Source organism: Tepidiforma sp., assembly GCF_026419595.1.
Classification (GTDB): domain Bacteria; phylum Chloroflexota; class Dehalococcoidia; order Tepidiformales; family Tepidiformaceae; genus Tepidiforma.
Map to the genome: position 1 here is coordinate 107527 of NZ_JANZZD010000002.1, position 54590 is coordinate 162116.

Consider the following 54590-nt stretch of genomic DNA (forward strand, 5'->3'; position numbering starts at 1 on the left):
AGCGGCCTTCCGGGCGGCGCTCGACCGGACGGTGCGAGAGCTGGGCGGCCTCCATGTGGTCTTCAACAACGCGGGCATCGGCGGGCGTGGGCATTCGTGGGAGGCGACCATCGCGGTCAACCTGACCGGGGTGTACTACGGCTGCTTCCTCGGCTGCGCGAAGCTGGCCGAGCTGGGCGGCGGGGCCGTGGTGAACACGGCATCGGTGGCGGGGCTGAACGGGCTGGTAGGGCCGCCGCTGCCGGGCGCCGAGCGGTCGCCGGTGCTGCCGGGGGCGGGCGCGTACACGGCAGCGAAGCACGGGGTCGTGGGCCTGACGCGGCAGTTCGCGATCATCTACGGGCCGCGCGGCGTGCGGGTGAACGCCGTCGCGCCGGGCTACATCGTGACGCCGATGACCGAGGAGATCCGGAGCATGGAGACGGCCGAGGAGTTCCTCACGGGGCTCCACCCCATCGGCCGGCTGGGGCGGCCGGAAGAGGTCGCGGCGGCGGTCGCATTCCTCGCGAGCGACGATGCCTCGTTCGTGACGGGCGCAGTGCTGCCGGTCGACGGCGGCTACGACGCGCGCTGAGCGGGGCGGGGCCGGCGGCGAGGCGGCAGGGTAGAATCGGCGGCATGGTGCCGCGGCCGGGAGATTTCGAACCGTGGCTGAACCGGCTGCCCGGCTTCGGCGACGCCCGGGTGGCGTCGATTACGCCGGTGGACGGCGGGGCGTCGAACATCACCTGCCGGGTCGAGCTGCTCGGGAGCGGCCCGCGGACGGTCTGCCTGCGGCTCCAGCGCGAGCGGGGCATCTTCGAACCGTACGACGTCATCCGGGAGGGGCGGGTCATCGCGGCGCTGGCGGGGACGGCCGTGCCGGTGCCGCGGGTGCTGGGGATGGAGCCGGACCCGGCGGTGCTCGGCGCGCCGTTCATCGTGCTCGAATGGGTGGATGCGCCGCACATGGGGCTGGCGCCGGATGCCGACTTCGACGCCTTCACGCGGATGGTGGCGCGCATCCACGCGGTGGACTGGGAAGCGGCGGGGCTGGCGTTCCTCGGCGTGCCGGCGAGCCCCCGGGAGGCGCTGGAGGGCGAACTCGCGGCCATCGCGCGGCGGATGGAGGCGTTCGGCTGCGCCGGCGAGCCGATGCTGCGGGAGGGGCTGACGCAGCTGCGGGCAGCCGTGCCCGGCGATGGGCGGCTGGCGCTCTGCCAGGGCGACATCAACGTCTTCAACTACCTGTTCCGCGGCGGCGAGGTCGCCGCGGTTGTCGACTGGGAGCAGGCGAAGATTTCGGACCCGCGGATGGACATCGGGCAGCTGCTGGCGCTCTCCCACCTGAAGGGGGCGCCCTTCGGCCCGCCGGAGCGGATGCCGTTCGCGGTGCGGTACGCGGCGGCGAGCGGGCGCGACCCGGGCGATTTGCGCTGGTTCCGGGCGGCGTGGCTGTGGCAGCTGGGCGTCATCCACTACGGCTGGCGGCGGTTCGGCAACGGGAGCGAACCGTGGTACACGCTGGAGCGGGCGGGCGAGCTGCTGGAGATGGCGCTCGCCGAGCTGGCCTGATGCACTGGACGGCGCGGCTGGCGGCCTACCTCGCGGCGCAGCTCCCGGCGGCGGAGGCGGTGGAGGTGGCGAACCCGCGCGCGATGCCGGCCGGCGCGAGCAACGAGACCGTCGGGTTCGACCTGCGCGTCCGGGCCGACGGGTGCGCGTGGACGCTGCCGATGGTGCTCCGGCCGCAGCGGGAAGAAGGCATCCTCGCGCCGTACGACGTCGGGCGGCAGTTCCGCGTGCTGCGCGCGCTGGCGGCGACCGACGTGCCGGTGCCGGCGACGGCGTGGTTCGAACCGACCGGCGAGGTGCTGGGGACGCCGTTCTACGTGATGGCGCGGGTGCGCGGCGAGACGCTGCCGCTCTTCTGGTACGGCCGGTCGCCCCGGCTGGCGGCGGCTGCGGAGGCGCTGGCGCGCATCCACGCGGTCGACTGGCAGCGCGCCGGGCTCGGCTTCCTCGCCGAGGGCGCCGCCGACGACCCGCTGGCGGCGGAGCTCGGGCCGTGGCGGATGCGGGCGGAGCGGCTGCGCATCGGGCGGGCGCCGCTGCTCATCGCGCTCGGCGAATGGCTGCGGGCGAATCAGCCCGCGGACGCCCGGGTGGCCCTGCTCCACGGCGACCCGAACCCGGGCAACTACCTGTTCGACGGCGAGCGGGTCGTCGCGGTGGTCGACTGGGAGCTCGCGGGGCTGGGCGACCCGCGCTCGGACCTCGGCTTCTATGCGGCGCTGCAGACGGTGTTCGGCGGGATGGGCGGGCCGCGGGGCGAGACGCTGCTCTCGGAGGCGTACGCCGGGGTGACGGGGCAGCGGGTCGAGGCGCTCGAGTACTACGAAGCGCTCGGTCTCTACCGGATGGCGGTGGTGATGGCGGGTTGGGCGGGCCGCTTCGGCGCGCTCTCGACGGGGCACACGCTGGAGGTCATCGCGCGGCGGCTCGCGGTGCTGCTCGGCCCGCGATGGGCAGGGTGAACACGAACGTCGTGCCCTTGCCGAGTTCGCTCGTGGCCCAGATTTCGCCGCCGTGGGCGCGGACGATTTCGCGCGCGATGGCGAGGCCGAGGCCGTGGCCCTTGCGGCCGTCGTTCGATTCGCGGGTGTGCTTGCTGCGGTAGAAGCGCTCGAAGAGGTGGGGCAGATCCTCGGGCGCGATGCCGGGGCCGGTGTCGCTGACGGCGACCTGCAGCGTGCCGGGCTGGAGGTCGCGGCAGGCGACGCGGACGGTGCCGCGGGGCGGGGTGTAGCGCAGCGCGTTGTCGATGAGGTTGTTGAGCACCTGTTCGAGCCGTTCGAAGTCGCCGCGCACGCGGGCGGTGCCGGAGGGCGCGAATTCGAGCGTGACCTGCCGCTCTTCGGCGCGGAGGGAGAAGACGTCGGCGAGGTGGGCGAAGAGCTCGGCGAGGTCGACGTCGTCCTGCTCCATCGAGACCTGTCCGGATTCGATGCGGGAGAGGTCGAGGAGTTCCTGCACGAGGCGGAGGACGCGGCCGGATTCGTCGCTGATGATGCGGGCCGAGCGCTGGATGCCCTGGGGGTCATCGATGGTGCCGTCGAGGATGGCCTCGCTGAAGCCGCGGATGGAGGTGAGCGGGGTCTTCAGCTCGTGGGAGATGTTGGCGAGGAAGTCCCGCAGGGTTTGCTGGGAGCGCTGGACCTCTTCGGTCATGCGGTTGAAGTTCGCGGCGAGGTCGCGGACTTCGCGGGGGCCGGTGGCGGGGACGCGCTGGCGGTAGTTGCCGCGGGCGACGGAGCGGGCCGCGCGGGCGATGTTGCGGAGCGGCGAGGCGACGCTCTGGCTGAAGGCGAAGCCGAGGACGAGCGCGGCGGCGACGCCGATGAGGCCGGAGAAGAGGAGGCGGGGCATGAGGTCGCCGACGATTTCGCCGAGGCTGGCGGCCGGGCGGGCGACGACGATGGCGGCGGCGCCGGTTTCGGCCAGCGCCTGGAGGACTTCGGGCTCGAGGGCCATGGAAACGCAGAGGAGCGGCTCGCGGCCCGGCACCTCGAGGCGGCAGCGGCGGGGTTCGAGAGAGGCGGGCGTGCCGGGCACCGGCGGCGGCTGGCTCACCAGGTCGCGGACGACGGCGTCATCGAGGGCGAGGTCGGCGGGGGCGGAGGTGAGCCCCGGGATGACGCGGCCGCGGGCATCGACGAGGGCGAGGGCCGTCTCGGCCGAGACGCGGTTCGGCCGGCCGAGGAAGGAGCGAAGCGTGAGGAGGAGGTCGTTGGTGGTGGGGACGGGGTCGCCGGGGGCGGTTTCGAGCCGCGCCTGGAGCTCGGCGTTCGCCTGGGCGTTGATGAGGCGGCCGAGGTCTTCGAGGTTGCCGTAGGAGATGTCGTCGCGGTAGCCGCCGATCTGCAGGAAGAGGGAGAGGGCAGCGAGGAACAGCGTGACGGCGATGATGAAGAGGTAGGTGAAGAGGAGGCGGACCTGGAGGCTACCCATGGCGGCGGTGCGGGGCGGGGTGAGGCGGCCGGGTCATGGCGCTCCGGTCCCCCGGGGAGAGGATGGGCGACCGGGTCACTCAGGTTCGATCAGTTTGTAGCCGACGCCCCGGAGGGTCTCGATCTGGACGGTCGCGTTGACCAGTTTAGAGCGGAGGTGCTGGACGTGGACATCGACGGTGCGGGTTTCGCCGGCGAAGTCGTAGCCCCAGACGGAGCCGAGGAGCTGGTCGCGGGTGAGAGCGATGCCGGGGTTCTCGGCGAAGGCGACGAGGAGGTCGAACTCCTTCGTGCGGAGGTCGAGCAGCTGGCCGTCGACGCGGGCTTCGCGGCGGGCCTTGTCGACGGTGAGGTTGCCGACGGCGATGGTGTTCTGCGGTTTCCGGCCGCCTTCGACGCGGTGGAGGATGCGCTTGACGCGGGCGACGAGCTCGCGGGGGTTGAACGGCTTCGCCATGTAGTCGTCGGCGCCGAGTTCGAGGCCGACGATCTTGTCGATGTCGTCGCTGCGGGCGGTGAGCATGATGACGGGGACGTCGCTCTCGCGGCGGAGCTCGCGGAGGACTTCGAAGCCGTCGAGGCCTGGCATCATGACGTCGAGGACGACGAGGGCGGGCGGCGACTGGGCGAAGCGGGCGAGCGCATCGCGGCCGTCGGCGGCGTGCTCGACGGTGTAGCCCTCTTTTTCGAGGTAGAGGGCGTTGAGGTCGCGGATGTTGGCTTCGTCGTCGACCAGCAGGATTTTCTGGGCCATGGGCGCCTTTGGCCGGGGGGTGTGATTCGAGTATGCGCCGGGGGCCCGGAGCCTGCCACCCGGCGTTGGGACCGGGACGGGGGACTGGCGGGCTGCGGGCCCTCGGCGCCTGAGGGGCGGCAGGCGGGCGGGGCCGTCAGCCGCCCGCCACCGGGAGGTATGGTGCGGGGGCGCCGCGGCGGAATCCGCAGCGGGCTGCAAACGGCGTGTAAAACGTCGGCGCGGCGCGTTTCGCCGGCGCGGAGAGCGTTAAACCGGGGTTAAAGGTGCGGGGTGAGCATGCCGGGCGAAGCACCAACCATACTGACTTCAGGGGAGATACGTGATGCTTCGAACCAAGAGGGGAGGGAAGTGGGCGCTCATCTTCGGCGCGCTCGTTTCTCTCATCGCGGTCGTCGCCGTGGCGTGCGGCGGCGACGATGACGATTCGGCGACGCCGACGACGGCGCCGGGCGGCGCAACCTCGGCGGCTTCGCCGGCCGCGACGCCGACGAAGTCGGCAGCCGACAAGCTGAAGGACTGGTACGCGAGCCTGAGCGGCGAAGTCCGCGTGGACGGCTCCTCGACGGTGTTCCCGATTTCGCAGGCCGTCGCCGAGGAGTTCAGCAAGGTCGCGAAGGGCGTGCGCTCGAACGTGGCGCTCTCCGGCACGGGCGGCGGCTTCGAGAAGTTCTGCCGCAAGGAGATCCAGGTCGCTGACGCCTCGCGGCCGATCAACCAGAAGGAGAAGGACGCCTGCGCGGCGAACGGCATCGCGGAATCGGACCTGGTGGAGATCCAGGTGGCGATCGACGCGCTGACCGTGGTGGTGAACCCGCAGAACACGTGGGCGACCTGCATGACGCCGGCGCAGCTGCAGAAGGCCTTCCAGGCCGACCAGGGCGGCACGCCGATCAAGTGGAGCGACCTCGACCCGAAGTGGCCGAACGAAACCATCCAGTTCTTCTTCCCGGGCGCGGACTCCGGCACGTTCGACTACTTCAAGGAGGCGATCAAGCTCCGCGGCGAGAAGAACAACGAGCCGGCGCATCGGGCGACCGGTCCGAACGCGACGGCTTCGGAAGATGACAACGTCCTCGTCCGCGGCGTCGAGGGCAACAAGAACGCGATCGGCTACTTCGGCTTCGCGTACTACCTGAACGAAGGGAAGAAGCTGAAGGCCGTGGCGATCGACGGCGGTAACGGCTGCGTCGAGCCGACGTTCGAGAATGCCCTGGCCGGGAAGTACAAGCCGCTGAGCCGGCCGCTCTTCATCTACACGACGAAGCAGCTGCTCACCGAGCGGAAGGACGTCCTCGGCTTCGTGAAGTTCTACGTGGACAACATGGAAGAGCTCGCTGCCGAAGTTGGTTACGTGAGCCTGCCGAAGGACCTGCTGGCGAAGCAGCAGGAGAAGGTGAACGCCTTCCTGCCGGCGGAAGTGAAGTAGTGCATCGTGGGCCCGGCGGCGAAACGGCCGGGTGTGCGGCAGGGGCCCGGGTGGGCCCCTGCCGCAGTGTCTTTCCGGGGAAGACGATGTGCGGTCCCTGGGCGAAGATGACGATGATGCCGGCGCGGGCCGGCGGTTCGTGAGGCGAGGCAAATGCAGGAAAGCATGCCGATTCCCGGGACGAGGACGCAGCTGCGGGGCGCCGACCTCGAGCGAGTGATGCGGAAGCGATGGAGCAAGGCGCCGTTCGAGCGGCTGATCGTGCTCTCACTCTGGCTGTGCGGCACGGTATCGATGGTCACGACCATCCTCATCGTGCTGACGCTGGCGGAGGAGACGCGGGCGTTCTTCATGGAAGTCCCGCTGAAGGACTTCATCTTCGATACGAAGTGGACGCCGCAGTTCGAGCCGACCCACTTCGGCATCTGGCCGCTGGTGTTCGGCACGCTCAACGTGCTCCTCTGGTCGATGCTGATGGCGCTGCCGCTGGGGTTGGCGGCAGCGATTTACCTGAGCGAGTACGCGCACCCGAACACGCGGCGCATCCTGAAGCCGATGCTGGAGGCGCTCGCCGGCGTGCCGACCGTCGTCTACGCGTTCTTCGCGCTGACCGTGGTGACGCAGGACATCCTGCGGCCGATTCTCGGGCAGGACCGGGTGCCGATTTTCAACGCGCTCAGCGCGAGCATCGTGATGGCGGTGATGATCCTGCCGACCATCGCTTCGGTCTCTGAGGATGCGATGTCGAACGTGCCGCGCGACCTGCGGGAGGGGGCGTACGGGCTGGGAGCGACCCGGCTGGAGGTCGCGTTCCGGGTGGTCTTCCCGGCGGCGCTCGGCGGCATCATCGCGGCGGTGCTGCTGGCGGTGGCCCGGGTCATCGGCGAGACGATGATCGTGGCCGTGGCGGCCGGCTCGACGCCGCAGATCACGCTGAACCCGCTGAACAGCGTGCAGACCATGACGGGCTACATGCTGGCGATCGGGTTGGGCGACTCCGCCCGTGGGACGGTGGACTACACGTCGATCTTCGCGGTGGGCTCGACGCTCTTCGTGTTCACCTTCTGCGCGAACGTCGCCGCGAGCATCATCGTGAAGAAGTTCAAGGAGCAGTACGAATGAGCGCTGCGAGCGAGGCGGGAACGCCGTTCACCCTGAAGGCGACGGGGCGCGTTGCGCGGCGGCAGCGGCTCTCGCGGATGTCGCGCTGGGTGCTCTTCTCGGCGACGATGCTGGCCGTCTTCGTGCTGGTGTATCTGCTCCAGGACGTGGTTCGGCTCGGCTGGGAGCGGCTGACGTGGGATTTCCTGACGTCGTACCCCTCGCGGCGGCCGCTGGAGGCGGGGCTGCGGTCGTCGCTGCTGGGCTGGTTCTGGCTGATGGGCGCAGTCATCGTGATGGCCGTGCCGCTGGCGATCGGGTCGGCGCTGTTCATCGAGGAGTTCGCGCCGCGGAACTGGTTCACCGAGCTGGTGCGGCTGAACATTTCGAACCTGGCCGGCGTGCCGAGCATCATCTACGGCATCCTCGGGCTGGCGGTGTTCGTGCGCGGGTTCGACCTCTGGGGGATCACGATCTTCCCGAAGCTGGGGCCGACGATCCTCGCCGGCGCCTTGACGCTGACGCTGATGATTCTGCCGATGACGATCATCGCCTCGGTGGAGGCGATCCGGCAGGTGCCGCCGAGCATCCGGGACGGTTCGCTGGCGCTGGGCGCCACGCAGTGGCAGACGGTGTGGCATCACATCCTGCCGGGGGCGATCCCGGGCATCATGACCGGCGTCATCCTCGCGATTGCCCGCGCGGCCGGCGAAACGGCGGCGCTCATCATGATCGGGGCGTTCGCGTTCATCGCGTTCGACAATACGAGCCTGATGCAGAGCTTCACGACGGTGCCCATCCAGATTTACAACTGGACGACGCTGCCGCAGGAAGCGTTCAGGGTTAACGCAGCAGCGGGCATCATCGTGCTCATGACGCTCGTCGTGGGCCTCAACCTGATCGCGGTGGTCATCCGCGAAAAGTTCCGGCGCTCGTGGTAGGGCCGGGGAAGGAGTTTTCGAGATGAGCAACAGCGTGGACCTCCGGCCGGCAGCAACGGGCCAGCGGGCAGCAGAAGGGACGCTCGAGCGACCGCAGGCGCAGGCGCAGCCCGGCGCCATCGTGGAGCCGGAGGGCGAGATTGCGATCGCCATCGAGAACCTGAGCCTCTGGTACGGGCCGAAGCAGGCGCTCACGAACGTGACGATGAAGATCCCGGCGCGGAAAGTGACGGCGCTCATCGGGCCTTCGGGCTGCGGGAAGAGCACGCTGCTCCGCTGCATCAACCGGATGAACGACCTCATCCCGACGGTCCGCATCCAGGGCAGCCTCTACTACCACGGGGTGAACCTGTACGGGGCGGACATCGACCCGGTCGAGGTGCGGCGGCGGATCGGGATGGTCTTCCAGAAGCCGAACCCGTTCCCGAAGTCGATCTACGACAACGTGGCGTTCGGCGCGCGGGTGAACGGGTTCAAGGGGAACCTGGACCAGCTGGTGGAGCAGTCGCTCCGGCGCGCGGCGCTCTGGGACGAGGTGAAGGACAACCTGAAGAAGAGCGGCCTGGCGCTCTCCGGCGGGCAGCAGCAGCGGCTCTGCATCGCGCGGGCGATTGCGAACCAGCCGGACGTCATCCTCATGGACGAGCCCTGCTCGGCGCTGGACCCGATCGCGACGCTGAAGATCGAGGACCTGATGCGGGAGCTCGTGAAGGACTACACGATCATCATCGTGACGCACAACATGCAGCAGGCGGCCCGCGTCTCCGACTACACGGCGTTCATGCTCACCGACGAGCAGGTGACGGGGCAGCTGGTAGAATACGGGCCCACTGAGGAACTCTTTACGACGCCGAAAGATCGGCGGACCGAGGACTACATCAGCGGCCGCTTCGGCTAAAGCGTCAGCAAGGGGGCGCGGGGATGACACGGGACCTGTTCAACGCGGAGCTGCGGCAGCTGCAGGACGACGTCCTGACGCTGGGCTCGATGGCAGAAAAGGCGATCCTCGACGCCCTCGAATCGATGCGCGACGGCGACGTCGAATGGTCCCGCCGGATCATCGAAGACGACCAGCGGATCAACAAGAAGCGGTTCGAAATCGAGGACCGGACGATCTTCGTCATCGCCTCGCAGCAGCCGATGGCGACGGACCTCCGCGCGCTCGCGAGCATCCTGTACATCATCACGGACCTCGAGCGGATCGCCGACCACGCGGAGGGCATCGCCCGGATCAACACGATGATGGAGCCGGAGCCGCTGCCCCGGCGGCTCGGGTATATCCCGGCGATGGCGGACCGCGCGGTCGCGATGCTGCGCGATTCGCTGAAGGCGTACATCGAGATGGACGTCGACGCGGCGGTGCAGATCTGTAACGCCGACGACGAGGTGGACCGGCTGCAGGACAGCGTCTACGACGACTGCATCCAGCAGATGGTGGCGAACCCGGCGACCATCCAGCGGAATACCTACCTGCTCTGGACGGCGCACAACATCGAACGGATCGCGGACCGGTGTACGAACATCTGCGAACGGGTGGTGTACACGGTCACCGGGCACATGGACGAGCTGAACGTCTCGCGGTACTGACGAGCCCGGGGCGTGAATGGCGCCAAGCGGCCCCGGGCTGATAGGATGAAGGCGCGCCATGGCGGGCGTAGCGTAGTGGTTAACGCGTCTGATTGTGGCTCAGAAGATCGTGGGTTCGAATCCCACCGCTCGCCCCATCACTTTCCCCAACGTCCCCGCTTCCATCATCGGCCCCCGGGCATGCTGCCGTGACCGGGGCTGAGCGCCTGCTGCGGCCGTCGCTCGAGGAGGCGCTGGCGGCCTACCGCGCGCAGGTGCTCGCGAATCGCGCGTACATCGATGCGCTCGAAGGCGAGCGTCCGCCGGGGCACGACTACTGGGCGACCCGCGCCCCGGGCTTCCGCCCGGGCCGGGCGCCGCTCCCGGAGCTTGGGCCGCTGCTCGAGCTGGCACAGCCGGGCGACACGTGGCTGGACATCGGCGCGGGCGGCGGACGGTTCGCCGTGCCGCTGGCGGAGCACGCCGCGAAGGTGGTGGCTATCGAACCATCGCCTTCCATGCGGGCGCAGCTGGCGGAGGCGGCCCGGGAGGCGGGGAGGGAGAACATCGAGATCGTCGACCTGACGTGGCCGCCGGCGGACGGCGCCGGTGCGCCGGAAGGCGACATTGCGCTGGCGGCGAACGTGCTCTACGCCATCGACGACGTCGGCGGGTTCCTCGCGGCGATGGAGCGGCAGACGCGGCGGACCTGCGCCGTGGTGGCCTTCGACCGGGCGCCGAACACGCCGCTGCCGGGACTCTGGCGCGACCTCTGGGGCAGCGAGTTCCGGGAGCTGCCGGCGCTGCGGGAGATCGTCGCGGTGCTGCTGGCGATGGGGCGCCGGGTGCGGGTCGCGCCGCTGCCGCCGACACCGCTTGAGCCGAAGCCCGTGGACGCCATCGCGAACGAGTACGCGTGGATGTACCACGTGCGCCCCGGCATCGCCGACTACGAGGCGAAGCTGGCGAGATTCCGCGAGCTGGTGGCGAAGCACTGCGGCGCGGGCGGCGGGCTCGCGGTGCCGCCGCTGGTGCGGCGGTACTCGTCGGTCATTTCGTGGCCGGTGGAGCGCTGACGGGCGGCCGCACCGCTTCGACCTGAGACGACGGGGCCGCAGCCTCTCCCACTGGCTGCGGCCCCTGCGCGTTCGGACGACCGGCGGGGTCAGTTGGTGCCGTCTCTGGCGAGCTGGGGAAGGAAGCGGACATAGCGGTCCTGGCCGCCGCCGGGGTAGAAGCCGGAGGCGACGGTGTAGTCACCGCCGGCGGAGCGGCCGGTGAGCGGCTGGCCGATGGCGGCGCGGACCTCGTAGTCGCCGGCGGCGGAGCGGCCGCCGCCGGAGGTGGTGCGCCACCAGAGTTCGTAGCTGCCGCCGGAGACCTGGCCGAGGACGGCGGCGATGGTGGCCCCGCCAGCAAAGGCGGCGGCAGCGAGGGCGACCGCGCGGCGGGTTCGGCGGCTCATTTCGTGATGACCAGGACGTTGAAGGTCGCGCCCGGCGGGAAGTCAGCCCCGTTCATGCTGCGAATCGTCCACCTCCCCGCAACGCCGGTGCATGGCGCTGTCGAATCCAGGCGGTAGTCGACTCGCACCGCAACCGGGTCGGTTGGCAGCGAGCCCATGAACTGAGGAGTCACGAAGACGAGCGCGTCGGGGTTGTCGTCGAGCAGTGGGTGGGTCAGCACGGTGATCGCATCGGACCCAGCACAGGTGTTCTTGCTCGTCCCGCTGGTCACGACGTTGTGGACGAAGGCGATGTCGTTCGAGACCTTGAGGGCGCCGTCGAGTTCGAGCGCGACCGGACCGACGAAGGCGCCGGCCGTGCCCTGAGTCGCGAAGCCGCGCACGCCGACGCCGTTCGCTGCGGTCGCCTCGCCCTGGACGCCGGCGCCGCCGCCGGCGTTGACGCCGAGGACCGCCGGGTACTCGGCGGGGTCGGTCGTGGTCCGGTTGGCGGCGATGGCGATGCCGGTGCCGGCCTGGTTCACGGTGATGAGGCCCGACGGGGTGGAGGGCGCGCCGGCGGTGTTGCCGCTAACGGCGAGCGGGACCTTCAGGCTTCCGGCGCTGGCGGCGAAGAGGGCGTAGGGCGCGGGGCTGACCGGCTGGCGCGGCGAGAGGACCGTGAAGGCGCCCGTCGAGCTGCCCGGCCGAACCGCAATCTCCATCCAGCGGGCATCGCCCTGGAAGACGGAGGCGCCGAAATCGAGGTCGACGGTGAAGAGGCCGTTGGTCACCTGGACATCGTCGCGGGTGACGGTGGAGCCGACCTGGGCGCCGCCGGATTCGGCGTCGTAGAGGATGAAGCGGAGGTCGTAGCTGCCGTTGGCAGGGCTGCCGCCGTCGGTGAGGCGGCCCTGGTAGGTGAAGCTCGTGGTGAGGGCGGTAGCGAATTCGACCCGGGAGCCGCCGGGGCCGTCATCGCCGAGGACGGTCGCGATCGGGACGAGGGCGGCGGCGCCGAGCAGGGCGGCTGCGGCGGCCAGGACGCGGTTCCGCTGCACGGGAACCTCCTCGGGGAGAAATCCCGGCGATTATAGATCATCAGATCAAGCGCGTGAGCAAACTGCGGGCAAACGCGGTGTTAACAGGCGCCGATTGACCGTTCCGGGGGCCGGGCGTACGTTCGCGTTCGTGCGCACACCCGCGTGCCTCGAACCTCCGCAACGCAGGACTCTTCCGTGGCCGATGATGTGGCTGTCCGGGAGCTTTTCGATGATGCACGCGCGCTTGCGGCGAGCGGCGAGTGGGCGAAACTCGTTGCGCTCGTAACCTCTCTCCACCCTGCTGACCTGGCGGAACTGGTCCTCGAGCTCCCCGAAGAGGAGCGCGTCGCGCTGCTCGACCACCTCCCGACCGACGTGGTCGCGGAGCTGTTCGAGTACGTCGAAGACGATGACCTGCGCGAGCTGATCAAGAGCGTTGGCGTCAAAGACCTCCCGGCGGTGCTCGAGGAAGCGGAGGACGACGTCGCCGCCGACGTCATCCAGCAGCTGGAGCCGGAGGAGCAGGCGGAGACGCTGGCGCAGATGGACCGCGGCGAAGAGGTCGCGGAGCTGCTCCAGTACGGCGACGAATCGGCGGGCGGCATCATGTCGCGCGGGTTCGTCGCGCTGAACGAGAACATCTCGGTGCAGCAGGCGATCGACTACCTGCGCGTGCTGCGGCCGCCTTCGGAGCGGGCCTACTACCTGTACGTGGTCGATAACGACCGGGTGCTGCAGGGCGTCGTCTCGATTCGCGACCTGCTGGTGTCGTCGCCGAAGACGCTGCTCAAGGAGATCACGCAGCGGGACGTCCACGCCGTGACGACGGACGCGGACCAGGAAGAGGCGGCGCGCATCCTGCAGAAGTACAACCTGCTGGCGGTGCCGGTGGTCGATGCCGAGGGGCGGCTCGAGGGCGTGATGACGGCGGACGACCTCATCGACGTCCTGCAGGAAGAGGCGACCGAGGATATGTACCGGATGGTCGGCCTCGACGAAGCGGAAACGGTGCTCTCACCGGTGTGGCGGTCGGTGCGGCGGCGGGTGCCATGGCTGCTGGTGAACCTCGCGACGGCGTTCCTCGCGGCGCTGGTGGTGCGGCCGTTCGAAGACACGATTTCGCGCGCGGCGGCGCTGGCGGTGTTCATGCCGGTCATCGCCGGGCACGCGGGCAATACCGGCACGCAGGCCGTGACGCTCGTCGTGCGCGGCATGGCCCTTGGCGATGTGAAAGTCTCGGATTGGCTCCTCGTGCTCCGGAAGGAGCTGGCGTTCGGCCTCATCCATGGGGTGCTGGCCGGCTCGCTGACGGCAGGTATGGCACTGCTGCTTTCGATGAACCCGTGGCTCGGAGCCGTCGTGTTCACCGCCCTGATGGCGAATGTGATGATCGGCGGGATCATGGGCGCGATCATCCCGCTGACCATCAAACGGCTCGGCGGCGACCCGGCGGTGGCCAGCTCGATCTGGCTGACCACGTTCACGGACGTCATGGGCTTCCTCATGCTGCTGGGCCTTGGGACGATCCTGATCAACCGGCTGTCGTAGCGGCTTTCCGGGCCTGTTCGAACAGATGCACGGCGCGGTCCCGGGCGGCCGCGTGGTCGACGATCGGCGCCGGGTAGTCGCGGCCGATGACGCAGCCGGCAGCCTGCTGGACTTGCAGGGGCATCGTCCACGGTTCGTGGAGGTAGCGGTCCGGGACGCGGCACAGCTCGGGGAGCCAGCGGCGGAGGTAGACGCCTTCGGGGTCGAACTTCTTCGCCTGGAGCACGGGGTTGAAGATGCGGAAGTAGGGCTGGGCATCGGTGCCGACGGAGGCCGCCCACTGCCAGCCGCCGTCGTTGTTCGCGACGTCACCGTCGACGAGGTGGCGCATGAAGTGGGTTTCGCCGAGGCGCCAGTCGAGGAGGAGGTCCTTGGCGAGGAAGGAGGCGGCGACCATGCGGGCGCGGTTGTGCATGTAGCCGGTGGCGGCGAGTTCGCGCATGGCGGCATCGACGAGGGGGTAGCCGGTGCGGCCGGCGGCCCAGGCGTCGAACGCGGCCGGGTCGTCGCGCCAGGGGATGGCGGCGTAGGCCTGCTGGAACGGTTCGCGCAAAACGCGGGGGTGGTGCCAGAGGATGTGGTGGTAGAACTCCCGCCAGGCGACCTCGGCGACGAACTTCGCGGTGTCGCAGGGGAGGGCCCGGGCGCGGGTCACGATTTCGAGCGGCGAAAGGAGGCCGAAGCGGAGGTCCTGGCTGAGGCGCGAGGTGCCGGCGAGGTCGAGGCGGTCGCGCGTCTCGGCATAGGCGCAGACCGGGGCGGCGAGGAACCGTTCGAGGCGGGCGCGGGCCGCGGATTCGCCGGCGGGCAGGAGGGCATCGACGGGGCGCGGCAGCCCGAGCGCTTCGAGCGCGGGGAGCGCGCCGGGGTCGGGATGGGCGGCCGCCGGGATGGCGGCGGGGGCGGGCAGCGGGGCGCGGAGCGGGAGCGCGCTCCACGCGCGGTAGAACGGCGTGAACACGGTCAGCGGCTGGCCGGCGGCGCCGCGGACGTCCTCCGGCTCGTGGACGAGCGTGCCGCGGCGGGCGTGGAAGGCGATGCCGCAGGCGGTGAGCGCGCGGGCGACGGCAGCGTCGCGCCGGCGGGCGTAGGGCGAGTAATCGCGCGAGACGAAGACGGCGCTCGCGCCGACGTCGCGGGCAAAGCGCGGCACCTCGTCGGCCGGGCGGCCGATGCGGACGTGGAGGCGGGCACCACGCGCGCGGAGGGCGGCATCGAGCTCGCGCAGCGAAGCGAGGAGGAAGGCCGTGCGGTTGGCCGAGGCCCAGCGCCCCCGGACGAGCGCCGGGTCGAGGACGAAGAGGGGGGCGACCGGGCCGGCCTCGATGGCCGCTGCGAGCGCCGGGTGGTCGTGCAGGCGGAGGTCGCGGCGGAACCAGAGGACGCTCGTCATTCCGCCGCAGTGTGGCAGGCGCGGGCGAACGGCCGCAGTGATCGCGCCCGCATGGCGGTTGCGTCGTTCACCGGAACGCGGGCACCCTGTGGCCCATGAAGTACGTCGGGCTCGATGAAGCGGTCGGCGTCGTGCAGCACGGCGACCGGGTGTACGTGCATGGCGGGGTCTGCACGCCGCGGGTGCTGGTCGAAGGGCTCGTGGCCATCCGGCAGGACTTGCGGGACGTGGAGATCGTGCACCTCCACACCGATGCGCCGGCGCCGTATGCGGAGCCGGGGATGGAGGAGCGGTTCCGGCACAACGCGCTCTTCATCGGGCCGAACGTGCGGCGGGCGGTGCAGGAGGGGCGTGCCGACTACACGCCGATCTTCCTCTCCGATATCCCGCGGCAGTTCGAAGCCGGGGGCGCGCTGCCGCTCGATGTCGCGTTCATCCAGGTGAGCCCGCCGGACCGGGAGGGGCGCTGCACCCTCGGGGTTTCGGTCGATTGCGCGATGGCGGCGGCGATCCACGCGCGGACCGTGGTGGCGCAGGTGAACCGGAGGATGCCGCGGACGTTCGGGCACAGCCTCGACGCGAGCTTCATCGACCTCGCGATCGAGGTGGACGAGCCGCTGCCGCAGGTGGTGCTGGAGGAGCCGGGCCCGGAGGCGATGGACATCGGCCGGCACGTGGCCGCGCTCGTGGCGGACGGCTCGACGCTGCAGATGGGCATCGGGACGATTCCGAGCGCGGTGCTGCGGCAGCTCACGAACCACCGCGACCTCGGGGTGCACACGGAGATGTTCACGCAGGCGCTGCTGCCGCTCATCCGGAGCGGGGTGGTGAACGGCGCGCGGAAGACGCGGGACCGGGGGAAGGTCGTCTCGGCGTTCGCGGTCGGGAACCAGGAGCTGTACGACTTCGTGGACTGGAACCCGGAGGTGGAGTTCCACCCGGTGGACTACACGAACGACGTCGACGTGATCGCGTCGCAGGAGCGGATGGTGGCGATCAACTCGGCGCTGAGCGTGGACCTGACGGGGCAGGTCGTCGCGGATTCGATCGGGCCGCGCTTCTACAGCGGGATCGGCGGGCAGGTGGACTTCATCCGGGGCGCGGCGCGGTCGAAGGACGGCGTGCCGATCATCGCGCTGCCCTCGACGGCGAAGGGCGGGGAGATTTCGCGCATCTGCCCGGAGCTGGCGCCGGCGAGCGGGGTGGTGACGACGCGGGGCGACGTCCACTGGGTGGTGACGGAGTACGGGGCGCGGAACCTGCACGGGCGGACGATCCGGGAGCGGGCGCGGATGCTCATCGAGATCGCGCACCCGAAATTCCGCGAGGAGCTGGCGCGCCGGGCGACGGAGCTCGGCTACCTGGGCCGGCACGAGCACATCGACGGGCTCTGACGGGCGGCCTCAGGGCGGCGGGTCGCCGACGGGCCGCGGGGGCGCGCCGCGGAGCGCGGCGATCAGGTCGGCGGCCTCCTGCGGCGTGATGCGGCCCTGCTCGAGGAGCTGGAGGACGCGGAGCTCTTCGCTCTCGCGGCGGCGATTGGAGGAGCGGGCGGCGGCGGCGCGGGGCGGCGGCGGAGGCGGCTCGCCGGCCGGCGCGCGGTAGCGGACCGCGGCTTCGCCGATGCCGCTGTTCACCTTGATGAGCGCGGGCGCGCCGGGGATGGACGGGACATCGACCGGGGCCTTGCCGAGCCCCGATGTGGCGCGGATTTCCACCTCGGCGCCGGGCGGGAGTCGGACTTCGGCGCGGCCGAGGCCGACATCGACCCGGTAGACGCCGGGACGGACCGCGGCGAGGTCGAGGGTGATATCGCCCGTGCCGGAGTGGGCGGAGGCGGTGCCGTCGTGGGAGAGGATGGAGATCTTGCCGGCGCCGACGCTGACATCGAGGTCGGCGCGGAGCTGGACGGCGGTGACGGCGCCGGCGCCCGTGCTGATGCGGATGGATTCGGCGGCGAGGCCGGCGGCTTCGATTTCGCCGTAGTTGTTGGCGATACGGAGGAAGCGGAAGCCGTCGGCCGGAAGGCGGACGAGCGCGGCGGCGCCCTGCCGGCCGCGGAAGAGCCAGCCGCGGGGGATTTTGACCTGGATGCGGAGGGTTTCACCGGCGCGCTCGACCTCGACCTGCGGGGGCGACTTGGCGGCGGCGGCGACGGCCGGGGTTTCGCCGGGCGCGCAGGTGTGCACCGAGAGGCGGCCGGCGGTGCAATCGATTTCGACGCCCCGGACGCCCTCGAAGGAGGGGAGGGGAAGCTCGACGCGGGCGGGGGGCTCTTCGGGCGGCGGGGGCGATTTCCCGCGGGCAGCCTGACGCTCGCGGCGGGCCTCTTCGCGCATACGGCGGGCCTCGGCCTTCAGCCGCGCGGCCTCGGCGCGGGCTTCGCGGCGGAGGCGGTCGGCCTCCTCGCGGGCGCGGCGCGCCTCTTCGAGCAGCCGGTCGGCATCGCGGGGGGTGTCAGCCATCGCGGAGGGCCAGGGCGCGGAGCTGTTCGGCCGCCTCGGCGGCGGTCAGCCGGCCGGCGGCGAGGTCGTCGAGGATGGCCTGGCGGCGTTCGGCGTCGCGGGGGTCTTCGCCGGTTTCGAAGCCGAGTGCGACGAGGACGTCGTTGAGCCGGGCGACGACGGTCGGGTAGGAGATGCCCAGCTCCTCTTCGACGTCTTTGATTTTGCCGCGGGCGCGGAGGAACGTTTCGACGAAGGCGAGCTGCTCGCGGTTGAGGCGGGCGAGGGGGCCGGCATCGAAGTGGCCGTCGACGCCGGTGCCGCACTCAGGGCATTCGAGGCGCCGGATGGTCATGGGGCTGTCGCAGCTGGGGCAGGCGCCGATGAGGCGGGCCATAGGCGGTGGTGCTCCGGTCAGTGGGCGCTGCGCTGCCCGCGGGGGAGCAGGTCGGGGAGCTCCCGGGGGCTGCCGGCTGCCCAGGCATCGAGGGCGGCGGCGAGCCGGCGGAGCGCGCCAGCGCTGGCGCTGATCATAGCCGGGAGCGGGCCGGGGCGCCCGTACCGCCAGCGGCGGGCGGCGGCGCGGCGGCTGGCGACGTAGTGGTCGGCGTAGGCGGCGACGAAGTGGTGGTTGAGCTCGAACATCGGACTCCTCGGGAGCAGCGGCTCCGTGAGCATCTTCCATCGCCATGTCCGGAAAGTCAATATGATTCTTGAGATTTTCAAAGACTCTGTTGACTTGTTTGAGCTTCATCGAGAAGGCGCCGGGCGAACGGGCCGCGCGGGCACGCAGCGCGGCGGGCCCCGGGCGCCAGTGCGCGGCTTGCGAAACCAGGGGGCAGGTGGTCAGGCGAGGGCGGCGAGGAGGTCGGCGGGCAGGCCGGATACCCCGGCGGCGGCGAAGCGGAGCGGGCGGCCGGCGTACTCAGCCGCGAGGGCGCCGGGCAGCGCCGCGAGGGCGGCATCGACGACCGCAGCGGAGGCGCCGGCCGGGGCCGGGTGCCGGGCGATGAGGACGGCGCCGCCGCCCCGCCGCTCGAGGAGGGGGATGGCGGCGCGCGCAGCGGCCAGGACGGCGGCGAGCTGCCGGCGGGTGAGGGGCAGCCACTCATCGAGCGACCATTCGTCGAACGCGATGGCAGGGAGCGGGCCGGGGTCGATGAGGCAGGCGGCGAGCGGGCCGAAGCGGTCCTCGAGCTCGGCGAGGAAGGCCTCGGCGGCGGCCGGCTCGGCGGCGTCGATGACGCGGTGGAGGTGGTCGGCGCCGAGCACCCAGAGTTCGTTGGCGATGCTGGCGGTGGCGAACTCCTGCTGCTGGAGGTTCGCGAGCGTGGCAAGGCCGATGGGCCGGCCGGCCTCGGCGAGCGCGAGGGCCGCGGCGCGGAGGGGTTCGCCGCCCGGGCCGAAGAGCGCGACGGGGCCGGCGCTCACCGGAGGGCCACCAGCAGCATGGGCAGGACGAGCGCGATCACCACGATGATGGCGATGCCGAGGGCGACGGTGTTCCAGTCGCGCGTGCGGAGCTGGCCGCTGTAGTACTTCTGCTCCCACGAGCCGTCCAGCAGGTCGCGGTCGCGTTCATCGGGGCCAAGGTCGCGGTCGTCGTCCGGGTCGCGGCCGAGGGGGATGCGGTCGTCGTCGTCGGGCTGCACGGGCTCATGGTAGCGCAGGGGCGGCGCGGGGTCAGACGAGGCGGCCGTGCTCGTCGCGGATTTCGGGGCCGTCGACGCGTGCGCGGCCGTCGCCGAACTTCGCATCGCGCCAGTGGAGCGCGGCCTTCAGGCCCTGCTCGGCGGCGATGCGGCCGAATTCGCGGACGGAGGGCGCGAGGTGGGCGCGGGCGTCGTTCTCCGCGCCGAGCCGCTGCATGGTCCGGGCGCCCATCAGTTCGAGCGCGAGGTTGACGATGCGCTTGTTGGCCGAGAGGAGCTCGGCGTCGATCATCGCCATGCGGTCGACGAGGCCTTCGACCTCCTGCTGGAGGAGGCTGGCGGGGACGGCCTTGAGGACGAGGCCGATTTTCGCGGCCTCGGCGCCGGTGATGGTGTCGCCGGTGAGGAAGAGGCGCTTCGCCCACTGGGGGCCGCAGTGGTAGACCCACATCTGGTTGGGGAGCGACCCCATGGCGCGGGCGGGCGGGAAGCCGATCGTGGCATCCTCGGCGGCGATGACGATGTCGCAGAGGAAGGCGATGTCGGTGCCCCCCGCGAGGCAGTAGCCGTGGACCTGGGCGACGACGGGCTTGTGCATATCGAAGATGGCCATGCGGAGCCGCTGGGCGCGTTCGAGCTGCCAGGCGTCGTCGTCGAAGGTGCGGGCGCCGCGGTAGACGGCGGTGTAGTGGTCGCCCTCGGGGGCGGGGCGGCGGTTGCCGAGCGGCGTGAGGTCGTAGCCGGCGGAGAAGGCGCGGCCGGCGCCGCGGATGATGACGGCGTGGACGCGGGTGTCGTTATCGGCTTCCCAGAGGGCGTCGTGCAGCTCCTGCTGGAGTTCGAGGCTGAGGGCGTTGAGCTTTTCGGGGCGGTTGAGCGTGATGCGGGCGCGGCCGCGCTCGACCTCGTAGAGGATGGTGCGGTAGTCGTTCATGGTGCTGCCTCCGTGGCGGCAGTATAGCCGCGGCGGAGGGGGCGGGCGGGGCCGGGACCCCGCCCGCAGGCCGCGATTCGCCGGGCGTCAGATGGTGATGCCGTAGATGCGGTTCGCCTCGGCCTTCAATTCGCGGCGGAAGTCCGGGTGGGCGACGGAGATGAGCTCGGCCATGCGCTCGCGCAAGGATTTGCCGCGGAGCTTCGCGATCCCCTGTTCGGTGACGACGTAGTCGACGAAGCCGCGGTGGACGGTGACGACGGTGCCGGGCGCGTGGCCGGCGACGATGCGGGTGTGGCGGGTATCGCCGACGAGCGTGCTGGAGGGGAGGACGATGACGGAGCCGCCGGCTGCGGTGGAGGCGCCGATGGCGAAGACCGCCTGGCCGCCGGTGCCGGAGTAGACGAGCGGCCCCTGCGTCTCGGAGGAGACGTTGCCGGTGAGGTCGACCGCGAGGGCGTTGTTGACGGCGATGAAGTTCTCGATCTGCAGCAGAAGGCGGAGGTCGTCGGTATGGGTGAAGTCGTACAGCTCGTAGGTCGGGTTGCCGTTGATGCGGGCGAGGTCTTCGGGCGGGACCTGGCCGAGGGCGCTGGCGACGACCTTGCCGACGTGGTGGGGCTTGTGCTTGCCGGTGATGACGCCCTTTTCGACGAGGTCGGGGATGCCGCCGGGGAGCAGTTCGGTGTGGACGCCGAGGTCGTGCTTCTCTTCGAGGAAGACGGGGAGGGCGGCGGAAACGTCGCCGATGCCGAACTGGAGGGTGGCGCCGTCGTAGACGATTTCGTTCGCGACGAGCGTGCAGATGACGTTGGCGGCGAGTTCCGTTTCTTCGGTGCGCGGCGGGATGGGGGCCTGCGCGGGGGGCAGGGTGTATTCGCAGACGCGGGCGAAGCGGTCGATGTGGATGCGGTTGCCGCCGCCGGTGCGGATGAAGTTCTCGTGGATTTCGCCCACGAGGGTGGTGGCGATGGAGGAGACGGTGGGGCCGAAGAAGACGCCGGAGCCGAAGGAGCACCAGCCGTCCTCATCCGGCGGGGAGATCGGGATGAGGGCGACGTCGAGGTGGTCGAGCCCGGGCGGCATCTTCCCTTCGCGGAACTGGGAGACGGGCACGTATTCGATGCGGCCTTCGCGGGCGGCCTTCCGGTCGAAGGGGCTGCAGTAGCCGGTGATGACCTTCCAGTGGGCGAGGACTTCGGGCCGGTCCCAGTTGAAGGGGGAGAGGAAGTTGACGATGGTGACGTCCTTCACCTGGCCGGCGCGGGCGGCGAGGGCGGCGCAGAGCTGGGGCGGGACGGAGGTCCAGCCGCCGGTCCAGACCCAGTCGCCGTCCTTCACGAGGGCGACAGCTTCTTCGGGGGAGACGAGCTTCGACGCGACGATATCGCGCCAGTTCGGCGCCGTAGGCTTCACCGGATGTGACCTCCGCAGCGATTTGGGCGGAGATGATACCGGAGGTCAGCGAATCCTTGCTAAGCGTTCAGCCAGCGGCGGCGAGGGAGCCGTCGTGCCAGCCGGGGACGAATTTGCGCCAGGCTTCTTCGCTTTCGAGGTAGGGGAAGAAGGTGTGGTAGATGCTGACGCGCGGCTGGGCGGGTTCGCGGAGGAGAGCCATGCGGGCTTCCTGCGGGGTGCGGCCGGCTTTGCGGTGGTTGCAGGCGCGGCAGGCGGCGACGAGGTTTTCCCAGGTGTGCGGGCCGCCCCGGTGGCGGGGGATGACGTGGTCGAGGGTGAGGTCGCGCGTCTGGCGGCCGCAGTAGACGCACTGCCAGCCGTCGCGCTGGAAGATTTCGCGGCGGCTGAGGCGGAGCTTCGGCCGCGGCCGGCGGACCATGTGGACGAGGCGGATGACGGAGGGCAGGGCGAGCGTGGCGCGGGCGGTGTGGAGGACGGTGCGGGCGGATTCGATGACTTCAGCCTTACCGCGGAGGACGAGGACGATGGCGCGCCGCACGGAGCACACGTTGAGCGGCTCGTAGTTCTGGTTCAGGACCAGGACGGCGATGCCATCTATCCCCATCGAGGAGCCCCCGGCCTGCCTTTGCGGGATCGTAGCAAAGCGCGCGATCGCTCAGCAATTGCGGGGTGTTAACCGGGGATGACGTGCTTATGTCGTGACGACGCGGTGGACGTCGACGCCGGCCTCGGTGTCGAGTCGGATGTGGAGCGGGTTGCCGGGCTCGAAGTCATCCGAGAGCGGGATGGCGACCTCGGTCCACTCGCCGGCGGGGGCATCGAAGCGGGTGGCGCCGAGGAGGACGAGGTTGCCGCCGTTGTCGTGCCAGGCCTGGGCTTCGCCGCGGCCGTTCGCGAGCGTGACGACGGCGCGGGAGCGCGGCTCGCGGGCGAGGAGGTAGATGTCGCCGACCTGTCCGGAGCGGCGGTACTCGCGGCCGCCGGGGCCGCGCTGGAGGTCGCCCCAGCCCATCGCGATGTGCGGCACGTCGTTGATGCCGAAGGTGACATCCGGGTCGCGCGGGGCCATGTAAAAGGCGAGGTGGCCCATATCGAAGAGGCCCGGGGGGAAGTACCAGCGGAAGGGGGCGTCGGTCTTCCGGGCGCGGACGAAGAGGTGGTAGCGGTAGCGGCCCTTCGTGAACCGGCTGACGACGTCGTTCATCAGCCAGCGGAAGATGCGGCGGTTGCGGCTCGCCGGCGGGTAGATGTCGATATCGGCGGCGCGCTCGACGGTGTAGCCGCAGCCTTCGAGCAGGCCGGTGAGCTCGGCGAGGGTGTACTCGCGGCTGTGGCGCGAGCCCTTGAGCGGGGCGCCGAGGTGGTACGGGTCGTAGATGTTGCGGCCGGCGAGGAAGTTCGCGATCGAGTCGGCCCGGGAGGCGTTCGGCGTCGAAATCACGAGCGCGCCGCCGGGCTTGAGGACGCGGTGGATTTCCGCGAGGGTGTGGACCGGGTTTTCGGTCAGGTGTTCGATGACCTCGCACCAGGTGACGAGGTCGAAGGTGGCATCGGGGTAGGGGAAGGTGTCGGCCTCGGCGTTGAAGCAGGTGCAGACGAAGTCGTAGGTTTCGCCGAACTCGGGGCTTTCGAGCGTCTGCCGGATTTCGGGCCGGCCGTCGGCGGCGTAGCCGGTAAGCGAGAGGTCGTAGTTGCGGAAGCGCTGGAGGAGGAGGGTGATGTGGAAGGGCGGGCTGCCGAGTTCGAGCGCCTTGCCGCGCTCTTTCGGATTCGGCACGAAGCGGAGCACCTGCCGCCAGAGCGGCAGGCCGCCGTTGACGAGGATGTGGTGGACCTCTTCGTTGCGGAAGGGCCAGCGGAAGCTGAGCAGGTAGCGCTTGAGCGACTCCGGGTCGCGCTCGGAAACCGGCGGCGGCTGCATGGAATCTGCATTCTGCCGGAACGGAGCCGCGGCGTCCAAGGGAGGGTAGGCTGTGGGGCATGGAGCCTGCGAGGGCGCTGCGCCGGATCGCCTTCCTGCTGGAGCGGGAGAACGCCCCGGAGTTCCGGGTGCGGGCCTTCCGGCGGGCGGCGGCGATCGTCGATGAGCTGGGCCCGGGGGAGGTCGCGCGGCGCGCCGCGGAGGGGCGGCTCGAGGAGGTGAAGGGCATCGGCGCGGTGACGGCGCGGGTCATCGCCGAGGCCGTGCGGGGCGAGGTGCCGGCCTACCTCGCGCAGCTGGAGGCGGAGCAGGCGGCGGCGTGGGGGCCGGGGCACGGCGGCGCGCTCCGGGCGCTCCTGCGGGGCGACTGCCACGTCCACTCCAACTGGTCGGACGGCGGCAGCCCGATCCGGGAGATGGCGGAGACGGCGCGGGAGCTCGGGCACGAGTACATCGTGCTGACCGACCATTCGCCGCGGCTCCGGGTGGCGAACGGCCTCTCGGCGGAGCGGCTGCGGGCGCAGCTGGAGGCCGTGGCAGAGCTGAACCGGGAGCTGGCGCCGTTCCGCATCCTGACCGGGATCGAGGTGGACATCCTCGATGACGGGCGGCTCGACCAGGAGGAGGAGCTGCTCGCGCAGCTCGACGTGGTGGTCGGCAGCGTGCACAGCAAGCTGCGGATGCCGGCCGAGGAGATGACGCCGCGGATGCTGGCGGCGGTCGAACACCCGCACCTCGACATCCTCGGGCACTGCACGGGGCGGTACGTGCTGGGGAAGACGCGGCCGGAGTCGGCCTTCGATGCGGAGACAGTCTTCGCAGCGTGCGCGCGGCTCGGGAAGGCGGTGGAGGTCAACTCCCGGGTGGAGCGGCTGGACCCGCCGATGCCGCTGCTGCGGCTGGCGGCCGAGCTCGGCTGCCTGTTCGCGATCGATTCGGACGCGCACGCGCCGGGGCAGCTGGACTGGCTCTCGCACGGGACGGCGCGGGCGGAGGCGGCGGGGGTGCCGCCGGCGCGGGTGGTGAACACGTGGCCGGCGGAGGCGCTGCTGGCGTGGGCGCGCGGGCATGCGCAGGTCGGCCGGTAAAGACCCGGAGATGGTGTCATCGAAGGCATCTTTTTCGGTGCCGGCGGGCGCGAAATCATCGAAGCATGACGCCCCAATCCCCGGAGCCGGCCGCCGCAGTTCTCCGGGCTGGCCGGTGGGTGCGGGTTGTCGCCTGGGTCATCGTGATCGCGGCGGCGGCAGTCTTCGCCTGGGCGAACCGGCGCGACATCCCGGATGCGTGGCACGCGGCGCGGACGGCGAATCCCTGGTGGCTGCTGGCCGGGCTGGGGTGGACAGCGCTCTACCTGGTCGGGCAGGCCGGGATGTACGCGGGCGCGTGGCGGGCGGTAGGGCTGCAGGGCAGCATGCGGGAGCTGCTGCAGCCTTCGCTGGCGGGGGGCGCGCTGAACATCGTCTCGAAGTCGGCGGGCATGGGCGGACTCGCGGTCTTCCTCGCGCGGGCGAAGCGGGTCGGCGAGCCGGCGGGGCTGGTGACCACCGCCTACACCGGCGTGGTGGTCATCGCCCATGCGACGTTCACGCTGACGCTGGCGGTCGTGTTCGTCGTCATGTGGGTGGACGGCCACGTGACGCGGCTGGAGCTGCTGGCGGGCGCGATCTTCGGGGTGTACGTCATCGCGCAGGTGGCGGTGCTGGCGGGCGCGCTCTGGAGCCGGGCGGCGGTCCGGCGGGTCTACCGGACGGCGGGGGTGGCGGCGCACGTCGGCCGGCGGCTGCTCGGGCGGGAGCACGGGGCGTTCGTCCCGAACGACGAAGCGGCGGATGAGCTGTTCGAGGCGGTATCGGCGCTGCGGCGCGCGCCGGGGCGGCTGGCGGGTGCGTTGGCGTGGGGCATGGCGGTCGAACTCGCAGGGGCCGGGCTGCTGTGGAGCGTGCTGCAGGCGCTCGGCGAGCCGGCGAGCCCCGTGGTGGCGCTTTCGGGCTACGCGATGACGGTGCTGTTTTCGACCGTCGGCGTGCTGCCGGGCGGGCTCGGCTTCGCGGAGGCGTCGCTGGGCGCGATGCTGCGGAGCTACGGCGTGAGCCTCCCGGGCACGGCAGCGGCCGTCGTGCTCTTCCGCATCGGCGAGGCGTGGATACCGCTGGCGGCAGGACTGGTGGCCTTGCGGCTTTCCGGGCGCGAGCGGCGCGACGCTGCCGCGCCGGCATTCATCGAGGAGGGTGAGGGTTCGTGACGCGGACAGGCATCCCGGGGCAGCGGCGGCGGCGCATCGCCGCGGGCGTCGTGGCGGCGAACGCGCTGCTCGGCTTCGTGCTGGTGATGGTCCACCACCCGCCGATCCAGGTCGGGCCGCTCCACCGGGCGTTCCCGGTGGAGGCGGTGATCACGTCGCGGTTCCTGCTCGTGCTGGCTTCGCTGGCGCAGGCGGGCACGGTGCGCGGCCTGCTGCGCGGCAAGCGGCAGGCGTGGCTCATCGCGACGGTAGCGGCGCTGGCGGCGATCGCGTGCTTCCAGGTGAAGCGCGCCGACCTCGTCGGCATCGCGGCCTCGGCGGCGACGGCCGCGCTGCTCATCGCGTGGGCGCCGCTCTTCCCCGCGCGGAGCGACCCCGCGATGGCGCGCCGGGGCATCGCCTGGTTCGTGCTGGGGACGGCCGGGGCGTTCGTCTACGCGCTGGCCGGGCTGTGGTGGCTGGACCGGCATTTCCGCGGGACCGAATCGCTCATCGCGATCGCCGAGGATGCGGTGCGGCTCGTGCTCATCGTGCCGGAGGCGAACGCCGAGCCCGTCGGGCGGCACGGGCGGTGGTTCCTCGATTCGGTCCGGCTCTTCATGGGGGCGAGCCTCGCGGTGGGGACGTGGCACGCGCTTTCGCCGGTGCGCTACCACCTGACGGAGGAGCAGCGGGAGCTGCACCGCGTGCGGGAGATCCTGGAGAAGTGGGCAACGTCGTCGCTGGCGTACTTCCACCTGATGCCGGACAAGTCGCACTTCTTCGCGAGCGAGGGCGAGGCGTTCCTCGGCTACCGCGTCTCGCGCGGGGTCGCCGTGGTGCTCGGCGGCCCGATCGGGGAGCCGGAGGCGTGCCGGGCCGTGGTGCGGGAGTTCATCGAGTTTTGCGACCTGAACGGCTGGGGCTTCTGCTTCCACCAGTGCGCGCCGGGGGAGGTCGAGCTGCTGCAGTCGCTCGGCCTCAAGGCCCTGAAGATCGGCGAGGACGCGGTCATCCGGCTGCCGGGGTTCAGCCTCTCGGGCAAGTCGTTCAAGCACATCCGGGCGACGGTGAACCGGATGGAGCGCGAGGGGTACGAGGTGGTGGAGCTGCCGCAGCCGATCGACGACGCGACGATGGCCGAGCTGCGGGAAGTCTCGGACGCGTGGCTGGCGGACGGCCACCACCGGGAGCGGCAGTTCACGCTCGGCTGGTTCGATGAGGACTACCTGCGCGAGACGCGGGTGCTGGCGGTGCGCGCGCCCTCGGGCCGGATCGAGGCGTTCGCGAACGTCCTGCCGTCGTTCCAGTCGAAGGAGGCGAACTTCGACCTGATGCGGCGGCGGCCGGATTCGCCGAACGGCACGATGGACTACCTCTTCGTGCGGATGGCGGAGCAGTTCCGGGACGCCGGGATGGAGGGGCTCAACCTCGGCTTCGCGCCGCTGGCGAACATCGAAGAGACTGGCGTGAAAGGGCGCGTCCTCAACTGGCTGTACGAGTACGGCGGCCGGCTGTTCAACTTCCAGGGGCTGCGCGCGTTCAAAGACAAGTGGGATCCGGCCTGGGAGCCGCGCTACCTCGTCTACCGGAGCGAAGCGGACCTGCCCGGCATCGCACTGGCGGTGGCGCTGGTCGGCGAGAAGGCGAGCCCGGTCCGGCTGCCGTGGGCGAAGCGCGAGCTGCCGGAGCTCCCGGCGGCGTGATGCGGCGGGGGCAGGCTGCGGCGGCGGCCGGGATGCTGGCGCTCGTGCTCGCGCCGCAGGTCGCGAGCCAGTTCCGGCCCGGCCTGCATGCGTGGCTGATCGACCACTGGGCGCTGACGTGGGACCTCGCCTGGCGGGAGCCGTGGCGCGTCGTGCTCTCGCCGCTCGTGCAGCCGCGGCCCGGGCTGGTGGGGACGGAGTGGCTGTTCGCGCTGGCCGTCGTGCCGGCGTTCGCTGTGCTCTGGCCGGCGCGGCTGATGCCGCTCGGCTTCTGGGGTGCGGATGCGGCGGGAACGTGGCCGACGCTGCTCGGCCTGCGGGTCGCGGCGGAGTGGAGCAGCCACGCGGCGCGGCTGCTGGGCGACCCCGACGCCGGCTCTTCGGCGGGGCTGTTCGGGCTGGCACTGATGGCAGCCTGGCGGCTGCAGCGGACGCCGGCCGCGGGCGTGGTGGCGGGGATCGTCATCTTCGCGGCGGGGCGGCTGGCCATCTTCCACCGCGTGTTCGATATCGAGCACGCGCTGGCGGTGGGCACGGTGACGCTGCTGCTGTGGCTGACCCAGGGGCCGCCGGGGCGAGCACGCGCCCGCGCGGCGGAGACGGCTCCCTAGGCGGGCTTCCGGGCGCGGACGGCGTACATCTGGGGAATCGCCGGGACGTCCGCCGGCAGGTAGAAGCGGCGCCCCTCGCGCATTTCGGCGCGCTCGAAGAAGCGGCAGCCGTTGGCGTACTCGTACTCGCGGAAGACTTCGAGGACGAGGCCGGCGTCGATGAGCGCCATGATGACGTCGCTGGTGCCGTGGGCGAACTCGGCGCCCTGGTGGGGGTTCTGGAAGCCGGTGACGCCCGGTTCGAAGCCCCACGGCACGAGGGCTTCGCCGGAGGCGCCGACGTAGTCGCTGACGCCCGGGCCGATGAACGGCTCCTGGTCGCGGTAGGGCCAGGTCAGGCGGAGCTGGTCGTCGTACATCGAGGCGACGGGGTGGAATTCGACGAGGACGAAGGCCCCGCCGGGCGCGAGGACGCCGGCGATGCCGCGCCCCCAGGCGGCGAGGTCCGAGAGCCAGCAGACGGCGCCGTAGGAGGCGAAGACGAGGTCGTACCGTTCGCCGCGGGCGGCGGCCTCTTCGAACCAGTCGTAGATGTCGGCGTGGACGAAGCGGGCCCGAATGCCGGTCTCGGCAGCAAGCCGCCCGGCGAAGGCGATCGCCTCATCGGAAATGTCGACGCCGGTGACGTCGGCGCCGAGCCGGGCGAGCGAGAGCGTATCCTGGCCGGCGTTGCACTGGAGGTGGACGAGGCGCTTGCCTTCGAGCGGGCCGAGGAGGTCGAGCTCCTCAGGGAAGAGGGTGGAGCCGCCGGCGCGGAAGAAGGCGGCCTGGTCGCCCTTGTGGCTGTTGTGGGCGCGGGTCGCCTCGTTCCAGCTGCGGCGGTTCAGTTCGTGGAGGTCGCGCCGGGGTCCGGGCATGGTTCGAGTGTAGCCGGGCACGCGAGCAGCGCCTACGCGGCGCCGGCCGTCGGCTCTTCGGCGTCGGGTTCAATGATGGCGAACGACCAGCCGAAGGCGGTGTAGCGGGTGAGCAGGTTCTCTGCGATGGCGCGGACGAGCTGGCTCACGGTTTCGGGGAGTTCCGGCTGGCGGCCGGGCCGGAGGACGTGGGCGCGGCCGCAGAGTTCGCGGCCGTTCAGCCAGCAGCGGACGGCCGGGGCCGCCTCGGCATTGCGGACCCAGTTCGACCGGGGGCGGAACGTGCCGACGATGATGCAGCCATCGACGAGGGAGGCGAGGAGCGGCGTGCGGTAGAGGCGGCCGGAGCGGCGGCCGGCGGTTTCGAGGCCGACGAGGCCGACGGGCACGAGGCAGGGGCCGCCGAGGCCGGCGCGGACGGCTGGCTCGACGAAGGCGTTGAGGGCGCGGAAGAAGTCGCGCTCGAAACCGGCAGGGTCCACGGCCTCAGCCTCCCCGGGCGGCCCGTTCGAGGAGCTCGGCGGCGAGCTGGCGGCCGAGGCCGGCAGCGGTCTCCGCCGGGCCGCCCATCTTCGAGCGGATGATACGGCCGCCGGGGGCGATGAGCGCGTGGAGCTTGAGTGTCGACCCGAAGTGCTCGGCATAGGCAGCGGCAGGGTAGCTGCAGCCGCCTTCGATGGCGGCGAGAAAGGCGCGTTCGGCCGTGACGGCGAGGCGGACCTGCGGGTCATCGATGCGGGCGAGGAGCTGGCGGACGCCTTCGTCGGCGGCGCGGCATTCGACGGCGAGGGCGCCCTGGCCCGGCGCGGGGAGCATCTCCTCGAAGCCGAAGACCTCGGCGGCCTCCGCCTCGAGGCCGAGGCGGCGGAGGCCGGCGAGGGCCACGACGGCGGCGTCGTACTCGCCGTCCCGGACCTTCCGGAGGCGCGTTTCGACGTTGCCGCGGATGGGGCGGACCTGGAGGTCGGGGCGGATTTCGCGGAGCTGGGCTTCGCGGCGCGGCGAGCCGGTGCCGACGACGGCGCCGGGCGGCAGGGCGCGGAGCGGCTGGCCCGCGCGGGAGACGAGGGCGTCGCGGGGGTCTTCGCGGAGGGGGACGGCGGCGATGACGAGCCCCTCCGGCCGGCGGGTCGGGAGGTCTTTGAGCGAGTGGACGGCGACGTCGACGTCGCCGCGCTGGAGGGCCTCCTGAATGGCGGTCGTGAACCAGCCGGGCCGCTCGCCCTCGGCGAGAGGCGTCGACTGGTCGCGGTCGCCGGCGGTGGCGATGGTGACGAGCTCGACCCGGGTGCCGGGGGCGACGGCCTCGAGGCGGCCGGCGACGAGGCGGGCCTGGGCGAGGGCGAGCTGGCTGCCGCGGGTGCCGAGGCGGAGGACGGTCATGCCGGGAGCGCCTCGCGGAGCGCCTCGGCGGCAGCGCGGACGGTCGCGTCGATTTCGGGTTCGTTGTGGGCGAGCGAGACGAACCAGGTCTCGAACTGGGAGGGCGGGATGAGGATGCCGCGCTGGCGCATCGCGCGGTGGAAGCCGGCGAAGGCGGCGGTGTCGGCCTCCCGCGCCTCGGCGTAGTCGCGCGGGGGTACGGGCCGGAAGAAGAGGCTGAGCATCGAGCCGAAGCGGACGACGGAGGCCGGGGCCTCGGCGCGCTTGATGGCGGTGAGGAGCCCGTTTTCGAGGTGGCGCGCGACCTGGTCGAGGCGCTGGTAGGCGGCCGGGGTGAGCGCTTCGAGAGCCGCGAGCCCGGCGGCCATGACGGCGGGGTTCGCGCTGAAGGTGCCGGCCTGGTAGACCGGGCCCTCGGGCGCGAGCAGGCCGAGGAGCTCCGCACGGCCGCCGACGGCGCCGACCGGGAGGCCGCCGCCGATGATTTTGCCGAGCGTGACGAGGTCGGCAGCGGGCAGCACGCCCGAGAGGCCGCGCCGCAGGCGGAAGCCGGTGATGATTTCGTCGGCGATGAGGAGCGCGCCGTGGGCGCGGGGGAGGGACTGGAGCGTTTCGAGGAACTCCGGGTCGGGGGCGAGGATGCCGACGTTGGCGGGGATGCTTTCGACGATGACGGCCGCGGTCTCGGCGCCGCGGGCTTCGAACCAGCGCATCAGGGCGGCCGGGTCGTTGTACGGGAGGACGGCGGTGAGGCCGGCGACCGCCTGCGGGACGCCGGCGGAGTCGCTCATGCCGAGGGTGGCGACGCCGCTCCCGGCTTTGACGAGGAGGCCGTCGCTGTGGCCGTGGTAGCAGCCGTCGAACTTCACGATGAGGTCGCGGCCGGTGGCGGCGCGGGCGATGCGGATGGCCGTCATCGTGGCTTCGGTGCCGGAGTTGAGGAAGCGGAGCCGTTCGAGGCCCGTCGCGTCGCGGATGGCTTCGGCGAGGGCGACTTCGCGCGGGCCGAGGGCGCCGAAGGCGAGGCCCTCCGCCGCGGCCGCGGCGATCGCGCCGGTCACCGCGGGCGGGGCATGGCCGAGGATGGCCGGGCCGAAGCCGCCGACGAAGTCGATGTAGCGGTTCCCCTCGGCGTCGAAGACGAACGGCCCCTGCCCGCGGGCGATGGGCACGGGGTCGCCGCCGACGGAGCGGTAGGAGCGGACGGGGCTGTTGACGCCGCCCGGGAAAAGGCCGAGGGCGGCGTCGCGGATGGACTGGTTGGTCATGGGGAAGCTCCAGGGCGGACCGGTTCGAGCAGCGCGGCGAGGACAGCCTCGCGGACCTCGTTGCCCGGTGTTTCGAAGTCGGCGAAGGGGACGGACGGGTCGACCGGCGCGGGGGTTGGGGGCTCGGCTTCCCAGGCGGCGGCTTCGCGGGCGAGGGCGACGAGCACGCTGCACGGCTCGGGGCAGGGGATGGAGGCGGGAGTTGGAAGTAGGGAGCCGGGAGACGGGAGTTGAGGAGCCGTCAGCGGCCAGGCGGGGGTGCGGACGCAGCGGCCGCAGAGCACCTCGCGGATGACCGTGCGGCCGCGTTCGGAAAGCTGGCGCGCGCTCTCGTAGCGGCCGGACTGGCGGCCGAGCACCTCATCCAGCGGGACGATGCGGAGCGCGCCGGCTGCGGCCTGCGCGCGGTGGACGGCCGCGAGGGGGTACACGGCCTCGACGACCTCCTCCGCGGCGATGCGGCCGTCGAGGGGGACGCACCAGCCGCCGGGAAGGCCGCGCGCGCCGGGGAGCGGCCGGTAGCGGCCGGCCGCATCGAACCGCACGCAGCGGCGGATGGCGTCGGCGTCCGGCGGGAGTTCGCAGGCGGGGTCGCCGGGGCCGCAGACGCGGCCGGGTTCGATGCGCAGCTCGCCGAGGAAGGCGGGAAGCGGGAGGCGGGAAGCGGGAACCGTGCGACGGGAACCGGGAGACGGGAGGCGGGAAGCGGGAGCGGGGAAGCGGTCGAGGGCTTCGCGGGCGAGGTCGGTGACGACGGCAGCGAGCGCGGGGTGGGTGCCGACGGGCGGGGTGTAGTGGACGACGCGGCCGCCGCGGCGGGTCTCGGGGCCATCGAGCGCGAGGTCGGCAGGGATGGTTTCGCCGACGTGCCAGCCTTCGGCGATGAAGAGCGGGACGACGAAGAGGCGGGGCGCGCGGAAGCGGTCGAGCATGGTGAGCATGCCCGGCTCCTGGTCGATGAAGGCGACGCCGCACTCGGCGAAGCAGCCGCGCTGGGCGACGAGGCCGGCCATCGCGTAGACGTTCTTCTCGGATTCGGAGTCGCGGCGGGTGCCGTGGCCGAGGACGACGAGGGCGTCGTCCGGGCCGGCGCCGGCTTCGCGGGCGCGTTCGATGATGACGTCGGCGAGGCGCGGGTGGGTGCCGACGGGTGGGGTGCAGCGGATGCGCTGGCTGCCGCGGACGGTCAGGGGGCCGTCGAGCCGCATCTCGCGGGGGACGACCGTGCGGGTGAAGTAGCCGGTGGAGATGAAGATCGGAACGACGACGACGTCCGGGTCGTCGACGGCGTCGAGGGCGCGGGCGAGTGAGGGCTCCTCTTTCCAGAGGGCGACGGAGACAGCGTCGAACTCGCCCCCCGCGCGGAGAGCGGCGGCGAGGCGGTGGAAGGGCTCGCTGGAGTCGGCGTTGAGGTGGGAGCCGTGGCCGGCGAGGACGAGGTGGGTCATGCGCCGGCCTCCGGCTTGCGGGCGGCGAGCCGCGCCTGGCGGGCCTCGCGGGCCCCGGCGACGTCGGCGGCGCGGCCGGGGCCGAGCGCCTCGGCGACCGCGTCGCGGAGGCGGGCAGCGAGGGCCGGGTCGGCGCCGGAAGTGGAGACGGCGGCGAGGAGGTCGCCGTCGCGGTAGTGGGCCGGGAAGCTGGTGGTGCTCTCGGCGCGGGCATCGGCGACGAGGACGGGGATGTGGCGGGCGCGGGCAGCTTCGCCGACGGCGCGGTTGACTTCGCGGTCGTTCGTACAGGCGAGGACGAGCGCCCAGGGCCGGGCATCGACGTCGACGGGGACGAAGGCGCGGGGGATGGCGGTCACGCCGGGGAGCGCTGCGATCTCCCCGGCGATCACGGGCGCGACGACGACGACCTGGAAGCCGCCTTCGGCGAGGACGCGGACCTTCCGGGCGGCGACCGCGCCGCCGCCGACGACGAGCACCGGCCCGGCCGACGGGAGGAGTTCGATGAGGATGCTCACGCCAGGGCCTCCAGGACAGCGGCGGCGAGGGATGGCAGGGAGGGCTCAGCGGCCTCGGCGTCGAGCCGGCCGAAGCAGGCGCGGACGGCTGCCGACGTGGCAGGGCCGATGCTGACGAGGCGCACCGACGGCGGCAGCTCGGCCTCGCCGAGCGCCGCGCGGAGGAAGCGGGCGGTGGATGCAGAAGTGAAGGTGACGGCATCCGCGGCCTGGACCCGTGCGAGCGTCTCCGGCGCGAGCGCCTCGGGCACGGTGTCGTAAGCGTCGGCGCGTTCGACGTGCGCGCCGCGCTGGCGGAGGGCATCCTCGAGGTCGGGCCCAGCGAGCGAGGAGATGGGGAGGTAGACGCGGGCCCCGGCGACGCGCGGGAGCTGGGCGGCGAGGCTGGCGGAGGTCGCGCGCGAGGGGAGGAAATCGGCGCGGATGCCGCGGGCGCGGAGGGCCTCGGCGGTGGCTTCGCCGACGGCGGCGATGGCGGTGCCGCCGAAGGCGCGCGCGTCGCGGCCGGCGGCCTCGAGGGCGGCGAACATCGCCGCCACGGCGTTCTGGCTGGTGAAGATGACCCAGTCCCAGCGGCTGGCCGCGCGCTCGTCGGCGATGAGGCGCTCGGGGTGGAGCTCGATGCGGATGGCGGGGGCTTCGACCACGGCGGCGCCGAGCGCGCGGAGCGCCTCGCTCAGCTGCGAGGCCTGGCTGCGGGAGCGGGTGACGACGACCGTCCTGCCCGCGAGGGGGCCGAAGCGGCCCGGCCCGAGCCGCTCGGCGAGGGCCGCGACGGGGCCGACGACGGTGATGAGCGGCGTCGGGAGGCCAGCCGCGGCCTCGGCGATGCCGGCGAGCGGGGCGGTGACGGCCTGTTGCGTCGGCAGGGTGCCGTTCGCGATCGAAGCGGCTGGCGTGGCCGGGTCCCAGCCGGCGGCGAGCAGGCGCTCGACGAGGACGGGGAGAGCGGCGGCGCCCATGAGGATGACGAGGGTGCCGGCGGCTGACGGCCCGGGGAGGTCGGCCGGCGCCTCGCCGGTGTGTTCGGAGCCGGTCAGGACGGTGAAGCGGGTCGCGAGGCCGCGGTGGGTGACGGGGATGCCGGCCGCGGCCGGGACGGCGACGGCCGAAGTGACGCCGGGCACGACGGTGAAGGGGAGGCCAGCCTCGCGCAGGGCGAGCGCCTCTTCGCCGCCGCGGCCGAACACGTAGGGGTCACCCCCCTTGAGGCGGACGACGCGGCGGCCGGCGGCCGTGAGGTCGACCAGCAGGCGGGTGATCTCCTCCTGCGGCATCGCGTGGGCGCCGGCGCGCTTGCCGACCGGGATGAGCTCGGCGCCGGGCCGGGCGAAGCGCAGCAGTTCCGGCCCGACCAGGGCATCGTAGAGGACGGCATCGGCCTGCTGGAGCGCTTCGCGGCCGGCGAGCGTGAGGAGCCCCGGGTCGCCAGGGCCGGCGCCGACGAGCCAGGCGTGGCCGGTGGTGTTCGGCATGTCGTTCATTGTGGCACGGCGTGGGCGGTCGGGCTGGCCGCTCAGGGCTGGAAGATGCCTTCGGGCGGCGTCTTCAGACAGGTGAACATCGGCGTATCGCGCTGGGTGTAGAGCGAGGCCTCGGTGAAGCGGAGCCGGCCGACGAGGTCGACGAACTCCTGCGGGTAGTCGGAATCGAACGCGACGACGAACTCCTGGTCGTCGATACCGTAGCTGTAGCTGGTGTTGAGGCGGACGCCCTTGAACGGGCCGGAGACGTGGATGTGCTCGTCCATCATGCCCTGCCGGGCGTGGGGGCTGAGCGCGTACCAGGCGCGCGTCTTGACGAAGGGGTAGACGAAGAGGAACTGGCCTTCGCCGGGGAGGAGCTCGATGCCGTGGCCGGAACCCTCGATGCGGTTGACGTACTGCGAGCGCTTCTGGAGGGAGAGGAAGCTGTAGGCGGGGGTGAGCCAGCCGGCCATCCGGGTGGCGTTGAGGTCGCGCTGCATCTCGTTGAAGCGGCGGACGTCGTTCGCGATGCGCCAGAGCATGAAGTCGCAATCGGCGCGGAGGCCTTCGAGGGTGTAAGTGCGGAGGATGAGGTCATCGCGGGCGGCCCAGCGCTGGAGCACCTCGACGTACTCGCGGTGCAGGGCGCAGCGCTCGTCCGGGGGGAGGCGGCGGAAGGCGGGGTCGATGCGGAAGAAGGCGTAGTTGAGGAACTGGCGGGGTGCGCGGTCGGCCTCCTTGAGGCTGACGCGGCCGGAGGGGTCGAGCTCGACCATCGGGCCGCGGGGGCGGGCAGGGGGCTGGGGCCGGGCTTCAGGTTCGCTGCTCATGCGGGGGCTCCTTCGGGTTCGGGATAGCCGGCAGCGCGGCGGCGCTGGACGGCGTCGTACTCGGCATCGGTCAGCGGCGGGGCGTCGCAGGCGGCGGCGAACTCGCGCAGGCCGGCTTCGTCGTAGATGTTCGGGATCACGGCGCCGATGGAGGGTTCGCGGAGGATGAACTGGATGGCGGCCTGGCCGAGCGTCCGGCCCTCGCGCGCGAGGAAGCTGAGCGTGCCGGCGCGGCGGATGCCTTCCTCCCAGAGCGCGCGCTTCTCCGGGGTATCGATCCGCCAGCGGCGGTGGTCGCCGGGCGGGAACTCGGTCGCGCGGGTGGCAGTGCCGTCGAGCAGGCCGGAGGCGTGCGGGACGCGGGCGAGGGTGCCGACCCCGCAGGCGCGCGCCGCGGGGAAGATCGCCTCGCCGAGCTCCTGTTCGAGGATGTTGTAGATGATCTGCGCCGGCATGCCGCGGCGGACGGCGGCGATGCCTTCTTCGGCCTGCCGGAGGTCGAAGGCGGGGCCGAGGGCGACGCCGTACGCGCGGATGAGACCCTCCCGGCGGACGTCTTCGAGCGCGGCGAGGAGGTCGTCCCGCTGGATGGCGTCGATGCGCGGGTTGTGGAGCTGGTAGTAGTCGATCCAGTCCGTGCCGAGGCGGCGGAGGGAAGCCTCGAGCGAGCGGCGCATGTGAGCGGGCGACCAGTCGTGGGGGCGCTCCTGCTGGTTGGGCCGCGGCGGGACGGAGAGGTCGTAGCCGAACTTGGTGGCGATGACGATGTCGCCCCGGCGGCTGCCGAGCGCCTCGGAGAGGATGGTCTCGGCAGCGCCGTCGGCGTAGGTGTTGCCGGTATCGAAGAACGTGATGCCGAGGTCGAAGGCGAGGCGGAGGAGGCGGATGCCTTCCGCGCGGTCGGTGACGCCCCACCACGTGGTGCCGACGGTCCAGACGCCGAAACCGACGGCGGAGAGGGTGAGAGGCGTGCCGTGGAGGGGGCGGTACTGCATGGTCAGGGCTCCTCGCGCATGGTGTCGGGGTCGATGCCGCGCTGGCGGCAGAAGGCGTCGTAGGCGGCGGGCAGGATTTCGGAAGGCTTGATTTCGGAGCGGCCGCCCCAGAACTGGGTGGTGTAGCGGACGGGGATGCCGGCCTCGGCGAGGTGGGCGTCGATGGCGGCCTTGTGCGCGAGGAGGACGTCCTTCTCGGTGCCGTGGGCGACGGCCATGATGTTGACGCCGCCGAATTCTGGGCCGGCTTCGCGCCAGTAGGCGTGGGTGATGATGTGGTGGCGGCCGACTTCGCCGCCGGCGTCGAGTTCGCGGCCGGGTTCGACCGCCCAGTGGAAGAGGGCGTTGTAGCGGGTGACGCGTTCGCCGGTGGGCAGCTCCTTCACGTGTTCGAGGAAGGCGGAGAAGCGCGCGATGAGCCCCTTCTCCTCGAACGAGCGGACGGCGTCGAGGAAGCGGCCGTAGGGGAGGCCGAGGCGGCCGGCGCGGGCGCGCCACGGCTCGCTGACCAGCTCCGCAGGTTCGAGCGGCTCCTTGAGGGCGGCGAGCACCTCCCATTCGAAGGGGGAGAGGCGGGTGAGTTCGGGGAAGAGCGGCGCGGCAGGGGCATCGGCGCGGGCGCCGGGCTCGAGGCTGCGCCGGCGGACGTGGCCGACGCCGAGGGCGAAGAGGCAGCGGGCTGGCATGATCCGCCACGCTTCGGCGCCGATGACACCGCCCATGAGGGCGACGTGCCGCTCGAGGGAGAAGCCCTGCGGCACCTTGACGGTCGTCCAGAGACGGAAAGCAGCGCCGGGCAGGTTCGAGTCCGTGGAGCGGATGACGACGTGGCCGGAGAATGGGTCGTCGCGGAAGAGCGTATCGAAGGCGTCGTGGAGGGCGTCGTTCGGCACCTTCCACGCGACGAGCGCGCCGTGGGCGAGGCTGCCGGTGTTCAGCGTCTGGCGGACGCGGCGGACGATGCCGGCTTCGAGGAGGCCGCGGATGCGGTCGATGACGAGCGGCTCCGGGAGGCCGGCGCGCTCCGCGATGACGGCAAAGGGCCGCTCGTGGAAGCCGGCGAGGCCGTCTTCGGCGACGGCGAGGATGGCGGCGGTCTCGGGGTGGCGGGTGCTGAGGACGGCTGCGGTCATGCGGGCTCCGAAACGTCGAAGATGGCGGCGACGGCGCGCGCGGTCGCGGGGTCGAGGGCGCGGAGCCGCTCCGAGGGCTCGTGGAGGATGTGGGCGACCAGGCTGCGGGTGATCGTCTCGAGCACGGGGCGGGGAATTTCCGGGTGGCGGCGGGCGATCCGTTCGAGGTCGGCCCGGCGGCGGAGTTCGACGGCGCGGCGGAAGCGGCCGACCGGCGAGGCGGCGTCTTCCGACCAGTGCGCGAGGACGCGCTCGACCTCGGTCTCGAGGTCGGCGAAGAAGGCGGCGCGGCCTTCGAAACCGGCTTCCGCGCGGAGGTCGCGGAGGGTGACGACCCGGCCGTCGCCGGGGTCCGTGCGGCGCGGTGTGGAGAGGTCGAGGACGGCGCCGGCCGGCAGTTCGCCCGGCGCGAGCACGGGCGCATCGCCCCCGAGAGCGACGACCGCGAGCGCATGCGGCGGGAGGCTGGCGAGCCCTTCGAGCGGGTGCCAGGCATCGGCGCGGCCGGCGAGCCACGCGGGGCGCGCGCGCGAGGCGACGGTGATGGACGGGATGCCGAGGCCGCGGCCGGCGCGGCAGACGGCCGCAGCGGTGGGGCCGGAGCCGATGACGAGCAGGCTGCCCGGCGGCGGCTGGCGGCGGAGGGCGAGGCGGAGGAGCGTCCCGGCATCGGCATCGATGGGGTGGCGCTTGCGGAAGGCGCGGGCGGCGGCGATCGCGCGGTGGAGGACGGCCGCGACCCGGGGCGGCGCCGCATCGGCGGCGCGGCGGACCTGGCCGAGGATTTCGTGTTCGCCGAGGGCGATGGAGTGGAGGCCGGCCGCGAGGGCAGCGAGGTAGCCGAAGGCATCGCGGCCCGTGCGGGCGGCGGCGCAGCCGAAGGGGCAGGGCGCGAGGGCGACGGCTTCGATGCGCTGGCAGGTGAGGATGAGGACGGCGTCGTGGGCTTCGGCGGCTTCCCGGGCGGCGGCGAAGGCATCGGCGCCGCAGGAGGCAGTATCCCACGAGCAGACGGTCAAACGATCCAAATCTTCCAAATGATCCGTCATGATCCAGATCTACGAAGATTTCGAGCTTTGTCATCTTCGTGGGCGCGGGGCTTCGGCGCAAGGGCCCGGGGCGTATACTTTCCGGTTCGATGACGAACGAAACGACGAACGGGGTGCCAGCCGGGATCCGCTACGAGGCGGTCTCGAAGTTCTTCGCGGAGCACGTCCCCGGCGGGGATGTGCCGCTCCGCTTCACGCTCATCAGCGGCGGGCGTTCGAACCTGACGTACCGGGTGGAGGGCGGCGGGCGGACGTGGGTGCTGCGGCGGCCGCCGCTGGGGCACGTGCTGCCGACGGCGCACGACATGACGCGGGAGTTCCGGGTGCTGCAGGGGATGCAGCGGGCGGGCTTCCCGGCGCCGCCGCCGATCGCGCTCTGCGAAGACCCGGCGGTGAACGACTACCCGTTCTACGTGATGGAGTACCGGGAGGGCGTGATCATCGCCGACCGCATCCCGGAGGGGTACGCGGACACGCCGGAGCGCCGGCAGGCGATCGGGCGGGCGCTGATCGAAACGCTGGTGCAGCTCCACGCCATCGACTACGAGGCGGTGGGGCTGGGCGATTTCGGCCGGCCGGAGGGCTACCTCGAGCGGCAGGTGCGGCGCTGGAGCGAGCAGTGGGCCCGCTCCGAAACGCGGCCGCTGCCGGCGATCGATGAGCTGATCCGGCGGCTGCGGGCGAGCATGCCCGTCTCGCCGAAGCCGACCATCGTCCACGGCGACTACCGGCTGGGGAACATGATGCTCGACCGGGAGGACCCGGGCCGGGTGGTTGCCGTGCTCGACTGGGAGATGGCGACGCTGGGCGACCCGCTCACGGACGTGGGGTACACGCTCGGCTACTGGGGGCAGGTCGGCGATTCGGAGGAGTACCTCGCGGCGCGGGCGGCATCGGCGGTGACGGCGCAGCCCGGCTTCCACACCCGGCAGGAGCTGATCGCGATGTACGCCCGGCTGAGCGGCCGCGACGTCTCGGCGATCGAGTGGTACGAAATCTTCGCGGCCTACAAGCTGGCGGTCATCGTGGAGGGCATCCACGCGCGCTACCTGAAGGGCGAGACGGTCGGCGAAGGCTTCGAAGGCATGGGCAAGCGGGCGGAGATGCTGGTGGAAGAGGCGCTCGCGATGGCCGACCGGGCGGCAGACCCGCGGCTGCGCGGCGTCGCCTGAGGCGGCTACCGCCGCAGCCGGCGCCGCGGTAGAGTTCGGCAAACGCGGCGAGGGGGCGCGCCATGGAGTTCCGCTTTTCGGACGAGGACGAGGCGTTCCGGCAGGAGGTGCGCGCCTTCATCCGGGCGGAGCTGCCGAAGGCGCGCGAAGGCGAGTCGTTCACGAAGAAGCTGGCGGCGAAGGGCTGGCTCACGATGTCGTGGCCGCGGGAGTACGGCGGGCAGGGCGCGCCCCACCTCCGCCAGCTCGTCTACAACGAAGAGATGGCCTACCACCGCGCGCCGGGCCAGACGATGGGCGCCGACCGGGTCGGCCCGACGCTCATCCTCTTCGGGACGGAGGAGCAGAAGGCGCGCTTCCTGCCGGCCATCGCGCGGGACGAGATGACCTGGTGCCAGGGCTTCAGCGAACCGGGCTCCGGCTCCGACCTCGCCTCGCTCCAGACGCGGGCGGTGCGCGACGGCGACAGCTGGGTGATCACCGGCCAGAAGATCTGGACCTCGAATGCGCAACGGGCGGACTTCATGATCCTGCTGGCGCGGACGGACCCGGATGCGCCGAAGCACCGCGGCATCACCTACTTCCTCGTGGACATGACGCTGCCGGGCATCACCGTGCGGCCGCTCGTGCAGATGACCGGGCAGGCGGGCTTCAACGAAGTCTTTTTCGATGACGTGCGGGTGCCGGCCGACATGGTCGTGGGGGAGGTGAACCGGGGCTGGTACGTTTCGACGGCGACGCTCGACTTCGAACGGTCGGGCATCGGGCGCGTCATCGGCGGGCTGCGGACGTTCGAAGAGGTGGTGGCCTATGCGAAGGCGGCGCCTGCGCGGGACGGCGGCGGGGGAACGCTCTACGACCGTCCGGAAGTCCGGCTGCCGCTGGCGGACATCGCGCTCGGCTTCCAGGTCGGCCGGCTGATGTCGTACCGGGTGGCGTGGATGCAGAGCCGGGGGCTGGTGCCGAACTACGAGGCGTCGATGGCGAAGACGTTCGGGACGGAGCTGCACCAGCGGATGGCGCGGACGGCGTACGCCGCGCTGGGGCTGCGCGGGCAGCTGATGGACGGCGCGTGGGCACCGCTCGGCGGGCAGGTGCCGATGGCCGTGCTGCAGACGGTCTCGCTGACGATTGCGGCGGGCACGTCGGAGATCAACCGGAACATCATCGCGACGCGCGGCCTCGGGCTGCCGCGCGGCTGACCGGCGGGAGGACAGGAGGGTATGGAGACGATCCGCGGGGTCTTCGAAGGGGTGCGGGTGCTCGACCTGAGCGAATACATCGCGGGGCCGCTGGCGGGCGAAATGCTGGCCGACCTCGGGGCGGACGTCATCAAGGTCGAGCCGCCGCTGGGCGATTTCTGGCGGCACACCGCACCGGTCGCGCCCGGCGAGAGCCGGGGCTTCATGGGCGTGAACAAGGGGAAGCGGAGCATCTCGATCGACCTGAAGCGGCCGGAGGGGAAGGCCGTCTTCGAGCGGCTGGTGCGGACGGCCGACATCCTGCTCGCGAACTACCGGCCGGGGGTGGCGGAGCGGCTGGGCGTGGATTACGCGACGCTCTCGGCGATCAACCCGCGGCTCATCTACTGCCAGAACACGGCCTTCGGGAGCGCGGGGCCGTACCGGGAGCGGCCGGGGTTCGACCTCGTTTCGCAGGCGATGACGGGCATCATGGCGTTCGAAGGCGCGGGCGGGCTGCCGCACCCGATCATCACGACCTCGCCGACGGACCTCGCGGCGGGGATGTTCCTCGCCTACGGCGCGGCGGCGGCGCTCTACCACCGGGAGAAGACCGGCCGGGGGCAGTTCATCGAGACGAGCCTCTTCGCGGCGGGCATCGCCGTGCAGTACCGGCCGATGTTCAGCATCGAGCGGCTCGACCGGCAGCACCGGGAGCGGCTGCTGGCGGCGATGGCGCGCGCCCGGGCCGAGGGGCGGCGGGTGGAGGAGGCGCTGAAGGAGGTGCCGCCGCGCCACGAGACGGGCCGGCGGAACAACCCGTACTACAAGGTCTACGAGACGAAGGACTCGTACATCGCGCTGGCGTGCCTGAACAACCGGCTGCGGCGGGCCGCCGTGCGCGTGCTCGGGGTCGACGACCCGCGGGTCGAGGGCGACGAATTCGACACGGAAGCGCTCTCGCCCGATGAGAACCTCGTGCTGAACGAGCTCATCGCCGCGATATTCAGCACGCGGACGACGGACGAGTGGGTGGCCGCGTTCGACGCGGCCGGCGTGCCGAGCGGGCCGGTGCGGTACACGGCGGAGCTGTTCGACGACCCGCAGGTGCAGGCGATGGAGCTGCTGCGGGAGTTCGAGCACCCGGTGCTCGGGCCGGTCGTGATGGCGAACTCGCCGCTGCGGATGAGCGGCGGCGAGACGGGCACCCGGCTGCCGTCGCCGGCGCTCGGGCAGCATACACGGGAAGTCCTCGCCGAGCTCGGGTTCGCCGCGGAGGAGATCGACGGGCTCATCGCAGCCCGCGTGGTGCGGGCATGGACGCCGCCCGGGGAAGCCCGGCCGGACTAGCGGATGTCGAGCAGTTCGACCTCGAAGATGAGATCGGTGTTCGGCGGGATGGGCCCCTGCCCGCGCGCGCCGTAGGCGAGGTTCGAGGGGATGTAAAGGAGGCGTTTGCCGCCGACCTTCATGGTGGCGACGCCTTCATCCCAGCCGCGGATGACCTGCCCGACGCCGAGGACGAAGGTGAACGGCTGGCCGCGGTCGAGTGAGCTGTCGAACTTGCGGCCGTCGGTGAAGTAGCCGGTGTAGTGGACGGTGACGCGCTGGCCCTGCTGCGGCGACGGGCCGTCGCCGACGGCGACGTCTTCGTAGCGGAGGCCGGAGGCGGTGACGGTGGGGTTGGCGAGCGTGATCGGACCGGCCGTGGCGTTCGCAGCCGGTGTGGGGGTGCGGGCCGGGGCCGGGCTGGCGGCGGTCGCGGTGCCGGCCGGGGAGGGCGTCGAGGCCGGCGCGTCGTCGTCTTCGCCGCCGCAGGCAGCGGCCGCGACGAGCGCCGAGGCGGCGAGCGCAGCGAGGAGCAGGGGTGCGAATCGGCTCATGGGGCGAGGGTAGCGGCGGCCGCGCTAAGGGATAAGGCGGGCGCTGGCTCGGGCAGACAGAAGGGGTAAAGGAGCGGGATGGCGCGCGCCATCTCGGCGGCGACCGCCTCGGCCAGCGGCCGCGTGAGCCGGTCGAAGGCGAACGTCCGGTGGAGGCGCCGCCAGGCGGGCGTCCAGTGTTCGAGCTCCCACGCGGGACCGAGGGCGGCCATCAGCGGGGCGGCGTGGGCCGCGACGAGGGCAGCGCGCGCGTCGTTCGCCTCCGGCGGGCCTTCGAAATGGAGGCCGAGCTCGACGATGGCGCGGGCGGGCTGCGGCTGGAGTTCGACGTGGAACTGGGGCGCGCCCCACGAGAGCTGGAGGATGGTCCACATCACCCTGCGGTGGGGCGGCGGGACGCCGGGCGGCAGCGCGCGGAGGGCGAGCTCCTCGGTGAGGAAGAGGAACTCGCGCGCCTTCAGCTCGTCGCGGGGCATGGGGGCAGTGTACCGTTCACCGGGGCGCTGGCCGCGGCTTGCTATAGTCGAACGCATGACGGCGCTGCGGCGGACGAAGATCGTGGCGACGCTGGGGCCGGCCTCGCTGGAGCCGGCGACGCTGCGCGCGATGATCCGGGCGGGGATGGACGTCGCGCGGCTGAACACGAGCCACGGGACGCTCGAGGGCCACCGGGAAGCGGTGCGGCTGGTGCGGGAGGCGGCGAAGGCGGAGGGCAGGCCGGTCGCGGTGCTGCTCGACCTCGCGGGGACGAAGATCCGGACCGGCGAGAACGAGTACGGCCGGGCGCTGGACCTGCGGCCCGGCGCGGCGGTGCGGCTCACGCCCGAGCCGGTGCCGGGGACGGAGGAGCGGCTGCACATCGCCTACGACCGGCTGCTGGAGGACGTGGCGCCCGGGGAGCGGGTGCTGCTGGACGACGGGAAGGTCGAGCTGCGGGTGGTGCGGCGGGAGGGGAGCGATCTCGTCTGCGAGGTGATGGTGGGCGGCCTGCTCGCGCCGCGGCGGGGCGTCCACTTTCCCGAGACGGCGCTCACCGCGCCGGCGCTGACGGACCGCGACCGGGAGGCGCTGGCGATGGCCGTCGCGGAGTGCGTCGACTACGCGGCGCTCAGCTTCGTGCGGGACGATACGGACATCGCGGCGGCGCGGGCGGCCGTGGCGGCGCTCGGCGGCGATATCCCGATCGTGGCGAAGATCGAGCGGAAGCAGGCGGTGGAGCACCTCGACGCGATCGCGGCCGAGGCGGACGGGCTGATGGTGGCGCGGGGCGACCTCGGGGTCGAACTGCCGCCCGAGGAGGTGCCGGTCTGGCAGCGGCGGATCATCGCAGCCGCGGCGCGGGAGATGGTGCCGGTCATCACGGCGACGCAGATGCTGGAATCGATGGTCAGCTCGCCGCGGCCGACGCGGGCGGAGGCCTCCGACGTGGCGAATGCGGCGTGGGAGTTCTCGGACGCGGTGATGCTGAGCGGGGAGACAGCGATCGGGCAGTACCCGGTCGAGGCGGTCGCGATGATGGACCGCATCCTCCGGCAGGCGGAGGCGGTGCAGGGGCCAGCGCCGGAAGCCCGGGGCGCTGACGCGCAGGACGACCACTCGTACGTCATCGCGCTGGCGGCGCGGCGCATCGTGGAGTCGGACCCGAACATGCGGGGCATCGCCTGCTTCACGCGGAGCGGCTACTCGGCGCTGCTGATGAGCAAGGTGCACCCGGAGGCGCCGATCTTCGGGGTGACGCACACGGAGGCAGTGTACCGGCGGCTCGCGCTGGCCCGGGGCGTGGTGCCCGTCCTCAGTGCGGCCGTGCTGACGACCGACGAGCTGCTTCGGGAGCTGGACCGCGCGCTGATCGACGGCGGTTTCGTGGAGGCGGGGGACGAGGTGGTGGTGGTGGCGAGCCTGCCGGTCCGGGCGCAGGGCACGACGAACTTCCTGAAGCTGCACCGGGTAGGCGACGCGGCGACCTACCGGTGGTAGCGGCGGGGCCGGCGGTTCAGGCCGCGAGCGAGTCGGGCCGCGGCGATTCGCGGCGGCGGAGCGGGCGCGTCTCTTCGAGGTCGCGGAGGACGTCCGTCGCGTAGAGCGCTTCGAGGTCGTACTGGAGGACGCGGGCCGTCACCGGGACATCGAGGACGTTGTGGCCGTCGGAGACGGAGATGGTGCCGGGTACGCGCTTCAGGTAGATGAACGACTGCTCGAGCGTGCATTCGACGAGCATGACGCAGAACTTCGCGCCGCCGAGGTGGGCGAGGAAGTCGGAGGAGCGGGTGAGCCGCTTGAGGACGTCGGCGAGGGCGTTGAGGGCGCGGTTGGCGAAGTCGTCGCCGCGGCGCTCGCGGATCTCGGCGATGTTTTCGATGGAGAGCTGGATGAGGACGAACGGCGACTGGAGGGCGCGGGCGCGGGGCATCTCCCGCCGCAGTTCGGCGAGGACGTAGTTGCGGTTGGGCAGGTTGTGGAACTCGGAGAGGTAGGCCGCGCCCTGCAGCCGGGCAGCGACCCGGTGCCAGTGCCGCTTCTGGACGACGCGCATGAAGAGCGCGTGGGCGAGGAAGAGGCCGAAGAGGGTGGCGAGGCCGATGGCGACGATGAGGTTCGCGGTCGTCGGCCGGTGAAGGTACTGGCCGACCTGGACGACGAGGACGATGCCCCAGCCGGCGAGCGCGGCCATGCGGAGCAGGTGGCGCTGCGGGGCCTCAGGCTCTTCGTCGGGGTTGGCCGGCATGGTGGGCGCGGAATTCATACGCGGTCCTCACAGGAGAATTCGACCGGCCGGGGGCGGTTCATCAGGCTGCGGGCGTCTCTTCGGCGGCGAGAGGCTCGGCTTCTTCACCGTGGTGGGGCCGATACCAGCGGGGCGCGCGGGAGGTGACGTGGGTGAGGAAGGCGCGCGCCTTCTCTTCGAGGGTGGCGATGCCGCCGTGGACCTTCCCGATGGCGAGGTCGCAGGCAGGCGGCACGGCGGCGGCGGGCCGGCGCTCGGGTTCGTGCGTGTAGTCGAAGCCGGCAGCGAGCCCCTCGCGGTTCGCGATCAGGTTCGCCGAGGCGACGATGTCGGCCATCGATTCGATGGCGGCGACGGGCTGGTGGTGGGCCTGGATGGCGGAGACGAGCGGCTCGGGGAACTTCCAGCGGGCGGCGAGGCGGGCGCCGACGAGCTCATGGCCGAAGCCGAAGACGGCGAACTCGGCATCGCGGTAGCGCATGTTCTCGGTTTCGACGAGGTCGATGACCTCGGCAAGGCTGGCCGGGTCGGCGAGGATCATCGCGAGCTTGCCGATGTCGTGGAGGACGCCGGCGGTGAACGCGTCCTCCGGGCGGGCGACCCGCGTTTCGCGGGCGATGACCTCGGCGATGATGCCGACGGTGACGGAGTGGGCCCAGAAGAGGTCCTGGTCGAAGCGGGTGTCCTCGAGCTGGGGGATGCGGAGGGCATCGATGATCGCCGTCGAAATGGCGACGGAGCGGACGGTGCGCATGCCGAGGAGGATGACGGCTTCGCGGACGTTGGAGATGCGGCGGGCGTAGCCGTAGTAGGCGGAGTTGGAGAGCTTCAGGAGGCGGGCCGTGAGGGCCTGGTCCGAGCTGATGACGGTGGCCAGGTCCATGGCGGCGGAGCGCTCATCTTCGGCGAGCTGGATGGCTTTGGTGGCGACAGCCTTGAGCGGGGCGAGGTCGGTGGTGGCCTGGACGATGGTGCGCAGGCGGTTGCGGAAGTACGGGGAGTCCGCGGTGGGGTCGGCGGTCATGCGGCGTTCCTCTGCTGGCAGGAGTCGGCGACGACGCGGTTGCGCCCGCCGCGCTTCGCCTCGTAGAGGCGCTCGTCGGCGAGGCGGACGGCTTCTTCGAGGTTTTCGGCACAATCGGGGATGGCCGATACCCCCGCGCTGACGGTGACGGCGATCGCGAGGGTGTCATCGACGGGGATGTGGCGCAGCTGCACAGCTTCGCGGATGCGCTCGGCGAAGCGGGCCGCTTCTTCGAGCCCGGCGCCGGGGAGGAAGGCGACGAACTCTTCGCCGCCGAAGCGGGCGATGACGTCGCCGTGGCGGGCCTGCTGGCGGAGGATGGTGCCGAACGCTTCGAGGACGGCGTCGCCGGCGAGGTGGCCGTAGGAGTCGTTGATCGCCTTGAAGCGGTCGAGGTCGAAGATGGCGACGCCGAGGCGGGCTTCGCCGACGGGGAAGGCGAGGAGCACGTTCTCCGCCGCTTCGTAGGCAGCGGCGCGGTTGAGGAGGCGGGTGAGGGGGTCGTGCCGGGCGAGGTGGTCGAGCCGGGCGACGAGGGTGCTGAGCTGGGCGTTGTTCCGGCGGAGCGCGTCTTCGATTTCGCGGACGGCGGAGTGGTCGCGGATGTAGTAGACGGTGCCGAGCCGCTCGCCGAAGCGGTTCGCGACGCGGGCCGCGGAGACGGCGGCGATGAGGTTGGGGCCGTCCTTCCGGCGGGCGGCGAGCTCGAAGGTGCGGACGTAGCCGTCCCGTTCGAGGGCGTGCTGGAGGCTGCGCCAGCCCTCGCGGTCGGGGAAGAGCAGGCCGGCGCGGCGGCCGAGGACTTCGATCGGGGCGAAGCCGAAGAGCGCCTCGGAGGCGCCGGTATAGAGGGCGATGCGGCCCTCCGGCGAGGCGACGATGACCGCATCGGGGCAGGCGACGAGCATGAGCTGGAGCAGGTCCGGGTCGGCGAGGACCGCGAGAAAGTCGGCACGGCGGGCGAGCGCGGCGTTCGAACGTCCCATCAGTGGAGGTATCGGCAGGGAGGGCGGGTTCGTTCAGCCGCGCATGATCGGGAGCGCGGGCGGCGGTATCCTTCGGCGCATGGATTTTCGGGATTCGCCAGCGGAGGCGGCCTTCCGGGCCGAGGTGCGCGCGTGGATTGCGGAGAACCTGCCGGAGGCGCTGAAGGGCGACGCCGGCGAGGGCGAATGGGGCCAGCTCTCGAGCGGGCACGAGCGGGACAAGGAGGCGCTGGCGGAGTGGCGGCGCCGGCTGCAGTCGCGCGGGTGGGTTGCCCCGGCCTGGCCGAAGAAGTACGGCGGCGCCGAGCTGCCCGTGATGCAGCAGTTCATCCTGAAGGAGGAGATGGCCCGCGCCCGCGCGCCGCGCTTCGGCGGTGTGGGCATCGGCTGGGTGGCGCCGACGCTGATGCAGTACGGCGCGGAGTGGATGAAGGAGCGCTTCATCGAGCCGATCCTCTCGGGGAAGGAGCGGTGGTGCCAGGGCTTCAGCGAGCCGGGGGCCGGCTCCGACCTCGCGAGCGTGCAGACCCGGGCGGTCCGCGACGGCGACGATTATGTCGTAAACGGGCAGAAGATCTGGACGAGCGGGGCGCACATCGCGGACTGGATGATCCTGCTCGCGCGGACGGACCCGGCAGCGCCGAAGCACAAGGGGCTCTCGTATTTCCTGGTCGACATGAAGAGCCCGGGGATTTCGCTCTCGCCGATCATCAACATGGTCGGGAACAGTGGGTTCAACCAGGTGTTCTTCGAGAACGTGCGGGTGCCGGCGCGGAACATGGTGGGGGAGGAGAACCGGGGCTGGTACGTGGCAGCGACGACGCTGGACTTCGAGCGGAGCCTCGTCGACCTGTGCGTGGAGTACCGCGCGATCCTCGAAGAGGCGATCGCGTGCGCGAAGGCGGAGGGGCTGGCAAACCTGCCGTGGGCGCGGCACCGGCTGGCGGACCTCGCCATCGAAATCGAGGTGGCGCGGAACCTGAGCCTGCGGGTGGTCTCGATGCAGGCCCGCGGGGTGCAGCCGAACTACGAAGCGAGCATCGTGAAGCTGTACGCGAGCGAAGTCGAGCAGCGGATGGCGGCCGTGCTCTACCGGATGGCCGGGCTGCGGGCGCAGGTCACGTCGCGCGGGGCCTCGCGGTGGGAGCTGCTCATGGGCCGCATCGGCCGGTTCCAGCTGCATTCGGTGGCGGCCACGATCGGGGGCGGGACGAGCGAAGTGCAGCGGAACATCATCGCGACGCGCGGGCTGGGGCTGCCGCGGGCCTGAGGCCGGGCGGCCCCGCAGGAGGTGCGCATGTGCCGGAGCATCAGGACGCTGCGGGGGCAGGAGCCGCCGGCAACGCCAGAAGAGGTGCGGGCTGCCGCGCTGCAGTACGTGCGGAAGGTGAGCGGCTACCGCGCCCCCTCCCGGCGGAACGCGGAGGCGTTCGACCGGGCGGTGGCGGAGGTGGCGGCGGCGACCGAGCGGCTGCTGGCAGCGATCGCGCCCCGGGCAGACGGGGAGCCGCGGCCGGGGTAGGCTGGAGGCTACGAATTCCAGCTGCGGGGCGGGCGCAGGGCGCGGCGCCCCGGTGAAGGGTGTGCAGACATGACCGAGGCGCAGGGCGAGCCCGGCGGCGGGCCGGGCATCCGCGAGTTTTTGCGGCAGGTGACGCTCGAGCCGGCGGATTACGACCGGTTCCGCGGGCAGCCGGGGCAGGAGGAGGGGCGGCTCTTCGGCGGGCTGGTGCTCGCGCAGGCGATCGTGGCGGCCGGGCGGACGGCCTCGTTCGGGGCCATCCATTCGCTCCATGCCTACTTCCTCCGGGCAGGCAAGCCGCAGGACCCGATCGACTACACGGTGGAGCGCATCCGCGAGGGGCGGAACTTCCTGACCCGGCGGGTGACGGCGGTGCAGGCCGGGCACACGATTTTCGAAGCCTCGGTGAGCTTCGCCGCACCGGAAGAGGGCATTTCGCACCAGGCGCCGATGCCGGACGCGCCGGACCCGGAGAGCTGCCCGCCCTGGTGGACGACGATCGCGCTGCCGCGGATGGCGAGCCTGCCGCCGGAGATGGCGGAGCGGATGCGGAGCCGCCTCGGCCGGCCGATCGACCTCCGCTCGGCGGCCGAGCCGACGCGGGCGAACGACGGGACGGGGCGGCTGCCGGCCCGGGCCGTCTGGGGGCGGATGGTCGAGCCGCTGCCGGAGGACCCGGTGCTGCACGCGGCGGCGCTGGCCTACTTCAGCGACAGCGGGCTGGTGGCGACGGTGGCGCACCACTACGGCCTCTGGGCGCCGGGCGGAGGCTCGGCGAGCCTCGACCATGCGATGTGGTTCCACCGGCCGCCGCGGTTCGATGACTGGGTGCTGTACGTGAGCGAAAGCCCGGCCGCCCACGCGGCCCGCGCGATCATGCTGGCCGGGATGTACGACCGCTCCGGGACGCGCATCGCGACGGTGGCGCAGGAGGGACTCTTCCGGGCGCCGCAGCCGCGCGGGGGCTAGGACTCGGAGGCGGGGAGCCGCGCCTCCAGCCGCTCGAGCCGGGCGAGCACCTCGCGGAGGAGTTCGACCTGCTCGTCGTTGACGTCGTACAGGTGCGCCTGCGCGCGGTGGTCGGCGTCGGCTTTGACGCGGTCGCGCTCCTCGGCGCGGTTCGAAGCGGTGAGCATGGTGGGCACGAAGAGGGACTGCATGACGCCGCCGAGGATGAAGAAAAGGAAGCTGTAAGGGTAAGGGTCGAAGCCGCGGTTGTGGAGGATGCCGGACTGCCAGACGGCCCAGCCGACGATGAGCAGCCAGAGGACGTGGAAGAACGCCATCGTACCGGCGAGGGCGGCGACGTGGTCGGCGAGCCAGCCGTTGAAGCGGCGGAAGGCCGTCTCTTCGCTGCGGAGCGATTCGAGGACGTCCTGCGGGTGGACGGGTGCGCCCGGCGCGGCCCGGGCCTGCATCAGTTCGGTGAGGCGGTCGGCGGTTCGGGACGAGGGCATCGCTGGCTCCCGGCGGCAGGGTATGGAGTGAAGGTAGCGCGGCGCCGCGGGAAGGCAACCGGCTTGACGCGCCCATTGCGCGGGCGTATGCAATGGACACGATGAGCCGGGGCGCAGCGGCGCCCGGGAGGGGGCAGCATGAAGTTCCACTGGTTCCACCTGATGCCGTACCCGTACCTGCCGGACGACTTCAAGGAGCGCTACCGGAGCGTCTGGGTGGATGTGCCGTACTCGCTCTTCGACCCGGTGAAGGGGCACCACGTGTACAACGAGTACCTCGACGAGCTGGAGTACGCGGAGCGGTGCGGCTTCGACGGGATCTGCTGCAACGAGCACCATTCGAACGCCTACGGGCTGATGCCGAGCCCGAACATCATCGCGGCGGCGCTGGCGCGGCGGACGTCGCGGGCCGGGCTGGTAGTGCTCGGGAATTCGATCGCGCTCTACAACCCGCCGCTGCGGGTGGCGGAGGAGTTCGCGATGCTCGACTGCATCTCGGGCGGCCGGCTGGTGGCCGGCTTCCCGGTGGGCACGAGCATGGACACGAACTTCGCGTACGGCTTCACGCCGGCGACGCTGCGCGAGCGGTACTACGAGAACCACGACTTCATCCTCGAAGCGTGGACGAACAAGGAGACGTTCCACTTCAACGGGAAGTACAACCAGGTGCGGTACGTGAACCCGTGGCCGCGGCCGCTGCAGCAGCCGCACCCGCCGATCTGGATCCCGGGCGGGGGTTCGCTGGAGACGTGGGACTGGACGACCGAGAAGGATTACGTCTACTGCTACCTCTCCTACTTCGGCTACCTGCGCGGGAAGGGCGTGATGGACCAGTACTGGGCGCGGGTGGATGAGCTGGGGGCGGAGTTCAACCCCTACCGGGCCGGCTTCCTGCAGCTGGTCTGCGTGGCGGAGAGCGATGCGGAGGCGGAGCGGCTCTACAGCGAGCACGTGGATTACTTCTATAACCGCTGCCTGCACGTCTACGGCGGCTTCGCCGACGCGCCCGGCTACCGGACGCTGCGGACGGTGAAGGCGGGCATCACGGCGCAGGTGGGGGCGCAGGCGAGCGCGCAGCGGTCCGGGCTCAGGTGGGCGGATTTCGTGAAGCAGGGCTACGTGGTGGCCGGCAGCCCGGAGAGCGTCGCGCAGCAGATGGAGGAGGTCATCAAGGGGCTGAAGGTGGGCCACCTGATGTGCCTGATGCAGATCGGGAACATGCCGCGGGAGAAGGTGATGTACAACACGAAACTCTTCGCGGAGAAGGTGATGCCGAAGCTCCGGCACCTCTGGAGCGAGTACGAGGACCGCTGGTGGATCAAGCCGCTGCCGGAGGCCGAGCGGGCGAAGCCGGCGGAGTGGCGGGAGCCGGTGGGCGTCTAGCGGCAAGCGACGGGACGCAAGAAGGCGGGGCCGCCCGGTTGGGCGGCCCCGCCTGTCGTTCCGGGGTCAGCAGTGCTGGCCGGGGATGACCCGGCGGCTAGTCGTCGTCCATGCCGCCGCCGAAGTCGCGGCGCGGGGGCGGCGGGGCGCCTTCGGGGCCGGGGGAGCGGCGCACCCAGCCGCGGGTCGCGCCGCCGACGGGCCCGGGGGTGGACGGCGCGGGCCGCGAGGGCTGGGGCTGGCTGGAGCGCTGCGGCCCGCCGCCGCCGGGCCGGCCGCCGCGGTCGCGGTCACGGTCGCCGCGGTCGGAGGGACGGCCGGGGCCGCCGCCGGAGCCGCCGCGGGGGCCGCGGTCGCGCGAGCCTTCGCGGGCTGCAGCGGCAGCCTGCTCGGGCGATTCGCCGAGGAGGACGGCGCGGCGGGAGAGGTTGATGCGGCCGAGGTTATCGATTTCGGAGACCATGACGGTCACCTCGTCGCCGACCTGCACTTCGTCCTCGACGTTGCGGACGTGGTCGGCGCCGAGCTGGGAGATGTGGACGAGGCCTTCCTTGCCGGGGAGGATTTCGACGAAGGCGCCGAAGTTGAGCAGGCGGGTGACCTTACCGGTGTAGATTTCGCCGACCTGCACCTCTTTGGTGAGGCCTTCGATCATCCGGATGGCCTTGCGGGCGACCTCTTCGTTGGGGGAGCCGACGATGACGGTGCCGTCTTCCTGGATGTCGATGGTGGCGCCGCCGGCTTCGTCCTGGATGCGGCGGACGGTCTTGCCGCCGGGGCCGATGAGCGTGCCGATCATGTCCTGCGGGATCTTGAGCTTGTACATCTTTGGCGCGTGCGGCGAGAGTTCGGGCCGCGGCGCGGGGATGACGTCGAGCATGCGCTGGAGGATGTACTCGCGGGCTTCGCGGGCCTGCTGGAGGGCGGTGGCGAGGAGCTCGCGGGAGACGCCGCCGATCTTGATGTCCATCTGGAGGGCGGTGATGCCCGCGGCGGTGCCGGCGACCTTGAAGTCCATGTCGCCCATGAAGTCTTCCTGGCCGGCGATGTCGGTGAGGACGCGGTAGTTGCCGTCCTCGCCCATGATGAGGCCCATGGCGATGCCGGCGACGGGCGCCGCAATCGGCACACCGGCGTCCATGAGGGCGAGCGTGCTGCCGCAGACGGACGCCATGGAGGTGGAGCCGTTGGAGGACATCACCTCGCTGACGAGGCGGAGGGCGTAGGGGAACTCTTCCTCGGAAGGGATGACGGGTTCGAGGGCGCGCTCGGCGAGGGCGCCGTGGCCGATTTCGCGGCGGCCGGCCCCGCGGAGCGGCCGGACTTCGCCGACCGAGTACGGCGGGAAGTTGTAGTGGTGCATGTACCGCTTGTACTCGTCGGGCGAGAGGGTATCGAGCTTCTGCACCATGCTGAGGCCGCCGAGGGTGGCGATGGTGAGCACCTGCGTCTGGCCGCGCTGGAAGAGGCCGGAGCCGTGCGTGCGCGGCAGGACGCCGACGTGGATATCGAGCGGGCGGATCTCCTTGATGCCGCGGCCGTCGGCGCGGATGCCCTGCTCGAGGATCTGCTTCCGCATCGCCTTCTTGATGATGTTCCAGAGGGCATCGGCGATGTCGGCCGAGGAGAAGCGGTCGCCGAACTGCTCCTGGAGCTCCTGGCGGACGGCCTTGTTGGCGTCCGAGCGCTCGGAGGCGGCGGTGGCGACGAGCTCGGGGATGCGGTCCTTCAGGTACTCGCTGATGACGGCGACGGCCTCTTCGTTCTCTTTCGCCGGGGTGTAGGGCTTCTTGACGGGGGCGACGTCCGCGGCGATCTGCTCCTGGAGGGCGATGATCTTCCGGTTCGCCTCCATGGCGACTTCGATGGCCTCGAGGACGACGTCTTCGGAGACCTGCTTGGCGCCGGCTTCGACCATGACGACGGCGTCCTTCGTGCCGGCGACGACGATGTCGAGGTCGCCGCGTTCGGTCTCGTCGAAGGTGGGGTTGACGATGTACTCGCCATCGAGCCGGGTGACGCGGACGGAGGAGACGGGGCCGTTGAAGGGGATGTCGCTGATGCCGAGGGCGGCCGAGGCGCCGATGGTGATGAGGGTATCGGGCTGGTGTTCGCGGTCGGCGGAGAGGGTGGTGGCGATGACCTGGACTTCGTTGCGGAAGCCCTTGGGGAAGAGGGGCCGGAGGGGCCG

General features: G+C 71.8%; 55 protein-coding genes and 1 tRNA gene (2 of these 56 only partly in view). 24 read left to right on the plus strand and 32 right to left on the minus strand.

All coding sequences use genetic code 11. The features are described from left to right. The 3 genes in view from N2041_RS01950 to N2041_RS01960 are tightly spaced (at most 44 nt apart) and all read left to right on the plus strand, a layout consistent with a single transcriptional unit that may run on beyond the window. Positions 1 to 574, plus strand: the 3' portion of a protein-coding gene (locus tag N2041_RS01950; protein ID WP_297675289.1) for an SDR family NAD(P)-dependent oxidoreductase. The gene continues 203 nt to the left of window position 1, outside the view; the window shows 574 of its 777 coding nt (coding positions 204-777); its start codon lies off the left edge, out of view; the stop codon is at positions 572 to 574. Between the two features lie 44 nt (positions 575 to 618). Beyond that, the gene (locus N2041_RS01955; RefSeq protein ID WP_297675291.1) at positions 619 to 1554 is read left to right on the plus strand and encodes a phosphotransferase family protein; all 936 of its coding nucleotides are present in this window, start codon (positions 619 to 621) and stop codon (positions 1552 to 1554) included. Next, entirely contained in the window at positions 1554 to 2516 is a 963-nt protein-coding gene (locus N2041_RS01960) for a phosphotransferase family protein (RefSeq protein WP_297675293.1), read from the plus strand. The genes N2041_RS01955 and N2041_RS01960 overlap by 1 nt, the downstream gene beginning before the upstream one ends. Here N2041_RS01960 and N2041_RS01965 read toward each other — a convergent pair. Together N2041_RS01965 and N2041_RS01970 are read right to left on the minus strand one after the other, a co-directional pair. Continuing rightward, a complete protein-coding gene (locus N2041_RS01965) occupies positions 2467 to 3990 on the minus strand; it encodes a HAMP domain-containing sensor histidine kinase (protein ID WP_297675295.1) in 1524 nt (507 codons plus the stop codon). The two genes, N2041_RS01960 and N2041_RS01965, sit on opposite strands and share 50 nt — an antisense overlap. Before the next feature lie 75 nt (positions 3991 to 4065). Continuing rightward, a complete protein-coding gene (locus N2041_RS01970; protein WP_270057283.1) occupies positions 4066 to 4743 on the minus strand; it encodes a response regulator transcription factor in 678 nt (225 codons plus the stop codon). 325 nt (positions 4744 to 5068) lie between these two features. Between N2041_RS01970 and N2041_RS01975 the strand changes: the two genes are divergently transcribed. The 7 genes from N2041_RS01975 to N2041_RS02005 all read left to right on the plus strand — a co-directional run bounded on the left by N2041_RS01975 (position 5069) and on the right by N2041_RS02005 (position 10856). Beyond that, positions 5069 to 6172, plus strand: a complete 1104-nt coding sequence (locus N2041_RS01975) for a PstS family phosphate ABC transporter substrate-binding protein (protein WP_297675298.1) — start codon at positions 5069 to 5071, stop codon at positions 6170 to 6172. Positions 6173 to 6337: 165 nt separating this feature from the next. Beyond that, positions 6338 to 7294: a phosphate ABC transporter permease subunit PstC gene (gene pstC / locus N2041_RS01980; RefSeq protein ID WP_297675300.1), complete on the plus strand. Its 957-nt coding sequence runs from the start codon at positions 6338 to 6340 to the stop codon at positions 7292 to 7294. Continuing rightward, the gene (gene pstA, locus N2041_RS01985; protein ID WP_297675302.1) at positions 7291 to 8214 is read left to right on the plus strand and encodes a phosphate ABC transporter permease PstA; all 924 of its coding nucleotides are present in this window, start codon (positions 7291 to 7293) and stop codon (positions 8212 to 8214) included. Before pstC ends, pstA begins: the two co-directional genes overlap by 4 nt. 22 nt (positions 8215 to 8236) lie before the next feature. Continuing rightward, positions 8237 to 9112, plus strand: a complete 876-nt coding sequence (gene pstB / locus N2041_RS01990) for a phosphate ABC transporter ATP-binding protein PstB (protein ID WP_367187671.1) — start codon at positions 8237 to 8239, stop codon at positions 9110 to 9112. Between the two features lie 23 nt (positions 9113 to 9135). Beyond that, complete coding sequence (phoU, locus tag N2041_RS01995) at positions 9136 to 9801, plus strand: phosphate signaling complex protein PhoU (RefSeq protein WP_297675304.1); 666 nt, start codon at positions 9136 to 9138, stop codon at positions 9799 to 9801. A gap of 61 nt (positions 9802 to 9862) precedes the next feature. Continuing rightward, a tRNA-His gene (locus N2041_RS02000) sits at positions 9863 to 9938 on the plus strand. Positions 9939 to 9989: 51 nt separating this feature from the next. After that, positions 9990 to 10856, plus strand: coding sequence for a methyltransferase (locus N2041_RS02005; RefSeq protein WP_297675306.1), 867 nt, complete (start codon positions 9990 to 9992; stop codon positions 10854 to 10856). Between the two features lie 89 nt (positions 10857 to 10945). Here the strand turns inward: N2041_RS02005 and N2041_RS02010 are convergent, their stop codons facing one another. Both N2041_RS02010 and N2041_RS02015 read right to left on the minus strand, forming a co-directional pair. Further along, on the minus strand, positions 10946 to 11245 hold the full coding sequence (locus N2041_RS02010; protein ID WP_297675308.1) for a hypothetical protein: 300 nt from the start codon (positions 11243 to 11245) through the stop codon (positions 10946 to 10948). Then, positions 11242 to 12285, minus strand: coding sequence for a hypothetical protein (locus tag N2041_RS02015; RefSeq protein WP_297675309.1), 1044 nt, complete (start codon positions 12283 to 12285; stop codon positions 11242 to 11244). The genes N2041_RS02010 and N2041_RS02015 overlap by 4 nt, the downstream gene beginning before the upstream one ends. 177 nt (positions 12286 to 12462) lie before the next feature. Between N2041_RS02015 and mgtE the strand changes: the two genes are divergently transcribed. Next, complete coding sequence (gene mgtE / locus N2041_RS02020) at positions 12463 to 13815, plus strand: magnesium transporter (protein ID WP_297675311.1); 1353 nt, start codon at positions 12463 to 12465, stop codon at positions 13813 to 13815. Here mgtE and N2041_RS02025 read toward each other — a convergent pair. Further along, positions 13799 to 15208: a deoxyribodipyrimidine photo-lyase gene (locus N2041_RS02025; protein WP_297675314.1), complete on the minus strand. Its 1410-nt coding sequence runs from the start codon at positions 15206 to 15208 to the stop codon at positions 13799 to 13801. The genes mgtE and N2041_RS02025 overlap by 17 nt on opposite strands. A 95-nt stretch (positions 15209 to 15303) precedes the next feature. Between N2041_RS02025 and N2041_RS02030 the strand changes: the two genes are divergently transcribed. Next, the gene (locus tag N2041_RS02030) at positions 15304 to 16602 is read left to right on the plus strand and encodes an acetyl-CoA hydrolase/transferase C-terminal domain-containing protein (protein ID WP_297675316.1); all 1299 of its coding nucleotides are present in this window, start codon (positions 15304 to 15306) and stop codon (positions 16600 to 16602) included. 9 nt (positions 16603 to 16611) lie between these two features. On the opposite strand, the gene N2041_RS02035 is transcribed toward N2041_RS02030, so the two are convergent. From N2041_RS02035 to N2041_RS02075, 9 genes are all read right to left on the minus strand, one after another. Continuing rightward, a complete protein-coding gene (locus N2041_RS02035; protein WP_297675318.1) occupies positions 16612 to 17673 on the minus strand; it encodes a hypothetical protein in 1062 nt (353 codons plus the stop codon). Beyond that, on the minus strand, positions 17666 to 18049 hold the full coding sequence (locus tag N2041_RS02040) for a DUF2089 domain-containing protein (protein WP_270057295.1): 384 nt from the start codon (positions 18047 to 18049) through the stop codon (positions 17666 to 17668). Before N2041_RS02040 ends, N2041_RS02035 begins: the two co-directional genes overlap by 8 nt. 17 nt (positions 18050 to 18066) lie before the next feature. Continuing rightward, positions 18067 to 18297: a hypothetical protein gene (locus N2041_RS02045; RefSeq protein WP_297675321.1), complete on the minus strand. Its 231-nt coding sequence runs from the start codon at positions 18295 to 18297 to the stop codon at positions 18067 to 18069. A gap of 201 nt (positions 18298 to 18498) precedes the next feature. Beyond that, entirely contained in the window at positions 18499 to 19083 is a 585-nt protein-coding gene (locus N2041_RS02050; protein ID WP_297675323.1) for an SDR family oxidoreductase, read from the minus strand. Further along, positions 19080 to 19304, minus strand: coding sequence for a hypothetical protein (locus N2041_RS02055; protein WP_297675325.1), 225 nt, complete (start codon positions 19302 to 19304; stop codon positions 19080 to 19082). Before N2041_RS02055 ends, N2041_RS02050 begins: the two co-directional genes overlap by 4 nt. A 31-nt stretch (positions 19305 to 19335) precedes the next feature. Then, complete coding sequence (locus tag N2041_RS02060; protein ID WP_297675327.1) at positions 19336 to 20238, minus strand: crotonase/enoyl-CoA hydratase family protein; 903 nt, start codon at positions 20236 to 20238, stop codon at positions 19336 to 19338. An 87-nt stretch (positions 20239 to 20325) separates the two neighbouring features. Next, positions 20326 to 21654, minus strand: a complete 1329-nt coding sequence (locus N2041_RS02065; RefSeq protein ID WP_297675329.1) for an acetyl-CoA hydrolase/transferase C-terminal domain-containing protein — start codon at positions 21652 to 21654, stop codon at positions 20326 to 20328. A gap of 67 nt (positions 21655 to 21721) precedes the next feature. Beyond that, complete coding sequence (locus N2041_RS02070) at positions 21722 to 22261, minus strand: HNH endonuclease (RefSeq protein WP_297675331.1); 540 nt, start codon at positions 22259 to 22261, stop codon at positions 21722 to 21724. A gap of 87 nt (positions 22262 to 22348) precedes the next feature. Further along, positions 22349 to 23578 carry a class I SAM-dependent methyltransferase gene (locus tag N2041_RS02075; RefSeq protein ID WP_297675333.1) on the minus strand — a complete coding sequence of 410 codons (1230 nt, stop codon included), beginning with the start codon at positions 23576 to 23578 and terminating at the stop codon, positions 22349 to 22351. A 59-nt stretch (positions 23579 to 23637) separates the two neighbouring features. Between N2041_RS02075 and N2041_RS02080 the strand changes: the two genes are divergently transcribed. From N2041_RS02080 to N2041_RS02095, 4 genes are all read left to right on the plus strand, one after another. Then, complete coding sequence (locus N2041_RS02080; protein WP_297675335.1) at positions 23638 to 24666, plus strand: PHP domain-containing protein; 1029 nt, start codon at positions 23638 to 23640, stop codon at positions 24664 to 24666. A gap of 65 nt (positions 24667 to 24731) precedes the next feature. Further along, on the plus strand, positions 24732 to 25823 hold the full coding sequence (locus tag N2041_RS02085) for a lysylphosphatidylglycerol synthase transmembrane domain-containing protein (RefSeq protein WP_297675337.1): 1092 nt from the start codon (positions 24732 to 24734) through the stop codon (positions 25821 to 25823). Beyond that, positions 25820 to 27508 (plus strand): phosphatidylglycerol lysyltransferase domain-containing protein, encoded by a 1689-nt coding sequence (locus tag N2041_RS02090; protein WP_297675339.1) that lies wholly within the window; start codon positions 25820 to 25822, stop codon positions 27506 to 27508. Before N2041_RS02085 ends, N2041_RS02090 begins: the two co-directional genes overlap by 4 nt. Continuing rightward, a complete protein-coding gene (locus tag N2041_RS02095; protein ID WP_297675341.1) occupies positions 27505 to 28119 on the plus strand; it encodes a hypothetical protein in 615 nt (204 codons plus the stop codon). Before N2041_RS02090 ends, N2041_RS02095 begins: the two co-directional genes overlap by 4 nt. Here the strand turns inward: N2041_RS02095 and N2041_RS02100 are convergent. Genes N2041_RS02100 through N2041_RS02150 form a run of 11 tightly spaced genes read right to left on the minus strand, consistent with a single transcriptional unit; the run spans position 28116 to position 39045 of the window. Then, a complete protein-coding gene (locus N2041_RS02100; RefSeq protein WP_297675343.1) occupies positions 28116 to 28976 on the minus strand; it encodes a bifunctional 2-polyprenyl-6-hydroxyphenol methylase/3-demethylubiquinol 3-O-methyltransferase UbiG in 861 nt (286 codons plus the stop codon). The two genes, N2041_RS02095 and N2041_RS02100, sit on opposite strands and share 4 nt — an antisense overlap. A gap of 32 nt (positions 28977 to 29008) precedes the next feature. Further along, positions 29009 to 29458, minus strand: a complete 450-nt coding sequence (locus tag N2041_RS02105; RefSeq protein WP_297675345.1) for a nitroreductase/quinone reductase family protein — start codon at positions 29456 to 29458, stop codon at positions 29009 to 29011. A gap of 4 nt (positions 29459 to 29462) precedes the next feature. After that, positions 29463 to 30359, minus strand: coding sequence for a hydroxymethylbilane synthase (hemC, locus tag N2041_RS02110; RefSeq protein WP_297675347.1), 897 nt, complete (start codon positions 30357 to 30359; stop codon positions 29463 to 29465). Further along, on the minus strand, positions 30356 to 31627 hold the full coding sequence (locus N2041_RS02115) for a glutamate-1-semialdehyde 2,1-aminomutase (protein WP_297675349.1): 1272 nt from the start codon (positions 31625 to 31627) through the stop codon (positions 30356 to 30358). Before N2041_RS02115 ends, hemC begins: the two co-directional genes overlap by 4 nt. Continuing rightward, positions 31624 to 33075 carry a CbiX/SirB N-terminal domain-containing protein gene (locus tag N2041_RS02120; protein ID WP_297675351.1) on the minus strand — a complete coding sequence of 484 codons (1452 nt, stop codon included), beginning with the start codon at positions 33073 to 33075 and terminating at the stop codon, positions 31624 to 31626. Before N2041_RS02120 ends, N2041_RS02115 begins: the two co-directional genes overlap by 4 nt. Beyond that, positions 33072 to 33593 carry an NAD(P)-dependent oxidoreductase gene (locus N2041_RS02125; RefSeq protein WP_297675353.1) on the minus strand — a complete coding sequence of 174 codons (522 nt, stop codon included), beginning with the start codon at positions 33591 to 33593 and terminating at the stop codon, positions 33072 to 33074. Before N2041_RS02125 ends, N2041_RS02120 begins: the two co-directional genes overlap by 4 nt. Continuing rightward, the gene (gene cobA / locus N2041_RS02130) at positions 33590 to 35068 is read right to left on the minus strand and encodes a uroporphyrinogen-III C-methyltransferase (RefSeq protein ID WP_297675355.1); all 1479 of its coding nucleotides are present in this window, start codon (positions 35066 to 35068) and stop codon (positions 33590 to 33592) included. The genes N2041_RS02125 and cobA overlap by 4 nt, the downstream gene beginning before the upstream one ends. 41 nt (positions 35069 to 35109) lie before the next feature. Continuing rightward, positions 35110 to 35889, minus strand: a complete 780-nt coding sequence (locus tag N2041_RS02135; protein ID WP_297675357.1) for a chlorite dismutase family protein — start codon at positions 35887 to 35889, stop codon at positions 35110 to 35112. After that, complete coding sequence (locus N2041_RS02140) at positions 35886 to 36884, minus strand: aldo/keto reductase (protein ID WP_297675359.1); 999 nt, start codon at positions 36882 to 36884, stop codon at positions 35886 to 35888. The genes N2041_RS02135 and N2041_RS02140 overlap by 4 nt, the downstream gene beginning before the upstream one ends. 2 nt (positions 36885 to 36886) lie before the next feature. Further along, a complete protein-coding gene (locus tag N2041_RS02145) occupies positions 36887 to 38017 on the minus strand; it encodes a hypothetical protein (protein WP_297675361.1) in 1131 nt (376 codons plus the stop codon). After that, positions 38014 to 39045 (minus strand): hypothetical protein, encoded by a 1032-nt coding sequence (locus N2041_RS02150; protein ID WP_297675363.1) that lies wholly within the window; start codon positions 39043 to 39045, stop codon positions 38014 to 38016. The genes N2041_RS02145 and N2041_RS02150 overlap by 4 nt, the downstream gene beginning before the upstream one ends. 110 nt (positions 39046 to 39155) lie before the next feature. On the opposite strand from N2041_RS02150, the gene N2041_RS02155 reads away from it, so the two are divergent. From N2041_RS02155 to N2041_RS02165, 3 genes are all read left to right on the plus strand, one after another. Next, positions 39156 to 40238 carry a phosphotransferase family protein gene (locus N2041_RS02155; protein ID WP_297675365.1) on the plus strand — a complete coding sequence of 361 codons (1083 nt, stop codon included), beginning with the start codon at positions 39156 to 39158 and terminating at the stop codon, positions 40236 to 40238. Positions 40239 to 40300: 62 nt separating this feature from the next. Beyond that, positions 40301 to 41440 (plus strand): acyl-CoA dehydrogenase family protein, encoded by a 1140-nt coding sequence (locus N2041_RS02160; RefSeq protein WP_297675367.1) that lies wholly within the window; start codon positions 40301 to 40303, stop codon positions 41438 to 41440. A 21-nt stretch (positions 41441 to 41461) separates the two neighbouring features. Next, entirely contained in the window at positions 41462 to 42769 is a 1308-nt protein-coding gene (locus N2041_RS02165; protein WP_297675369.1) for a CoA transferase, read from the plus strand. Here the strand turns inward: N2041_RS02165 and N2041_RS02170 are convergent. Both N2041_RS02170 and N2041_RS02175 read right to left on the minus strand, forming a co-directional pair. After that, positions 42766 to 43302, minus strand: coding sequence for an FKBP-type peptidyl-prolyl cis-trans isomerase (locus tag N2041_RS02170; protein WP_297675371.1), 537 nt, complete (start codon positions 43300 to 43302; stop codon positions 42766 to 42768). The genes N2041_RS02165 and N2041_RS02170 overlap by 4 nt on opposite strands. Further along, a complete protein-coding gene (locus N2041_RS02175; protein WP_297675373.1) occupies positions 43299 to 43778 on the minus strand; it encodes a hypothetical protein in 480 nt (159 codons plus the stop codon). Before N2041_RS02175 ends, N2041_RS02170 begins: the two co-directional genes overlap by 4 nt. A gap of 55 nt (positions 43779 to 43833) precedes the next feature. Between N2041_RS02175 and pyk the strand changes: the two genes are divergently transcribed. Continuing rightward, the gene (pyk, locus tag N2041_RS02180) at positions 43834 to 45279 is read left to right on the plus strand and encodes a pyruvate kinase (protein ID WP_297675375.1); all 1446 of its coding nucleotides are present in this window, start codon (positions 43834 to 43836) and stop codon (positions 45277 to 45279) included. A gap of 16 nt (positions 45280 to 45295) precedes the next feature. Here pyk and N2041_RS02185 read toward each other — a convergent pair whose 3' ends face one another. Genes N2041_RS02185 through N2041_RS02195 form a run of 3 tightly spaced genes read right to left on the minus strand, consistent with a single transcriptional unit; the run spans position 45296 to position 48037 of the window. Further along, positions 45296 to 46045, minus strand: coding sequence for a diguanylate cyclase (locus N2041_RS02185; protein ID WP_297675377.1), 750 nt, complete (start codon positions 46043 to 46045; stop codon positions 45296 to 45298). A gap of 43 nt (positions 46046 to 46088) precedes the next feature. After that, the gene (locus tag N2041_RS02190) at positions 46089 to 47051 is read right to left on the minus strand and encodes an HDOD domain-containing protein (RefSeq protein ID WP_297675379.1); all 963 of its coding nucleotides are present in this window, start codon (positions 47049 to 47051) and stop codon (positions 46089 to 46091) included. After that, positions 47048 to 48037: a sensor domain-containing diguanylate cyclase gene (locus N2041_RS02195; protein ID WP_297675381.1), complete on the minus strand. Its 990-nt coding sequence runs from the start codon at positions 48035 to 48037 to the stop codon at positions 47048 to 47050. Before N2041_RS02195 ends, N2041_RS02190 begins: the two co-directional genes overlap by 4 nt. A 79-nt stretch (positions 48038 to 48116) precedes the next feature. On the opposite strand from N2041_RS02195, the gene N2041_RS02200 reads away from it, so the two are divergent. From N2041_RS02200 to N2041_RS02210, 3 genes are all read left to right on the plus strand, one after another. Further along, positions 48117 to 49307: an acyl-CoA dehydrogenase family protein gene (locus N2041_RS02200; RefSeq protein ID WP_297675383.1), complete on the plus strand. Its 1191-nt coding sequence runs from the start codon at positions 48117 to 48119 to the stop codon at positions 49305 to 49307. Between the two features lie 27 nt (positions 49308 to 49334). Then, on the plus strand, positions 49335 to 49559 hold the full coding sequence (locus N2041_RS02205) for a DUF2277 domain-containing protein (protein WP_297675385.1): 225 nt from the start codon (positions 49335 to 49337) through the stop codon (positions 49557 to 49559). Positions 49560 to 49628: 69 nt separating this feature from the next. Further along, positions 49629 to 50528: an acyl-CoA thioesterase II gene (locus N2041_RS02210; protein ID WP_297675387.1), complete on the plus strand. Its 900-nt coding sequence runs from the start codon at positions 49629 to 49631 to the stop codon at positions 50526 to 50528. Here N2041_RS02210 and N2041_RS02215 read toward each other — a convergent pair. After that, positions 50525 to 51016: a DUF1003 domain-containing protein gene (locus N2041_RS02215; protein WP_297675389.1), complete on the minus strand. Its 492-nt coding sequence runs from the start codon at positions 51014 to 51016 to the stop codon at positions 50525 to 50527. The two genes, N2041_RS02210 and N2041_RS02215, sit on opposite strands and share 4 nt — an antisense overlap. Before the next feature lie 138 nt (positions 51017 to 51154). Here N2041_RS02215 and N2041_RS02220 point away from each other — a divergent pair, with 138 nt between their 5' ends. Beyond that, entirely contained in the window at positions 51155 to 52399 is a 1245-nt protein-coding gene (locus N2041_RS02220; protein ID WP_297675391.1) for an LLM class flavin-dependent oxidoreductase, read from the plus strand. Positions 52400 to 52496: 97 nt separating this feature from the next. Here the strand turns inward: N2041_RS02220 and N2041_RS02225 are convergent, their stop codons facing one another. After that, positions 52497 to 54590 carry the 3' portion of a polyribonucleotide nucleotidyltransferase gene (locus N2041_RS02225; RefSeq protein ID WP_297675393.1) on the minus strand. 285 nt of this gene lie beyond the right edge of the window, so 2094 of the gene's 2379 nt are visible here — the last part of the coding sequence; its start codon lies beyond the right edge, outside the window; the stop codon is at positions 52497 to 52499.

Excerpts from the sequence above, each read along its gene's own strand:
- N2041_RS01955 (WP_297675291.1), top strand. The coding sequence starts at position 619 with ATGGTGCCGCGGCCGGGAGATTTCGAACCGTGGCTGAACCGGCTGCCC.
- N2041_RS01960 (WP_297675293.1), top strand. The coding sequence starts at position 1,554 with ATGCACTGGACGGCGCGGCTGGCGGCCTACCTCGCGGCGCAGCTCCCG.
- N2041_RS01965 (WP_297675295.1), bottom strand. The coding sequence starts at position 3,990 with ATGGGTAGCCTCCAGGTCCGCCTCCTCTTCACCTACCTCTTCATCATC.
- N2041_RS01970 (WP_270057283.1), bottom strand. The coding sequence starts at position 4,743 with ATGGCCCAGAAAATCCTGCTGGTCGACGACGAAGCCAACATCCGCGAC.
- N2041_RS01975 (WP_297675298.1), top strand. The coding sequence starts at position 5,069 with ATGCTTCGAACCAAGAGGGGAGGGAAGTGGGCGCTCATCTTCGGCGCG.
- pstC (WP_297675300.1), top strand. The coding sequence starts at position 6,338 with ATGCCGATTCCCGGGACGAGGACGCAGCTGCGGGGCGCCGACCTCGAG.
- pstA (WP_297675302.1), top strand. The coding sequence starts at position 7,291 with ATGAGCGCTGCGAGCGAGGCGGGAACGCCGTTCACCCTGAAGGCGACG.
- pstB (WP_367187671.1), top strand. The coding sequence starts at position 8,237 with ATGAGCAACAGCGTGGACCTCCGGCCGGCAGCAACGGGCCAGCGGGCA.
- phoU (WP_297675304.1), top strand. The coding sequence starts at position 9,136 with ATGACACGGGACCTGTTCAACGCGGAGCTGCGGCAGCTGCAGGACGAC.
- N2041_RS02010 (WP_297675308.1), bottom strand. The coding sequence starts at position 11,245 with ATGAGCCGCCGAACCCGCCGCGCGGTCGCCCTCGCTGCCGCCGCCTTT.
- N2041_RS02025 (WP_297675314.1), bottom strand. The coding sequence starts at position 15,208 with ATGACGAGCGTCCTCTGGTTCCGCCGCGACCTCCGCCTGCACGACCAC.
- N2041_RS02030 (WP_297675316.1), top strand. The coding sequence starts at position 15,304 with ATGAAGTACGTCGGGCTCGATGAAGCGGTCGGCGTCGTGCAGCACGGC.
- N2041_RS02035 (WP_297675318.1), bottom strand. The coding sequence starts at position 17,673 with ATGGCTGACACCCCCCGCGATGCCGACCGGCTGCTCGAAGAGGCGCGC.
- N2041_RS02040 (WP_270057295.1), bottom strand. The coding sequence starts at position 18,049 with ATGGCCCGCCTCATCGGCGCCTGCCCCAGCTGCGACAGCCCCATGACC.
- N2041_RS02045 (WP_297675321.1), bottom strand. The coding sequence starts at position 18,297 with ATGTTCGAGCTCAACCACCACTTCGTCGCCGCCTACGCCGACCACTAC.
- N2041_RS02060 (WP_297675327.1), bottom strand. The coding sequence starts at position 20,238 with ATGAACGACTACCGCACCATCCTCTACGAGGTCGAGCGCGGCCGCGCC.
- N2041_RS02070 (WP_297675331.1), bottom strand. The coding sequence starts at position 22,261 with ATGGGGATAGATGGCATCGCCGTCCTGGTCCTGAACCAGAACTACGAG.
- N2041_RS02075 (WP_297675333.1), bottom strand. The coding sequence starts at position 23,578 with ATGCAGCCGCCGCCGGTTTCCGAGCGCGACCCGGAGTCGCTCAAGCGC.
- N2041_RS02080 (WP_297675335.1), top strand. The coding sequence starts at position 23,638 with ATGGAGCCTGCGAGGGCGCTGCGCCGGATCGCCTTCCTGCTGGAGCGG.
- N2041_RS02085 (WP_297675337.1), top strand. The coding sequence starts at position 24,732 with ATGACGCCCCAATCCCCGGAGCCGGCCGCCGCAGTTCTCCGGGCTGGC.
- N2041_RS02100 (WP_297675343.1), bottom strand. The coding sequence starts at position 28,976 with ATGCCCGGACCCCGGCGCGACCTCCACGAACTGAACCGCCGCAGCTGG.
- hemC (WP_297675347.1), bottom strand. The coding sequence starts at position 30,359 with ATGACCGTCCTCCGCCTCGGCACCCGCGGCAGCCAGCTCGCCCTCGCC.
- N2041_RS02115 (WP_297675349.1), bottom strand. The coding sequence starts at position 31,627 with ATGACCAACCAGTCCATCCGCGACGCCGCCCTCGGCCTTTTCCCGGGC.
- N2041_RS02120 (WP_297675351.1), bottom strand. The coding sequence starts at position 33,075 with ATGACCCACCTCGTCCTCGCCGGCCACGGCTCCCACCTCAACGCCGAC.
- cobA (WP_297675355.1), bottom strand. The coding sequence starts at position 35,068 with ATGCCGAACACCACCGGCCACGCCTGGCTCGTCGGCGCCGGCCCTGGC.
- N2041_RS02135 (WP_297675357.1), bottom strand. The coding sequence starts at position 35,889 with ATGAGCAGCGAACCTGAAGCCCGGCCCCAGCCCCCTGCCCGCCCCCGC.
- N2041_RS02140 (WP_297675359.1), bottom strand. The coding sequence starts at position 36,884 with ATGCAGTACCGCCCCCTCCACGGCACGCCTCTCACCCTCTCCGCCGTC.
- N2041_RS02145 (WP_297675361.1), bottom strand. The coding sequence starts at position 38,017 with ATGACCGCAGCCGTCCTCAGCACCCGCCACCCCGAGACCGCCGCCATC.
- N2041_RS02155 (WP_297675365.1), top strand. The coding sequence starts at position 39,156 with ATGACGAACGAAACGACGAACGGGGTGCCAGCCGGGATCCGCTACGAG.
- N2041_RS02160 (WP_297675367.1), top strand. The coding sequence starts at position 40,301 with ATGGAGTTCCGCTTTTCGGACGAGGACGAGGCGTTCCGGCAGGAGGTG.
- N2041_RS02165 (WP_297675369.1), top strand. The coding sequence starts at position 41,462 with ATGGAGACGATCCGCGGGGTCTTCGAAGGGGTGCGGGTGCTCGACCTG.
- N2041_RS02170 (WP_297675371.1), bottom strand. The coding sequence starts at position 43,302 with ATGAGCCGATTCGCACCCCTGCTCCTCGCTGCGCTCGCCGCCTCGGCG.
- N2041_RS02175 (WP_297675373.1), bottom strand. The coding sequence starts at position 43,778 with ATGCCCCGCGACGAGCTGAAGGCGCGCGAGTTCCTCTTCCTCACCGAG.
- pyk (WP_297675375.1), top strand. The coding sequence starts at position 43,834 with ATGACGGCGCTGCGGCGGACGAAGATCGTGGCGACGCTGGGGCCGGCC.
- N2041_RS02185 (WP_297675377.1), bottom strand. The coding sequence starts at position 46,045 with ATGAATTCCGCGCCCACCATGCCGGCCAACCCCGACGAAGAGCCTGAG.
- N2041_RS02190 (WP_297675379.1), bottom strand. The coding sequence starts at position 47,051 with ATGACCGCCGACCCCACCGCGGACTCCCCGTACTTCCGCAACCGCCTG.
- N2041_RS02195 (WP_297675381.1), bottom strand. The coding sequence starts at position 48,037 with ATGGGACGTTCGAACGCCGCGCTCGCCCGCCGTGCCGACTTTCTCGCG.
- N2041_RS02200 (WP_297675383.1), top strand. The coding sequence starts at position 48,117 with ATGGATTTTCGGGATTCGCCAGCGGAGGCGGCCTTCCGGGCCGAGGTG.
- N2041_RS02205 (WP_297675385.1), top strand. The coding sequence starts at position 49,335 with ATGTGCCGGAGCATCAGGACGCTGCGGGGGCAGGAGCCGCCGGCAACG.
- N2041_RS02210 (WP_297675387.1), top strand. The coding sequence starts at position 49,629 with ATGACCGAGGCGCAGGGCGAGCCCGGCGGCGGGCCGGGCATCCGCGAG.
- N2041_RS02215 (WP_297675389.1), bottom strand. The coding sequence starts at position 51,016 with ATGCCCTCGTCCCGAACCGCCGACCGCCTCACCGAACTGATGCAGGCC.
- N2041_RS02220 (WP_297675391.1), top strand. The coding sequence starts at position 51,155 with ATGAAGTTCCACTGGTTCCACCTGATGCCGTACCCGTACCTGCCGGAC.